This is a genomic window from Domibacillus epiphyticus (assembly GCF_001975785.1).
GTDB lineage: Bacteria > Bacillota > Bacilli > Bacillales > Domibacillaceae > Domibacillus > Domibacillus epiphyticus.
On record NZ_MSFI01000018.1, the window covers coordinates 1 to 46170 of the forward strand.

Sequence of the window (46170 nt, forward strand, 5' to 3'; positions counted from 1 at the left end):
CCCATGAATCCTCCGCCAATCATTCCTACGTTTAACTTTTTCATATACGTTTCCTCCATTGCGCTATTTTTTTAAAATGATGACGCTTACTTACTTCATAAAAATAAATATACATGTAATAAACAGTTGAAAAGATCAAACCAACTGTAATCGATTACAATAAAACTAATTTTTTTGTAAAATGTTTCATTAAATTGGAATTTAATGAATAGTTTTAAAAAATAAATATGTAATCGATTACAAACAATCCTCAAAAAATTGCTTTTTAATTTTAATAGCCATACATAGAATCAATTAACTTGTTATAGCTAAACTTTCATTCTTAAGGATTTTTTCTGTTTACGTCTGTATATTGTTTACGAAACTAATTGTAATCGATTACATGTCAAATTACAACCTTTTTTATGCATTGAGTAAGAATTGTAACAAAATACTCACTTTTCTTTTAGAGTCAGTACGTCCACTGAGGACTGTTTTCCTGCGGACACTCATAGAGTTTCTAAAAGAGAAAGAGATGGTATTTATAAAGATAGGGAAGATATTATGAGGTTCCATGCGTCTACCAGGGAAGGAATGAAGCCTTGTTTTTTCTAAAAAAAGCAGGGCCCGAAATGGGTCCCTGCTTCATCTAATTCTTATGGTACTTTTACATTACTTGCCGGATAAATAAAATATCATTTTAAATACTGAGGAAATTTGCCCGCCACAGTTTAATCATGAAAATTTGTGCCGTCTGTCGTTGCATTGATGATACCGGCGCGAATGACAAAATCACCGAAGTGCTCGCCTTCCTGCCGTTCTTTCGCATATCGGGGAAGAAGAACACGCAGTTCGTTCAAAATCTCTTCTTCACCTATGTTTTCGCGGTGCATTTTGCTTAAGCGGCTGCCGTCATGTGCAGCACCCAAGTACATGTTATATTTGCCCGGCGCTTTGCCAATAAAGCCGATTTCGCCAAGCGCATGACGTGCACAGCCGTTCGGGCATCCAGTCATGCGAATGGTAATTTCTTTGTCACGAAGACCGTTTTCATCAACGATTTCTTCAATTTTGTCCATCAGCGTCGGCAGGTAACGCTCTGCTTCCGCCATTGCAAGACCACATGTCGGAAGAGCAACGCACGCTATTGAGCTGCGTCGGATTGCTGAATAATGTTTGCCATCCGTTAAACCATATTGTTCGATCAATTGGCTAATCTGTTTCTTTTTCTGGCTTGAAACATTGGAAAGGATCAGGTTTTGGTTGGCCGTTAGACGGAATTCTCCATTATGGATTTTGGCAATTTCGCGCAAACCAGTCATCAGCTTGTAATCATCAAAATCCGCAATGCGCCCGCCTTCAACAAACAGTGTAAAATGCCATTTTCCATTTAAGCCTTTTGCCCAGCCATAGCGGTCGCCATTATTATCGAAATGATATTGTTTTGCTTCATCCAGGCTCCAGCCTAGGCGGTTTTCAAGTTCAGCCTTGACTGTTTCAAGCCCGAGGCGGTCAACTGTATACTTAAACCGGGCATTTTTGCGGACAGAACGATTTCCATAATCGCGCTGAATTGTAATGACTTTTTCCGCCACATCCAAAATTTTGTCTGGTGTACAGAAGCCGATTACTTTAGCGAGCTGCGGATACGTCGCTTTGTCACCATGTGACATACCCATACCTCCGCCGATCGCCACGTTAAAGCCTATCAACTGATCGTTTTCCACAATTGCAATGAAGCCAAGATCTTGTGAAAAAACATCAATGTCATTGGACGGCGGAACCGCAATGCCAATTTTGAATTTACGCGGCAAATAAAGCGGTCCATACATTGGTTCAACTTCTTCCGCCTCCGGTGTACCCGCTACTTTTTCTTCATCCAGCCAAATTTCGTGGTACGCTCTTGTGCGCGGCAGTAAATAATCGCTCAATTGTTTTGACCATTCATATACTTCAGAATGAATTTCTGATTGATATGGATTCGATGCACACATAACGTTGCGGTTTACATCGCCGCAAGCCGCAATCGTATCAAGCATAGTCGCATGGATTTCCTGAATCGTTTTTTTCATATTCCATTTTAAAATACCATGCATTTGAAACGTCTCGCGTGTTGTCAGTTTTAATGTGCCGTTGCCGTATTTTTGGGCAAGGTCGTCCATGACAAGCCATTGAGCTGATGTAGCCACGCCACCTGGTAAGCGAACACGCAGCATGAACTGATACGCTGGTTCGAGTTTTTGCTTTTGTCGCTCATTGCGGAGATCCCGGTCATCCTGCAAATAGCTTCCATGATGTTTCATAAGACGGTTATCGTCATCGGGAATACCGGCGCTAATCCGATCCAGCATCACTTCTTTCAGTGTGCCGCGCAAATAATTACTTCTTTCTTTAATGTCTTCAACATCGCTTGGAGGGCCTTCCGGCGCTTTTAAAATTGGATTCACCATGTTGTTTTTCTCCTTTCAAACTAAAATCAGTATACATCCCGCTGGTAACGTTTTTGCTGCTGCATATCAGCAACATATGCTTCCGCTTTTTCACGGCTCATATTGCCTTCTTTTTCGAGAATCTCTATGAGAGTATTATGGACGTCATGAGCCATATTTTTCTCATCGCCGCAAATATAAAGCACTGCTCCTTCTTGAAGCCACTCATATAGTTCTTTGCTATGTTCAAGCATACGGTGCTGAACATATACTTTTTCATTTGAATCGCGTGAGAATGCAACATCCATTTTTGTCAAAACGCCGTCTTTTAGCCACTTTTGGAATTCCGTCTGGTAAAGGAAATCTGTCACGAAATGCTGGTCGCCAAAGAATAGCCATGATTTCCCTGATGCTCCTGCTTCTTCACGCTCTTGCAAGAATGATCGGAACGGCGCAATACCTGTGCCCGGCCCCACCATAATAACAGGCGCATCCGTGTTCTCAGGCAGCTTAAAGTTTTGATTATGCTGAATGTAAACCGGCAGCGTATCACCTGGTTCTAGACGTTCCGCACATAAAACCGAGCATACACCGCTCCGGTCGCGCCCGTTCGAATTATAACGGACAGCACCGATTGTTAAATGCACTTCATCCGGATTCGCGGATATACTGCTTGCGATTGAATAAAGACGTGCCGGCATTTTGCGTAAAAGATCCACAAACTCCTGAGGAGATACGCTAAACGGACCGAAGTCTTTAACCAAGTCAAGCAAGTCGCGTCCTTCTATATAGTTTTTTAGCTTTTCCCCGTTTTCGGCTGCCATTAATTCTTGCAATGCATCGATCCCGGTTAACTGAGCCGTTTTTTCAATAAGAGGTTTTGTTAAAACGGTAATTTCAAAATGCGATGTAAAAGCATCCCGCAATGAACTAACTTCACCTTGTTTATTGATTGTAACCTTTTCATCCGGATTCCAATTTAATGCTTGTATAAGCTCATCTACAAGTTTCGGATCATTTTGCGGATAAATGCCAAGTGCATCACCCGGCTGATACGTTAGCCCGGATCCTTCAAGCGAAATTTCCAGGTGTCGTGTTTCTTTGTTGGAACCGCGTCCATTTAAGTTCAAGTTTTCGAGCACTTCCGCATGGAACGGATTGGTTCTGGAATAAACTGTTTCACCAGCTGCTGCCGTTGGTGCTGAAGCTGGAGCAGCAACGCTTCCTGCCGCCTGTGATTCACTTAAAGCGGTTAGGACACTATCAAGCCATTCCGCTGCAGGTTCATCAAAGTCAAGATCACAGTCAACACGCGGTACAATGCGTTCTCCGCCAAGCTCTTCAAGACGCTTATCGAATTCTTTTCCTGTTTCGCAGAAAAATTCATACGAACTGTCACCCAGCGCCAAAACAGAAAAACGGAGCCCGTCCAATTTCGGTGCCCGTCGGCCATGTAAAAACTCATGGAACGAAAGCGCGTTATCCGGCGGGTCACCTTCTCCATGCGTGCTTACGACAATAAGCAGGTTTTGGACTTTCTTCAAGTTATTCTGTTTAAAATCGCTCATGGATGAGACGGTTACTTGAAAGCCCTGCCCTTCAAGTGTCTTGCCTGCATGATCAGCAAGCCCCTTCGCGTTGCCGGACTGTGACCCGTAAAGAATGGTTACTTCTTTTGAGACTGTCTGTCCAGTGCTTGCCGCGGGATTTACTTCCGGCGGCGCTTCTGTTGTAACTTGAACAGAAGCAGACTGAGACGCGGCCAAATAGCCGCAAAGCCAGACTTTTTGTGATTCTGTCAAGGTCGGCAGAAGACTGTTAAGGAGCTCTGCCTGCTCCTGATTAAAAGGACTGTTCAATACTTGAAGTTGCAACGATATCCACCTCACAAAAAAATAAATGATACATTCTTCGTACTTTAAGAGAATAATTGATTCATTCTGCTTCGAACTTTATTATAGCAATCCAAATGACAATATTCCCGACTTTTTGACATAATTGTTTTGCCGCTTTATAAGAACTTTGAAAAGCAGGATTCCTACTTGGCAAAGAAACGTCCAACTTTTATGTTTTCAACACCTATATTAATCCTATATGTTAAGTGGGTTTTAAGTCAATCTAATTCACAGAATAGTTGAAGTTTATTTTTTTTATTTTAAAGGAAAAACATTTTTTTTAACAAATAACGATAAATATAAATACCTGTTGCGCTCCATTTTTGCGCATAAAAATAAGGCTGCCCATCGTCCGTTTTCAATGACGACTATTGCTGCAGCCTCTCTAAACCTAACCCTATAATGTTTTGACTACAATACTTTACTTAAAAATGCTTTTGTCCGCTCATGCTGAGGGTCGTCAAACAGCGCTTTCGGTTCGTTTTGTTCAACGATGAACCCATTGTCCATAAAAATAACACGGTCGCCTACTTCACGGGCAAAGCCCATTTCATGCGTAACAACAATCATGGTCATACCATCTTTCGCCAGCTGTTTCATAACCTCTAATACTTCCCCGACCATTTCCGGATCAAGCGCAGATGTCGGTTCATCAAAAAGCATCACTTTTGGCTCCATCGCAAGTGCCCGGGCAATCGCCACACGCTGCTTTTGACCACCGGAAAGGGAGTCTGGATAAGCGGATGCTTTTTCTGAAAGTCCTACTTTTGCAAGTAGTGCCAACGCTTTTTGTTCCGCTTCTTTTTTATTTATTCCACGTACATTAATCGGTGCAAGTGTAATATTATCTAGAATTGTTTTATGTGGAAACAAATTAAAATGCTGGAACACCATGCCTACATTTGTACGTACGTCGTTAATATTCGTTTTTTTATCCGTTAAATCTTTTCCATCAATCACAACATGGCCGCCATTGATCGTCTCCAGCATGTTTAAGCAGCGGATAAACGTTGATTTCCCGGAACCGGATGGCCCGATGACGACCACGACTTCCTGTGGATCTACATCCATTGAAATGTCTTTTAGCACTTCATTCTCGCCAAATGATTTTTTTAAATTCTTAACGCTGATCATCGGTGCTCATTCTCCTTTCAACGTAATTCATTAAGTATGTCAGTGATAGTGTCAGTACTAAATAAATAAGTGCAACGGTAATATACGGCTCCCACACACGAATATACTCACCTGCTGCCGCACGGCCCCAGTACATGAGCTCCGGTGCCGCCAAAACGGAACCGAGCGACGATTCTTTTAATAAAACGATAAATTCATTTCCGAGCGGCGGAATAACACGCTTCACCGCCTGTGGCAAAATAACAAGTTTCATCGCCTGCACACGCGTCATGCCGAGTGAGCGTGCTGCTTCCATCTGTCCTTTATCAATCGACTGAATTCCTGCACGGAAAATCTCTGCAATGTACGCGGCCGAGTTTAACGAAAGACCAATGACAAGAGATACGAGCGGGTTAGATGGTGACATAAACAATGGCACAATACCAAAGTGTATAATTAATAATTGCACGAGCAGAGGCGTCCCTCTAAAAATATTAATGTAAATATTGAATGGAAGCTGAATCCATTTGTTCGAGGACATTTTCCCAAGAGCAATCAGCAGCCCTAAAATAAGGCCGATCAAAACCCCAGCAAGTGAAACTCCGATTGTAATGCCCATTCCCTTTAAGAAGAAAGGCATATAATCGGTTACAATGTCAAAACGAAAGTCCATATTTTTCTCCTTTCTATCATAGAAAACGGCTGTCCGTATATTAATGGACAGCCGTTTTTCTTTATTTCGCTGCTTGTTTTAATGTTTCCATATCCGGAGATTCTTCAAACCATTTTTCATAAATTTCTTCATATGTCCCATTTTCATAAAGTGTATTTAACGCCTCGTCAAATTCTGCTTTATATTCGCTGCCTTTCGGGAAGGCAATGCCATAATATTCAGGTACAAACTGTTTGTCTGTAATTGTTTCAACATCAGCATCCGGATTTGACTTAGCGTATTCAACTGCTACAGCGATATCCGTTACAACTGCTTCAACATCCCCGCTTTGAAGTGCCTGGAACATTAAGGCCGCGGTTTCATATTTAGAAATTGAACTGTCATTTTTTCCGATGATTGATTCTGCCGCAAACTGGCCTGTTGTTGCATTTTGAACACCAACTTTTTTGCCTTTTAAATCATCTGCCGACGCAATGTCTGTTCCTTCTTTAAACGCAATCATTGTGACGGATTCAAAATATGGAATAGAAAAATCATATGTTTCTTTTCTTTCGTCTGTAATCGTAATACCAGACATACCGATGTCAAGCTGCCCGCTTTGAAGGCCAGCAAGCATTGAATCCCATCCAGTATTTTGAATATTGACTTGATAACCTGCTTCCTCAGCTGCCGCATTAAGAAGATCCACGTCAAACCCTGATACTTCTCCTTTATCCATGAATTCAAACGGCGCAAACGTTGCCTCTGTTCCAACGTTTAATACCTTTTTGTCTTCTGAACCTGAACCGCTCTTTTCTTCCTCATTGCCACCGCATGCTGCTAAAAGAAGAGCACAACTCGCAGCCATCGCAACGGCTGCTTTTTTAAATGAATATGTCATGGTAAAAACCCCTTATCTTTTTTTGTATAGTAAAATAATAACTCGATCCTGCATAAATATCAAACATTTTTGATAAAAAGTTAATTTTTATGCATAGCTATTCACTATTTTTGGCAGTATTTGCTTGATTAATACATAAAAAGTGAATGAAATTTGCATAAAGAAGGAATTTTCTGATTAATAACGCATACTACCGTGACAGGAAGATTGTTGGAAACAGAATTAAAGTGTTTTCATAATATAAGGAAGGAAAAATGAGCTGCTTCACGTGATTGCCGCCCCTTCCATCAATTATAATCATTGTATGTCATCCGGGCAAAGATTACTCGACAAAAAAGATGACTCCGGATATGGGGTCATCTTTTTTGGACAAGGCAATGATGCTGAATTTTAGCTGCTTCAATATTTTTCATTTTGTTATCCCAGCAGTTCTGGCTTAAATCAACGGGATATTCTTCCGGATTCAATGCTCTTTTATACTCATTCCAAAGAAGTTTGAGATTTTCTTTCGCCAGTCTGCGAATTGTTTCAATATCCGGTAAATCATAAACGCGGACACCGTTTACAAAAATATAATCATGAAGTTCACGTGCTTCAAAATCCGTCACAAATTTGCTGATAAATGTATGGACAGGATGAAACATTTTCAACTTTTCTTCCATCTGAGGTTCTTCATTGTCAAGCGCGATATAATCTCCTTCAGCCTTACCGCTTATTTTATTAACGATCCGATATACACGTTTCAGTCCCGGTGTCGTTACTTTTTCTGGATTGGCCGATAATTTAATTCTGTCTTTCATAATTCCAGAATCATCTTCAATGGAAACTAATTTGTATACCGCACCAAGAGCTGCCTGGTCATAAGCAGTGATCACTTTTGTGCCGATTCCCCATATATCAATTTTTGCACCTTCTGCTTTTAAATTCATTATCGTATATTCATCGAGGTCATTTGAAGCAACAATATGTGCATCTTCAAACCCTGCGTCATCAAGCATTTTACGCGCTTCTTTTGACAAGTAGGCCATGTCACCGCTATCAAGACGAATGCCGATAAAGTTAATTTGATCGCCGAGCTCTCTTGCCACCTGAATGGCGCTTGGAACGCCCGATTTAAGCGTGTCATACGTATCTACCAGGAAAACACAGTCACGGTGACGCTCCGCATATTTATGGAAAGCTGTATATTCATCTTGATACGTCTGAACGAGTGCATGAGCGTGGGTGCCTGATACAGGGATGCCGAACAGCTTTCCGGCACGGACATTGCTCGTTGCATCAAATCCGCCTATATAGGCTGCCCGTGTTCCCCATACGGCTGCATCCATTTCATGAGCTCGCCGTGAACCAAACTCCATTGCCGTTTCTTCCCCGAGAACCTGCTTAATCCGAGATGCTTTCGTGGCAATTAATGTTTGGTAATTCACAATATTGAGAAGCGCTGTTTCAATGATTTGCGCTTCCGCCAATGGTGCCTCCACACGTAAAATGGGCTCATTTGCGAAAACAAGCTCACCTTCATTCATACTCTTTAACGTCCCCGTAAATCGCATATCTTTTAAATAAGATAAAAAATCCTCTTGATAACCCAGGTCCCGCAAGTATCCGATATCGCTTTCAGTAAAATGAAACTTTTCAAGATAATCAACTATTTTTTCGAGACCTGCAAAAATACCGTAGCCATTTCCAAATGGAAGTTTACGAAAATATAATTCAAAGACTGCTTTTTTTGTATGGATGCCGTCGTGCCAGTACGTTTCGGCCATATTAATTTGATAAAGGTCGGTATGCAAGGCAAGACTGTCGTCTTCATATCGTGACATATTTACTACTCCCTTTGCTTTTCCATCGCACTTCATTCTAGTCATCTTACACCTTTTTTCGCACTCCGGCAACTGTTTCCGGCCCAGTTATGACCGCCAACAAACAAAACCCGCCTTAGGCGGGTTTTGCTGCTTCTATATACAAGATATGGTGACCGTCTATATCTATCACTTTAAAGTTCCAGCCATCTGATTCGATCATATCATGTAGTTTTGCATCAATTTTTTCCGTCAAAAACCAGCCGCCGAGCGTATCAACACCTTCATCACTCAATTCTGTGCCAAGAAGATCATTTACTTCCCCAATCAGCACTTTTGAATTAAATAAGTAATGACCGTCATTCACTTTCCGTACTTCAGCAATTTCATCTGTATCAAATTCATCCTGGATCTCTCCGACTATTTCCTCTAAAATATCCTCTACCGTGACAAGACCGGATGTACCACCGTATTCATCAATTAGAACCGCCATATGCGTCCGCTCTTTTTGCATTTTTACAAGTAAATCATGAATGAGAATGTTCTCAAACACCCGGATAACCGGTTTAATAAACTGTCGCAGCGGCTCTACTTTTGGATAAGGTTCTTCTCTAACTACAACGGTTAAAATTTCTTTAAAGTTAACCATTCCAATGACATTGTCTTTTTCCCCCTCAATTACGGGATAACGAGTATATTTTTCTTCTTTCACGACCGCCAGCACTGCACTCATCGGGTCTTCGATCGACAGACTCACCATTTCCGTTCGCGGTACCATTATTTCTTTAGCCATCCGCTCATCAAATTTAAAAATATTATTTACATACTTCAATTCGTTCTGATTAATTTCACCGCTTTTATAACTTTCGGACAGCAGCATACGCCATTCTTCTTCTGTATGAACAGATTCATATTCAGACGCAGGCTTCAGTCCAAAAAGACCGACAAGAAGACGAGCTGAACCATTTAATACCCATATAAACGGAAACATAATACGGTAAAACCAGATCAACGGGACAGCAAGAGCAAGTGTAACAGCTTCTGCTTTTTGGATCGCCAGCGTTTTAGGTGCAAGTTCACCAACGACGACGTGCAAAAACGTTACAGTCGAAAAAGCAATGGCAAATGACAAAAGTGTTGTCACAGACGAAGCTAGATCAAACCGCTCAAAAAGCGGGTGAAGAAGACGTTCAACTGTCGGTTCACCGAGCCAGCCAAGACCGAGCGCAGTAATTGTTATACCCAGCTGACAGGCTGATAAATATTCATCGAGATGTGTTGTGACTTGTTTCGCTGCTGCTGCACCGGGTTTTTCTTCCGCGACGAGTTGATCAACACGTGTGGTCCGCAGTTTCACGATCGCAAATTCTGCCGCCACAAAAAATGCGGTCAGTGCAATTAATAGCGCGACACCGAGTAAATTAATGATCTCCAATGACGAGCTCCGTTAACGGAGCACACACCTCCTATAATAGAGAGTGATATTTTCCTTATCATACCATGTTCGTTTTCCATTTAACAAAAAAACCAGCCTAGTGTATTCTGAGCTGGAATATTAATAAAGTTCATCCACCGTAACAAGTTCATATCCTTGGTTTTGAAGATAAATAATTATTTCTTCTAGTGCATCGGCTGTCGTTTTGTGAATGTCATGCATTAAAATGATCGAACCGTCTTTTGCATTCTGTTTTACAATATTATATATGGATTTCGGATTGTGCGATTTCCAGTCCAGTGTATCAACTGACCAAAGAATGGGCGGTGCTCCCAGAATTTGATTTACGTTTTTATTTGTTGCACCATATGGTGGCCGAACGGTCAAAGGCGAGACACCAGCTGCTTTTTCAACAGCTGCAGCCGTCATGTCAAGTTCTTTTTGAACTGATGAGGGTGGAATTTTTGTAAAATCTTTATGACTCCAGGAATGATTTCCGATTTCGTGTCCCTCTTGCGCCATCCGTTCAACAAGTTCTGGAAAAAAATCAACTCGACTTCCAAGTACATAAAAGGTTGCTTTCGCATCATATTTTTTCAGGACACTCAAAATAGCAGTGGTACTGTCTGGATTTGGGCCATCATCAAATGTAAGTGCCACTTTTTTCACATGAATATGCCTTGCTTCAACAGCTGTTTTCGGTGGAGCATCTGGTGCCTGTAGCTGTTCATTTGTCATACTCACGGCAAACCGGTCCCGCCATTCTTTTTTCATGTAAGGTTTTATTTTTTTTATAGGCATTCTAGCATCCATTGTCTCTCCACTTTTTATCGGAAATACAACGTCGTTTTCTTCTATAAAAATATTTGCAAGTGCCTGATCACCTGCGAAACTATGAGCAATATCTTCACTCAGATGATCACCTTGAGGAAGAGAATTCTGAACGGGCGTTATTAAGGCCCGGGCAGCTTTATCTGGGTTGATAAACAATTCACGGCCGGCAACAAACTTTTTGGCGATCACATCAGCCATCAACGTATCTTTTGAGATCTTATGACTCCCATTTCCTGTATATGAATCTACCATAAATATTATGCTATAAAAACCTTCTCCTGCAGAAATAAGTCGAAATGTTAGTGAAAACGATGCAGAGTGCTCAACTAATGCGTCATCACTCATAGCATCCATTTCTGAAAAAAATTGACTTTCTTTTGTCTTTACATACTGTTCAATCTGCTCATCAAGTGCCGCTATCGAAAACACTGGATAATGAACAGCCATGTTGTACAGCTCTTCTTCTGCTGCTTTCGTCTTAATGGCTACACCATCATATGATGACTTTTTTACTTCAGTCGCCCAAACAAGTGCATCTTCATCCGTTTTTGACGCAGTCACAATCAGATTGGCAGCGATCGTTAAGACAAACATTGCCATACTAACAAGCATTGCTAAAATCATTTTTTTCTTTTTCATGTTGCATCCCCTGCTATTCGGCACATATTTTGGTTGTTAATTACATTTCATAAGTGTAATCAATCCCAAATTAGAACACAACCCTTTTCCTAAAAATAATATTACATTTTTGTCATTAAGTCCCGAATAACTTGAAGTGCATCTGTCTTCGTCAATGGTTTCGATCCGTTTATGCGGCCAATTTCATATGCCCATGGCACTTCTATTCCCGGTGGAAGCGTTTCGCTGAATACAATTGAGGCGGTGTCATGTCTTATGAGTCTTCCCTTGTCTAAAATAATGAACTGGTCTGCCCATTCATAAGCAAAATCAACATGATGAGTTGAAACAATGACGGTTTTGCCCCTGTTGTGAAAATCATTAATCAATGCTGTCAGCTTTTTTACGTTAGCAGGATCAAGTCCCGCTTCCGGTTCGTCTAAAATGAAGACATCCGGATTCATCGCGGCAACACCGGCTATGGCCGCCCGCTTTTTTTCCCCCATGCTGAGCGCATGTGGCGGTTTATATCGAAGCGGGAGTATTCCGCACGCTTCCATCGCTTCAAACGAGGCATTTTTTGCTTCGCTCATTGTCCAGCCTAGCTGCAGCGGCCCGTACATGATGTCTTCCTCAACTGTCGGTGCAAACAGCTGCATATCTGGATTTTGCATGACAAAACCGATTTTTCTCCTCCATTCCTGGAGCTGTTTCTTTTTATAAGTGAGTACCTCTCCATTTAAAGAAACCGTTCCTTTATAAGGCCGCACTAAACCGGTGAAATGGTGAAAAAGAGTCGACTTTCCTGAACCACTCGCTCCAAGAACAGCTATTTTGGCTCCTTTTTTTATGGTAAGGTTTATTTGCTTTAATACTTCTGTACCATCCGGGTATGAAGAGTAAACATTTTGCAGTTCAATCATTTCTTTTTCCTCCAGAACGATTTCCATTCCGCAGAGGGAATGTAATCAAGCCCGCCTCGCAAAAGAGCGGCATTTTGCCTTTCATTCATTTCCAATAAAGTTGATGTAAAAATATGCACAGCCGCTCTTGCCGCCATTTGAACGCCAGGTCGCCCGGAGCGCAGCATTTGCGCCTGTATAACCTCGTTCTTTTTTTCCCATAACTGAAAAATAAATCGATATACAAGGAACGTGATGTCGACAAAAAGTGAAGGGAGTTTACATTTTTTCATCAGCCAGACAATTTGCGTAAATGGTGTCGTAAGTATAAATGCGTATACTGAAGCTGCTCCCGCAAAAGCAGCACAAGCAGTCGTTAATGCTGTATAAATGGACTTATCATCCGTGGATACAGACAGCCAGCCATTAAATGAAAAAGCAATTGGCAAAACGCCGGCCAAAATAAACGCGGCCGGCGCAATTAATAATCGAATATATAAAAATAGTGATACACCGCTTAATAGGGCAAAAAACAACGAAGCGATTACGGTGAAAATCGCCATTCCGGGGTCCCGCCAAATAATAGAAAGAAAAAGCAACGGGAAACATATAGCGGCTTTTTCACCCGGGTGGATACGTGCAAAACGGCTGATATTCGCCGTACGGTCAATTATATTCATAGTTTTTCCCTTTTTGCCCGTGCCCTTACAGTCCCAATGACGTACCCGATTACACCCGCACCAATGGCTGCCTGCAATGAAAAAAGGAGACTCTCTGTTTCACCACCTGGCGGTTCAAAAAGCGGATTCGCCCATGGTTCATAGTCTGATTGAATGGCAGTAATTAATTCTTCAGCTTGACCATCAGCTCCACCAAACTCGCTGTCTTGCCACATAAACAGGGGGATCACAGCAATCGCCACTGCAAAAAGAACAAGTGCTAGATTTTTCATGAAAAATTCACTCCTTTTAGCGAAGTCCGGTGTTTTTCAAGCCAATTGACAGCGACTGCAGTCAAGAGGCCTTCACAAACCGCAAGCGAAAGTTGAGTCACCGCAAAAATACCGGCAAACTCAAGAAACGATGCAAAAACACCGCCTGATTCAGATGGAAAAGCGAGTGCAAGTTGTAGAGAGGTCACAGAGTACGTGACAATATTTGCAGAAAACGCTGTGAAAAAAGCATTCACGCCGGTTTTCACTCCTGCTTTTTTCAATAAACGGTATACGGCATATGCTGCGAAAGGACCGGCAACTGCCATAGAAAAGGCATTTGCTCCTAGCGTCGTAATGCCCCCATGTGCTAGCAAAAGCGCCTGAAACAATAACACAATGGTGCCAAGTACCGTCATAGCTGCCGGACCAAATAACATCGTTCCAAGTGCTGTCCCAACTGGATGAGAACTGCTGCCAGTCACTGATGGAATTTTCAATGCAGACAAGACGAATGCAAATGCACCTGCAAAACCGATCATGAGTTTCGCTTCAGGGTTTTTATCGATTGCTGTTTTTAATGTTTTTAAACCCCAAATAATAAACGGAATCGTAACCACCCACCAGAACACAGTCCACCATACAGGAAGGAATCCTTCCATAATATGCATGGCAGCCGGTTCCGTAAAGGAGTTAATCCAGAAAAAGAAAACGAGCGTAAAAATGATCATAAACTTCTTCATATCGTTACCTCTTTTCGTGTAAATGCACGGGCTGCTGAGACAAATGCTGCAGCAAAATCTTTGTTTGAAGGAAAATAAATGTGGGCATAGCCCGTTACAGCATTGTATCGTATACACCCATCCGGCTTTGCGCCGAATCTTCCAGCTGATTGATATGCCGGGACGACAGTTGAAGATGGTTCGAAAACGGAATAGTGAAACTCATGCCCTTTTACTGTCAGCCCGTCTGGAAGCCATGCGCCAGTTAAGGCTGTCATCTCTCGGTATCCGAGTGCTGCACGGGTAGTTTTCATGATCGTACGGCCCGGTATTATACCGCACATGGGATAGACATGATTGTCGACTGTCATGAGTTCATCTGTCAAAAACATAAATCCGCCGCATTCGGCAAGAGTTGGCATTCCCGACTCCACCGCCCGTTTAATCGATTTTCGAGCTTCACACTGTGCAGCAAGCAATGGCGCGAATTCTTCCGGAAACCCCCCGCCTATATACAAAGCATCAGCATCGTCCGGGATCAGTTCCCCAGCAAGCGGTGAAAAATAGTGAATATTAGCGCCAAGAGACCGGAGAATTTCGATATTTTCTTCATAATAAAAATGAAAAGCTGAATCTTTTGCGACAGCAATCGTAACAGGTTGTCCATGTTCACTTTCAAATAGAGCAGACTGAACTGGCGGCAGATCAGTTGTCTGTGCAATTGCTAACAACTGTTCAATGTCGATTGTTTTTTCCGCCGCATCTGCTAGTGTATCAAATAGATCGTTCAAATCACCCCGTTCCACTGCCGGGACAAGGCCAAGATGACGTTCAGGCATGGTGACACCCGGCATTTTATTTAAATGGCCGATAACTGGGATGCCGCATTCCTGCATAACAGCCTGTTCTATTATCTTGAAATGGCTGGCACTGCCCGTTTTATTAGCGATCACACCTTTGATTCGACCGGGAGCCATTGATTGAAACCCTTTAACGATGGCGGCTGCACTTCTCGCGGTGCCAGACGCATCGATCACAAGCAAAACTGGCGCATCCAGAATACGACTAATATCAGCAGTACTTCCGTCATCAAGAAGTGGGTTTTTCCCATCAAACATACCCATAACACCTTCAATAACGGAAATATCCGCATCGAATGACGCACGTTTAAAAATAGCTGTCATAGTGTCCGCATCGCCCATCCAGCTGTCAAGGCTGCGTGACAGTCGACCGCAAATCGCTGTATGATATGTCGGATCAATGTAATCTGGACCGCACTTGAAGGGCTGCACAGATAAATTCCGGCGCATCAATGCGCCGAGCAATGCGAGCGTTACTGTCGTTTTTCCTGAACCGCTTCCTGTTCCCGCAATGACAATACGCTTCGTCATTATTTTTCCTCCCTGAATATTGCAACCGAAATTGTCACGTTGCCGCTTTTTTTCTTATGAAGGACAACTTCACCGCCGTTTGATGCAAGAAACGCCGCCGGTTCACTCACACCGTATGCACCTGTATATTGATAAACAGTATCTGATTTTTCTTTCATTGGTGCTTTGTTTAATTCTTCCGCTTTATACGTAACGAATGGCCAGTTATTTTGCCCCGATAATTCTAAAATCCCTTGCTCATCTTTTTTTAGATCAATTGAAGCGATTGCTTTCACACTATTTTTTGAAAATGACAAAGACTCTAATGTTTCATTGACGACTGCTTCTATTTCAGCAATTCCTGTACCACGGTTGCACCCGATGCCGATCACGATTGATTTTGGCCGGTATACAACCGGATAACGAAGACCTGATAATTCCTCTTCAGCTATCAAGCGGTGAGTAACAACAAGCGCGGCGTTATGAGGTGTACGAATCGCTTCTTCAACGGAAGAAGCAGTTCGAATATGATCAGGCATTTTCCTGTCATGCTTCCACCAGTTTGTCTCCCCTGATTCCTGTACGACAAGAATCGGTTCTTCGTTCACAACAGCAGCAGCTGCCTGAGTCAAATACTTGTCATATTCAAATTTCCATCCGAACTCTCGGCCAAACATATCAACCGGAATCGTTTTTTGTACATCTGATGCGGTTGTTATGACCGGTCGGGCACCTGTTAAGGCTGCCACTTTATGTGTAAGCTCATTTGCGCCGCCGATATGACCTGATAATACGCTGATGGCATGTTCCGCCCGATCATCCAGTACGACAACAGCCGGATCCGTTTTTTTATCCTTTAAAATCGGTGCAATCATTCGCACAACGGCTCCGAGTGAAATAATTAATACGATGCCGTCATACTTTTGAAACAGGTCCGGGAGAATAAGGCGGACTGAACCGTCAAACAGTGTAATGCCTTTTTCTTCTTCATCCCCGCGGCGAAATTTAGACATATAATAAAGGTCGGCATTTGGAATGGTATCGGCTAACCTGCGCCCTGTCTCGGTTCCATGTTTGGTGATTGATGCAATGGCAACCTTCATTGTTTAAGCCCTTTCCGAAATCCGTGAGTAAATGTTTTATCGTACAGCTTTGAACGGTGGCCTAATTTGCCAATATCCGGATCAAGCGCTTTCCCCGCTAAAATCATCGCCTGCTTGCGAATACCATTTTCACGCATCGCTGCATCTAGTTCCGCAATTGTTGTTCTAACAATTTTTTGATCAGGCCATGTCGCCCGATATACAACCGCAGCAGGTGTGTCTGCTGACCAGCCTGCTTCTACAAGTTCACGCGTCACTTTTTTCGTTAACGTTGCGCTCAAGAAAAACGCAATCGTGCACTCATGTTTTGCAAGATCTTTCAGCTGTTCTTTTTCAGGTACTGGGGTGCGGCCTTCTGCTCTAGTTAAAATAACCGTCTGGGTCACATCCGGTATGGTTAATTCGGCGCCGGCTGCCGCTGCGGCTGCAAATACAGAACTAACCCCTGGCACGATTTCCGCTTCAATACCCGCTTCATTTAACAGGGCGATCTGTTCAATAATAGCCCCATACACTGACGGGTCACCTGTATGAAGCCGGACGACTTTCTTTCCATCCTTCACATAGTCCGTCATGGTCTCGACCATTTCTTCTAAATGCATTCCGGCTGTTTTTAACACGACTGCATCCGGTTTGCAATCATTCATTAATTCTTCATTGACGAGTGAATCTGCATATAAAATAACGTCCGCTTCCTGCAAAAGTTTCATGCCGCGCACCGTAATTAAATCAGGTGCGCCTGGACCTGCTCCAACTATGTAAATTTTCATTTTTTCTTCACCACCATGAGCGTTAAATAATTTGGTTCAGCCCGTTCAAATTCATCGAGCGTCCAGATTACTTCATCACTGGATGTTACCTTTGTGACAGCATGGGCATTTTGTTCGAGCCCAAGTTCACGAATGACACTCGAGATCAATGACGCCACTTTCGCCACTTTTAAGAAAATAACACAGTCATGCTGTTCGATTGCTCTTTTCAGTGCTTCCCGGTCGTCCGTTGCCGGAATAATCGCTACATGTTCATCACCGTCTGCGAGCGGCAGGTTCAGTCTCGCCGCAGCTCCGTTAACAGATGATATTCCAGGAATAACCACTGTTTTTACCTCGGGCAATTTCTTCAGTAGCACGTTCTTCATATGAATAAATGTGCTATACAGCATCGGATCACCTTCCGTTACAAAGGCAACGTTATGGCCGGCTTGTAATTTCTCGGCCACTGCTTCGGCTGCTTTATTCCATTCACGGTCTAAAATTACTGGATCTTTCGTCATTGGAAACACCAGGCCAAGCATGTCTTTTTCTGACGGATCAATGTACGCATCAATAATTTGTCTGGCATAACTTTTTTCCCCGGAGCGCTTTTTTGGAAATGCGATCACTTTGCTTTCCGACAATATGCGGAATGCTTTTACCGTCAAGAGTTCCGGATCACCAGGCCCTGCGCCGATCCCATATAAAATACCTGTCATGTTTGTTCCTCTTTTCTCGTCGCACAAATAATGTAGACGGGATTTTGCGCATCAAAGCGCGTCATATTTAAAATCGGTTTTGAAAGCGAAACTTGCGCAAGTGCAATGTCAACGTCAAATCCTGCTTCTTTTAACAGCTTATGTGCTTTAGACATATTTTCAATTGTCACTGCGTTTAACACGATTGTGCCGCCCGGTTTTAACCGGTCTGCACACGTCTGAATAAGCTTGTCCATGTTGCCTGCCGTTCCGCCCATAAACACGCAATCCGGATCAGGAAATGAATCTAGTCCATCAGGTGCCTTTGCGTGAACAAGTGTGACATCGGTACGGAATTTTTTAAAATTAGCCTGTGCATTGGCTAGATCCGCTTCATTTTTTTCTACGGCAAACACCGCGCCGTTTCTGGCGATTTTTGCTGCTTCAATCGCGATTGAACCCGTGCATGTGCCAATATCCCATACAACGCTGTCCCGTTTAATGTTCATACGGCCGATTGTAAGAATGCGGACATCGCGTTTCGTAATTAACCCTTTATCCGGCTTGCGCTGATCAAATTCATCATCTGGAATCCCTGTAGGCCACTGTTTAGATGGGCGATTTTTCTTCAAGATCACGACATTCAGTGACGAAAAATGCGCATCAGCCATCTCTTCAAGTGTAAGATGCCTGCATCTTTCATCTTGAGCGCCAATGTTTTCTGCAACAAACGCGTCATACTCTGCCAAATGAAAATCGAGCAAATACCGGGCAATCGCATCCGGAGAATTTGTTTCATCGGTTAGGAGCGCGATTTTTTCTTCACCGTCAATTCTTTGTGCAAGCCCTGTCATAGACCGGCCGTGAACGCTAATGATCTTCGCGTTTTGCCACGATTCGTTCATTCGGGCAAATGCGAGCTGTACACTTGACGGATGAGGCACAATGTTTGCTTCAATGTCACCTGATAAATACGCACCTATCCCGTAAAAAAGCGGATCACCAGATGCGAGGACAACCACCTGCTTTGTTTCTCTTCTCAGCCTGTCTTTCAGTTCGCGCAAGTTCCCTTTGATTTCAAATTTCTCTCCTTGATAATCAGGAAAATAAGACAACTGGCGCTGCCCGCCTGCTAACAAATCACTCTTATGAATGACATCGATCTCACGTGGATGAAGTCCATCTGCTCCTCCCGCACCGATGCCGATAATATGTATGTTACTCACAATATTCCGCCTTTCCGAGCAACTGTCCTTTCATCGCAAACAGCAATGTTTCAACGCATAAACCGCCCCTTGCCTCACGAGCTGAATGTTCAGAGCAGTTCCGGCATAAAATGGTGAAGAATTCCGGATAAGCCGCCATCATTTCTGCTGCATGAGTCGCTGTATTGGCGCTTTTTACTTCCTCTATTTCCTCTGCTGTTGCTCCTGCTTCTTTTGCCATTTCCGCCAAAAAGTTCATATCAACCGGGGCACTCTTCGAATGAACCATCATGACACCCTGTGCAACTTTTGAAAATTTACCTGGCATGCCGGCAAGCGTTACTTTTTCAATACCGAGCCGCTTGCAATGCTTTAGCGTAAAGCCGACAAAATCACCCATTTCGATAAAAGCTTCTTCTGGTAATTCGGTTAAATATTCCATTGCAAACTTTTCACTGCGTCCGCCAGTTGTCGCCGCAACATGTTTGCAGCCGGATGCAACAGCCACTTCAATTGCTTTTACAATACTTGCTCGAAAAGCCGACGTCGAAAAAGGACGCACAATCCCACTCGTTCCCAAAATGGATAAGCCCCCCAAAATTCCAAGGCGTGCATTTAAAGTTTTTTTGGCTAGTTCTTCCCCATTCGGGATGGAAATGACGACGGAAACCCCTTTGCCCGGGCCACATTCCCCAAGCAATTCATCTACCGCCTCCAAAATCATACGGCGGGGCACAGGATTAATAGCGGCCTCACCGGGTTGAACATCTAGACCTGGTTTCGTTGCTCTGCCAACCCCTTCTCCTCCATCAAGATGAATGCCCGGTTCACTGGCCCAGCTCACTTCTGCACAGATCACCGCCCCATGCGTCACATCTGGATCATCTCCGGCATCTTTTTTAACCCCTGCTTTTACGCTGCTTTCCTTCACTTCAATAAATTCCGGTGAAAAGTGTGCCCATTGTTTAGCCGGCAAATAGACGGATACCGATTCCTGCCTAGTGCCGGTAATGAGAGTCTGAAGTGCCAATTTTGTTGCCGCTGTCGCACACGTACCCGTTGTATACCCGGTACGAAGTGGTTTATCCGGAACAGGCTTCATTTTACTGCAAGCAGCGACAGTGCATTCAGTGCTGCAACAGTTACTGTGCTGCCACCTTTACGACCGATGTTTGTAATAAATGGAATATCCAGTTTTGCGAGTTCTTCTTTTGACTCTGCTGCTGACACAAATCCAACCGGCATTCCGATAATTAAATCCGGTTTTGCTAGGCCTTCTTTTGCTAGTCGGATAATTTCCAAGAGTGCCGTTGGTGCATTGCCAATTGCATAAATGCCACCATCACCGAGCGCAGCTGCTTTTCTCATTGAAACAATTGCACGTGTCAAACCAAGCTCTTTCGCTTCTTTCATTACGTCTTCGTCGGAAATATAGACGTTGACCGAACCGCCAAACTTCTCAATTCGTGGTTTTGAGACACCAGACTGAATCATTTGCACATCACAAATGACACGAGCACCGTTGCGAATTGCTTGAATGCCGGACTTAATTGCATCCGGGTGAAACAATACACTTTTTCCAAGGTCAAAATCAGCGCATGCATGAATAACACGCTGTACAACAGCATATTCTTCCGGCGACAAATCGTGGGGGCCAAATTCTTCATCAATCATTGAAAAGCTCAGGCTTTCGATTTCCATCGGTTTCACTGTTTCCGGCACAAACGCAGTTTTAAAATCCATTTAATTTTCCTCCAGGCGAGTTAATGTATTGATTACTTCTTCAAAGGTTTCGCATTGATTTGGATAGTCAACAGGCGGACGCGAAATGACAATGGTTTCAATACCCAATGATACCGCTGCTTCGATTTTCTCCGCGACCGCTCCAATTGCCCCGCTTTCCTTCATAACCGTCGTCTTAACGTTATAATGACGGTAAAGAGCTGAATCAAGTTCCTTCGTAAAAGGCCCCTGCATCGCAACAATATTTTTTTGCTGGACACCAAGCGCCGCGCATTTTTCCATATTGTCGAGCCGTGGCAGCATTCTTGCAATGAGACGGATGTCCGCTAGTGGCAGCAGTTTTTTTGTAAACACCTGCAATGTCTTGCTGCCCGTCGTCAGCATCACTACACCGCCTTTTTCTGCCGCTGCGTCTGCCGCCTGTTCGTACGTATCGACACGTGTGACGAGTGGATGTTCATCAATCTCCGTTCCAGCGCGCTCATAACGAATATAAGGGATACCTGCTTTTTCTGCAGCTTCAATTGCATTTTTTGATGCTTCTTCCGCAAAAGGATGACTCGCATCAATAACAGCTGTATAACCCGTCAGCAAAACTGCGGCCATTTCTTCTGCATCAAGTCTTCCCGTCTTAGCGTTAATACCGGCAGATTCGAGTTCTGCGGCTGCATTTTCCGTGACAACGGAAGCCGTCACTTGACGGCCTGTTTTCTGAAGCATGACGGCCAGTTCACGCGCATCGCTTGTCCCGGCTAAAAAGAAAATCATTGAACCGCCTCTTCCTTATGTTGATGGTCATGGTGATGATCCTCATGGTCGTGGGTGTGATCATGTTCATGATCGTGGTCATGATCATGGTGATGATGGTGATGGTGATGTTCACCCGCTTCAAACCTGTACTGACATGTATCACAGTTCATAACGACGGACTCGCCAAGCGCTTCATCAATCCGGTCGGCAATAATCGTTTTGAGCTTTGGATGAAATCCAAAATAATTTGCCAGTACAAATTGAATGTGAGGATACTGAGTGTTAAATGTTTTAATATCTTCCTCAATGCGTTTGATTAGTACGCCAGTGAATAAAAAGTAAGGCAAAATGGTGATTTTTCTCGCACCTAATTTATTAGCTTTCTCAACAGCCTGTGGAAGTGACGGATTCGTTACGCCATAAAAAGCCGGTTCCACTGTTTCAAAATCAGATTTTTCCCAGAGAATTCGGGCAATTTTGCATAAATCACTATTCGCATCCACATCGCTGCCGCCACGTCCGAGCAAAATGACTGCGTCATCTTCTCCTGCTTCATCCGGATTCACACCCGCATCCTTCAGACGGTCACGTAAAATAACAGATGTTTCATAATGAATCCCGATCGGTTTTCCATATGTAAACGTTACATCCGGGTACTTTATTTTTGCTGCATCTATCGCGGCCGGTATATGAATTTTGGAATGACCGGCCTGCAACAGCATTAGTGGAATAAGCGCAATGGATGTTGCTCCTTTATCCACACAGTTTTGAATGCCTTTCTCAATATCTGGCCGAGCAAATTCCAAAAAGCAAGTTTCATATAAAACCAATGGACTTAATTCAGGCAAAAATCCTTCAACAAACTCCAAAATTTGCTTATTCCCTTCAGAATCTCTACTTCCATGCCCGACAAATAATACTGCTTTCATTTTCTTCCTCCCCTTATTCGCCGCACGGCATCGGTTCTACTTCCGGCACCGGCGTTTCTCTGTATGCAAATCCTTCGACCATTCCTACGCGTTTGAAATATTTAAAAAACCGCTCATTTGGATGACCCGACTCTTTATATTCTTCGACAATTCTCGTCAGCATTGGCACAACCTGATCGGGAGCAATCCCTTCAGCCACGTATACGCCCGGGTGTGCAGTACGGCTGACAACTTTTGCGCCAAGGAATAAATCAAAAGCTCCTTTTCGGTATACAATTCCAATATCTTCATTCACTGCCCCATAACAAGCCATGCCGCAGCCGTTAACGCCGATGCGGAGTTCTTTTGGCACACTTATACCTCCAAGATCATCACGCAGCTGTTCAGCGTAAGGAATCGCATCACCCTTTTCCCCGTCGCAAAAATCGCATGCTTTAATCGTTACGACATCTCCAACAGGAGCCAGGTCTAGTCCGGCTGCACGGAGTTTCTCAATAATCGGTTCGGGATTGCTTACTTCTGTTTTCAACATGACATAATGATGCGGCGTATATTCAATCGTTCCTTTTTCACCTGCCGCCTCGGCAATGGCTATCATTTGCTGCGGTGTAAAATTCTTGTTCACAACGCCGGGACTAACTGCAGCTTCAAAGACGGACTTTATTGCCGGCGGTGCACTTTTTCTCTTTTCAATGGCTCCAAGTGCTTGCAATCCAAGTTCTTTTAGTGATGATGGCTTCTCGACTTCATTTAATTCTGGCTGACCACCGTGAAGAGCCCATGGTTCATTTTCCGGACGAAGCCGTTCATGTGGCCGAAGCGGCTGCTTTTCTTCTGTGAGTGTATATTTACGCGTATAACCGCGCGGTGTGATCATAAGTCCATCATAAAAGAAAGTTGTTGAATTCCCGATAATGACGGTTGTCAGCATGCCGATATCATGTTCAAGCATCTCTGACAATGTTGTCATCGTGACTTCTTCACGGTCCCGATATGCACTTTTAACGAGTCCAACGGGTGTATCAGGTGACCGATATTTCAGCAAAATACGCTGTGCTTCTTCTATTTGCTTCGTACGGCGGCCGCTTTTCGGGTTGTACAACGCGATGACGAAATCCGCAGCCCCTGCTGCATCGATTCTTCGTTCAATTAGTTCCCACGGTGTAAGATGGTCACTCAAGCTGATCGTGCATGCGTCATGCATAATCGGTGCTCCTAGAAGTGATGCACACGAATTAATCGCTGAAATACCAGGAATAATCTCAACTTTAACACCCGTATCCTTTTTCCATCCTTGTTCCGCGAGCACTTCATATACGAGTCCAGCCATCCCATACACGCCAGCATCACCGCTGGATATAACGGACACCGTTTTTCCCCGTTCTGCTTGTTTGACTGCAGCTTGAGCACGGCTCACTTCTTCACTCATCCCCGTGCTGATCACTTCTTTTCCTTCGATCAATGGCGCAACAAGTTCCATGTATGTTTTATAGCCAATAACATAATCACTGTCTTTTAACGCTTTTTTTGCCCGATCCGTAATATGATCTTCATGCCCAGGACCGAATCCGACAACGTATAATGTACCAGTCATTTTTTTTCACCTTTTTCTGTTCCTTTAAAACGGTCATTTAGCAGCTTCATTCCATTACCTGAACGCTCATACGCAATCCATTCTTTTACCGGTTCACCATGCTGCAAGTGACTGGCCACCATTTCTCTCGCACGCTCTTCATCCATTTCAAAATACCAATCCGCTTCAGGATAGACGACGACAACACAGCCATCCTTGCAGCGCCCGTTGCACCGCGTACGCGTTGTATGTACTTTTGTATCAAGGTCGAGCTTTGTTATTTCATCGCGGACTGCCTGTGTCACTTCTTCGCCGCCTTTTCTCATACAGGTTGATCCATTGCAAATCAACACGTGCCGGTTCATTTCGGCCAAATTCCATGTCGCCAATATCGTCCACTCCTTTTTAAATGCAAAAAGCCCCCGCTTCTTCAATGGAAGCAGGGGGCAGAGGTCGCAAAATGTATAAGCGTGTCCATCCCGTTCTTCCCACCGAAGAATGATGTTCAGTTACTAAAAGCAGGTCTCCTGGCTCGCGGGTCAACTTACTTTTGTCCCCTTCCCGGTTTAACACCAGTGGAAATGGACAATTTCATCGCCGCTTACAGTAGCGGGGGCTGCATCGGATTCACACCGATTTCCCTATTATCCCGGACGAAATCACTCCGGGCACTCTTAATATTCGATATTAAATTTCATTATTATGTTCAAGGTTATCAGGAAACTTAATAGTTTGACAAGTGAAATTCAGTAATCAATTTGAAAGAGAACAAAAAAACAAACCCGGATTAGTCATCCAGGTCTGTCGTTTCAACGATTACTTCACCAGTTGTCCCGTTTACAAGCACATCTGATTCTGTCTTTCCATGACGAATTTCAATTTCATAGTGCCCATCATCAAGCTCAATTTCCGTTACTTCACCTTTTACTTTTTTCAAAGCTTCTGAAATAGCTTCTTCCTGAGTAACCGGCACACTAGTCGTATCCGGACTGTCATCATCATCGTCTTCACGTTCATTTTTCAAAATGTCGCCTGTGCTGCCGTCAATGTCCACATCGTATCCGTCTAGATCCACTTCATATACAGGACCTGTAATAGTGCGGTCAAGGTCAATGCCTTCAACAACCGATCCGGTTTCTTTTTCCGCGATCGCTTTCGCCTCGTCCATTGTCAGCTTTGCAGCCAGTCCTGGTACTTCCGCCTGAATTTTATTTGTCTGGACTCCCCAAACAGCCCCTCCACTAACAAGACCTAATGCTAATACTACACCGGCAATCGTTCGTTTTTTCATTATGATTCCTCCTCCTCTTTCTTCTATCTTATCTACGAAAGATGAGAAAAAAAGGATAGAAAAATGAGAGTTTGATGAGAAAACTTAATCATCCCATGAAATAGACATGACTTCACCTGAAATGGCATTGACCTGTACGGTTGCTTCCTCTCCGTTTTCAGCTTCAATGTCAACAATAAAAGAACCCTTGTCCTCCCCACTCTCAATTTCATCAATTGTTCCCGGCACGACAGCCAGGGCCGTTTTCCCCGCCTGCTCAGCAGTCAGAAGACCCGTTTTTTCTTTGCCGGGCTCAGCCGGTTTTTCAGCTGGTGCTTTGTACTCTTTCACACGCTTCATATCCAGAAGGTCACCTGTGTCCCTGTCAACGGTCATTACATATTCGCCACTCGCTGCTTTCATTGTATACATAAAATGTCCGTTTTTTTCTGCTGATTTTGTTACTGTACCGTTGTACTGTTTCGCGAGCCGCTCGCCTGCTTTTGCCATCGAAACGCCTGGTTCCTGAAATGAACGGTACAGGAAAAAAAGTATCGCGGCCACTAATAAAACGACAATGGTAATCCAAAGCTGTTTTTTCATTCTTTTTCACCCCGTTTTCCTTTTAGTATACCGGGATAAAATGAGAATTCGCTTAGTATGATAATGGCTGTTGTGCCTCTACCTTCTTCACTTTCAATCCGTACGTCTGCTCCAATGGCTTCTGCTAGTTCTTTCGCAATTGGCAAACCAAGCCCGAACCCGCCTGTTTTACGCGTCCGCGCTTTGTCGACACGATAAAATCGATCAAAAATTTTATTGATATCCTCTGATGGAATGCCAATCCCTTTGTCCCTAATACAGATGGTGTTTTGTTTAACCTCTATTTGAATATCCTCATCAGAATATTTTCGCGCATTATCAAGAAAAATATATATCAACTGTCGCAGTTTGGACCTGTCCGTTTCAACTGTACATGACTCTTTCATGTTAACCTGAACACGTCTGCCGTAAGCTTGTTCAAATGAATCCGCGGTTTCCTGTACAAATGCAGAAATCTGTACCGTTTCTATTTGCAGGTTCCATGACTCATCACGACGTGCGAGGACAAGCAGCTGCTGGGTTAATTCTTTCATATGCACCGCTTCATTGTATATGGCTTCAATAGATTCCTCGAACAAGTCAGGACGGTCTTTCCCTCGCCTCTGCAACAAATTTGCGTACGACTCTATGACAGTAAGCGGTGTTTTTAATTCATGCGATGCGTTTTGAACGAACTGCTCCTGTTTCTCATAGTTTTTTTCAAGGAGCTCGATCATATCGTTAAACGTTGCCGCCATGTCATTCAGCTCATCATTCTTGTTTTTTTCGATGTCTATCCGCTCATAACGGCCGCTCTCTCGAATGCGCCGCATCGTTTCCGTCATGTTTGCCACCGGATTTGAAATAACCGCACTAAGAAAGCGGGCTGATAACACCGCTGGAATGACCGCTAGAATGGATGCCGCAATAAGCACTATACGCAAAATATCAAGAATTCGGTCTGTCGTTTGTAAGCTTTCGATTAATTCAAGCATGGCCACATCGCCGCCGCGCCAAATTAGCGGGGCAGTAATCCGCGCATAACGGCTATCACCAACTTTGACAATCTCCTGGCGTTCTGCCATTTTAAAAACTGCTTCACGTTCCCGAAGCAGAGCTGCATTCGATGAAACCGTTACGCCGTCAGCTGTCCCGTTAGGTAAAATGACTCTGACCATTCCTGAATCAGGTGCATACGCCCTAAGTAAATCACTGCTTGCGAGTGTTTCGGACGGATTTGATAAACTTGATGTGATTCTTTCTGCATCCATTGCCGCCCGATCGAGATCAGCCTCTTTTAACATAGAAGATGCAGCAAAATAAACAGCCGTGTTCATAATCATGACAATCACAATGAGGAGCACACTTGTACCAAGATGGATTTTATTTTTCAATTTCATGATTCTTTTAATACGTAGCCGACGCCTCGCACCGTATGAATAAGCGGCACATCAAACGGTTTGTCAATTTTATTCCGTAAATAGCGAATATACACGTCAACTACATTTGTATCCCCGTAATAATCATAGCCCCACACACCGTCCAGCAGCTGTTCCCTTGATAAAACATGGCGCTTATTTTTCATTAAATATAGAAGCAAATCATATTCACGCGGGGTTAAATCGATCGACTCACCGGCACGCAGCACTTCACGCGACTCTTCGTTAATGGATAAATCAGCAGCAGCGAGCGAAGGCACCTGAGTCGATTGCCGCAGGGCCACCCTGATTCTCGCAAGAAGTTCATCCATATCAAATGGTTTTGTTACATAATCGTTCGCCCCGAGATCGAGCCCGTTCACTTTATCGATCACGTCATCTTTCGCCGTCAGCATAATGACAGGTACATGGCTCCCTTGACGGATCCGCCGCAGTACAGCCATGCCGTCCATTCCCGGGAGCATAATATCGAGCAGAATAAGGTCATACTCCTCTCTTCGAAAAGCAGAAAGTGCATCGAGTCCGTCAAACACTTTATTTGTTACATAGCCTTCGTGTTCCAGCTCCAGCTCAAGAACGCGGGCAATCCTTTCTTCATCTTCTACAATTAAAATACGATGACTGCCCATTTTATTTCGCCTCCGGACCGAAATTGCCTCTCTGATAATCTATGAGTGCCTCTCGAATCTCCTCCTGCGTATTCATGACAAATGGACCGTGAGCCACAATCGGATCCCCGTGCGGTTCACCGGAATAAATCAGTATTTTTGAACGGTGCTCTGATTTCATCTGAATGGTTTGCCCTTTTGTCAACACGGCTGCCTGTCCTTTTTCCAGAACTGCTCCACTTTCACCAAATGCACAATTGCCGGCGAGCATATAAAGAAACACGGTGTGGTTAGGGTTTAACTTGTGGTCATACTGTGCGCCCGCAGATATGGATATTTCGGCCATTTCAAACGGCACGAGCGGCTTCATTGGACCTTCTTCACCTGCGAAAACGCGCACACTCACCGGGCCCATATTTTTAACCGGGATATCTTCTGCATAAAGATCCTGATAAAAAGGATCGGTATTTTTTTTTGATGCCGGCAAGTTAAGCCAAAGCTGGAGCGAGTGAACGATATCATCCCCGACCGGTTCCTCCGCATGACGCGCGCCAGATCCAGCATTCATATACTGTACATCACCAGCACCTAAAATACCGCGCCCTCCTTTATTATCAATATGTTCAAGGCGTCCATCTATTACATATGTGATCGTCTGAAAACCTTTATGCGGATGGTCAGAAAAAGTACCTCGTTTAAACCAGTCTTCCGCAAGCAGGATAAAAGGATCCATTTCATGCATCATGTCCGGATTCAATACGAATGCCTGCTGCACATGCGGAAATGCTCTTTCATTAAACTGGACGCTCCATAATTTCTTAATTTCAGCCATATTTTGTCTCCCCTTTCACTACTATTATTATGGCATTCGTATATTTTGTCCAAAAAGAAAGGACGGTCCTCTAGAGGTCCGCCCTTTATTCATGTAGAAAGCCGTTAATTAATGCCTTTAAATCTTTGTTTTCCGCTACACCCTCAAGCACTGCTTCAATCACACGGCAGCGTGGAGCTGCCGAACGCAGCTCATCCTGTAAAAAAGAGAGGAGCTCACGCTGTTCATCGCCAGCAGATTCCTGCATCACACCGATTTTTTGCATAAGCGCACTTTTTTTCTTTTCTCTGTTTAAAGCGAATTCCGGCTGCAGCCGTTCTAAAATCCGCGAGTCAAGCAGCATGTCTTTTGTTTGAATAACATCATTCACTGATGTTTCCACGCGGCGCAATGCGTAACGAATAATCGCATCAAGTTCAACACGTTCTTCCGCCGCCACCAAAAAATGAACCGTATTTTGAACAACGCCATACAACGTAATAGCAAGATCAGCAGAATAAGGGCGCACATCATCATTAAACACTTCGATGAGTCTTCTTTGCGTCCAGCACAATTCATTAAAATGATGCTGTTTCACAAATTTTTTCAACTCTGCATCATCCGATACAAACACACCTTGAAAAAGAACGAACAGATTATTTTCTTTGTTCACTTCCATTTTTACTTTAATTTGTTCAATAAATACTTCTTTATCGTGAACAGGCCTCCCAGCAAGCACTTCCGTCCGCCTCTTATTCGTTTCATGATTAATTTTGTCAAATATACTCATAAGCAGCTCACTTTTCGACGGGAAATAATTATAAAACGTCCCTTTGGAAATACTGCTTTTTTCCAAAATATCCTGCACTGATGTCGCCGCATACCCTTTTTTAACAAATAGAGAGTGAGCTGCTTCCATTACTTTCAGCTTTCGTTCGTTCAATTCGTTGCACTTCCTTCAATTTGGACTAGCAGTCTAAAAATAGATTATCTGAATACCTTTTATATTTCAACTTTAAGTAATAGCAATTATTTCTTGATTGATTTTTTTAAACGATCGGTATATTATAATTATCTGTTGGAACAACAGTATAAAAATTATACACCTTGTATGGAGGGATTTTAACTTGAATACCCAGGGAATGATGGATAAACCGCCGTATGGCATGATTGCTATATTATTTGTCGGTGCATTCGTTTCTTTTTTAAATGAAACACTGTTGAATGTAGCACTTCCGTCGATTATGAAGGACTTCGATGTCTCAGCATCCGCTGTTCAGTGGCTTTCAACCGGCTATATGCTTGTGAATGGCGTTTTAATTCCTGCGAGCGCGTTCTTTATTCAAAAATTCACGAATAGAAAACTATTTATTACAGCGATGGTACTGTTTACAGCTGGCTCTGTGCTCGCAACTCTTGCCCCTTCGTTTGGTGTTCTGCTAGCGGCCCGCATGATTCAGGCATCCGGCTCTGCCATTATGATGCCGCTTTTAATGAATGTCATGCTGGCAAGCTTTCCAATCGAACGACGCGGCGCCGCGATGGGGATTTTTGGACTTGTCATGATTACAGCACCCGCAATCGGGCCGACATTATCTGGCTGGCTGATCGAGCATTACACATGGCGCACTTTGTTTGGTGTTGTCATACCAATTGCTGTGATGACTCTTTTATTTGCGATTTTCAAGCTAAAAAACATCACGCCACAGCGAGATATTACACTTGATGTATTTTCACTTGTGTTATCAAGTGTCGGGTTTGGGGGAATTTTATATGGGTTCAGCTCGGCCGGAGAAAAAGGATGGGATTCTGTTCATGTATATGGAGCAATTATTATCGGTGTATTTGGCCTTGTACTCTTCATTTATCGTCAAATGCGTCTCGATGAACCGCTTCTCGAATTCCGTATTTATAAGTACCCGATGTTCGCGCTCTCTTCTGCCATTTCGGTTGTTCTTGCAATGGCGATGTTCTCGGCGATGCTGCTTATGCCAATATACGTGCAGACAATCCGTGGTATTTCACCGCTTCATTCCGGCTTGTTGATGCTTCCTGGGGCACTTGCGATGGGGATTATGTCGCCGATCACAGGTAAATTATTTGATAAATTCGGCGCCCGCATTTTAGCGATTATCGGGTTATCCATTATGATCGCTACAACCTTTATGTTCAGCAATTTAACAATGGATACGGAATATGGATATCTTATGTTTGTATACACATTACGAATGTTTGGAATGTCGATGGTCATGATGCCGGTGATGACAAACGGGTTGAACCAGCTTCCGCAAAGCATGAACCCGCATGGTACAGCAATGAACAATACACTACAGCAAGTGTCTGGTGCGGTTGGTTCTGCGTTATTAGTGACACTTATGCAAAACCGTACGGAATCTGAAGCAGAGCGATTAGCTGAAGCGGCAGCAAGTGTTCAAAATGCTGATCCTTCTGCAATGGCTGAAGTGCAAGCGCAAATAATGAATGAAGCAATGCTGAGCGGCATTAATTTCTCATTTACGGTTTCCGTCTTTATTGCCTTCGCCGCGCTGATTCTCTCGTTTTTTATGAAACGTGTTAAGCCAGCCACAGAACCGATTAGAGAACAATCTGCAGGATAATAAATAGGTCTCCGTATAAAACGGAGACCTTGGTTTATGTAAGATTCTGCATACAAAAGCGCCCTTTGGCAATAAAACGCCGAGGGCGTTTTTTCACTTATTTCAAAACGTTTGATATTGTTTTAATCATACCGGCATGACTGCCTTCATGCCATGTGACAAACTGAAGAATCGCTTCTGCATTTTCCATTTCGTGCCCGCGAATATTAAGCGGTATTGACGCAGCTGCAGTTAATTTCCCTGCAAAATGCGCTTCAATACGCGCACCCTGCTGCTTAAGAGCCTGCAATATAGCTGCTGCTTCTGTTACGTCACCCGTCCATTCAGATGGACGAGTTCCTGTCGCAAACAATACTCCCCATTCCGGACGTTCTACTTTATAGCTTTCGTCTGCCATGTTTAACAATGCTTCTGTTGAAAAATATATATGCCCGGCATTCCAGCGAATCGAATTGGGGCATCCCGATGGCTGCTCGTCCCATTTTTCTACCGGTACATTTTGCAGTGTATCTACCGTAAATGATCGTGAAAAAAGAAATTGTTTAATAGACTCCATTTCATCCACTCCTTTAAACATTCACCATTATCATAATACACACTGGTGTATATCGAAAGAAAATTGCTTTGTGCTTTTATAAAACTCAAAATAAATAGACTTTTAAAAAGTGAATAGATTGGTTGTACAAGATTTGGTCATCGAATCTTTCAAAATTTATTCTATAATCAAAAACCCCTTCCTATTAAGGAAGGGGCACTCTTCAATCATTCTCTTATTTCCCAATAAACATTTGTGTCCAGTGACCATCAACGTACCCTACACCAATGTGTGTGAAGTCTGCACTTAAAATATTTTTACGGTGACCGTCGCTGTTCATCCAGGCTTTCATTACTTCTTCCGGTGTTTGTTGCCCTTTAGCAATATTTTCACCTGCTGTTTTGTACGTAATGCCGAATTGTTTCATCATATCAAACGGAGATCCGTATGTTGGTGATTGATGAGAGAAATAGCCTTTATCTTTCATATCTTTTGATTTTGCACGAGCAACATCACTTAACTTTGTATCTAGCTGAAGAGGCTTAACTCCTTGTTTTGCACGTTCTTGGTTAACTAGTTCAAATACTTGTTGTTCAAATGCACTGACACTGCCAGCCGTTTGTTGTTGCTGAGCTGGTTGCGGTTTTGCTTCTGTTTGCTGCGGTGCAGGCTGTGCTGCTGGCGCTGGAGCTGCTTGAGGTGCTGGAGCTGCAACTTTTGCAGCAGGTGCTTTTGCTGGCGCTTTTGCCTGTGCAGAAGGATGTTTAAATTTAATTTTATATTTCTTTGCTAAATCTGCGTTAATATATTGTACATGCTGTGTTTGTTTTGATACTTTAACATTGCATGTAGGAGTTGCTGCATCAGCTTGTCCTGCTGTAAAGAGTCCAAATGTTACAACACCGGCGATAGCTGCCACGCGAATGTTCTTTTTCATGTTGAAAATTCCTCCTAGAATTTGATGTTTTTCTTGGTGCGTTCGAATGACTTCCCGACTTGCATACCCATTGTTACACGAATGTTTATTGTTCTCAATGGATTTTCGCATGGCAAATTTCACTACGATTTCAAAATGGTAGTTTCCTATAATCCCCAACCTTCTAAACATTGATATTATGCTGGATTGAAGATCCTTAAATTTTTTACTATTTTTGCAGGTAATAAAACTGTAATACAGTGTCATAATCATTACAAAAAGAGCACCCTTAATAGGCGCCCTTACATTGTCATGTCATCCTCAATATGGAAAAAGTAATAGCGGATTTTTGGCGTATATGCGGTTGAATTTTCATAACTCCACAATCTGTTTCGGCTATTCATTGTATGCGCATTAACAAGCGGGGCATTTCCTCTTTTTCCTGTCACAATCGTGGAATGATCAATACGGCCATTTCCGGTGAAATCATAAAAAATAACATCCCCCGGCTTTAAAAGTTCAGGTGAGGATACTTTCCTCCCTTTTAATCCTTGGGTGGACCCTTCCAAATACCATCTCAATGAATGTGATACACTCCAACTGTAACTCCATGTACCGCCCCTGATCCACCATCCCTTTCCCCTGTTGGGATAGCCCCGCATTGGCGCACCACCAGCAAGCAAACATTGTGACACATAATTCGTACAGTCCACCTTAAAACGATGAAAAGCTGGATTGTAGCTATTCCACCACTGGTGCGCGTATGCAACTGCCGCGTTTCTGTTATACATTGGCAGCCCTCCTTTTTACAACATATGCAAAAAAGAACATAAAAAAACCGGACTGATGAATCAGACCGGTTTTGTTCATTATTTTGTAACTCACAACGTTTTTAGGATGAAAACTCCATTCATCTAAAATAAACCGCCGCGGTTCTATTCCACATCGTCGTTTATGATGTACCTAAACGACCTAAGCCCTGCCTTCTCTTAAGTCCTTGCGGCTCCGAAGCCGCTCCAGTGTGAATAAGTCTTACCAACACTAGCAGAATGCCAAATTTCTTATATGAAACGTTCTAAGTTACGTTCTTCATGAATTTAAAATTATATCATCAAAACTAAAAAAAGTCAATTTTTTTAAAAAATACTTCCTGATCTTTTATCGTAATGTCCACTTTACAGAATGTAATTATTGAAAGAATCCAAGTCGTTTGGATATTTGAGTACCCGCTTCACTGATCCGTCTTTGCAGCGGAATGAGTCTTTCATCTGTCATGCGCAGTGTCGGTCCCGAAATGGAGACAGCTGCTGCGACATTGCCATTATGATCGAAAATAGGTGCTGCAATGCAGCGAATGCCCTTTTCATTTTCTTCAAGGTCTAGTGCATATCCGTTTTTCTTAACGGACGTCAGCTCATCTAAAAACGTTTCTTTAGAAGTAATAGTGTGCTCTGTATGAACGGGCAATCCCTTTCGATCTAGAATGTCGATCACTTCTGCTGCCGGCAAATGGGCAAGAATCGCTTTTCCCACCGAAGTACAGTGGACAGGCGCACGTTTACCGACCTTTGAGTGCATACGCAATGCTTCATGACCATCTAGTTTTTCAATATATACAACCTCTCCACGGTCATAAACGACAAGATGAACTACTTCATTCGTTTCATCTTCCAGCTGCTTTAACACGGGCTTTGCTTCTGCACGGACATCGAGTGAATCAAGCAGTTTTGAGCTGACATCAAGAAACGCATAGCCGATCCGGTAGCGCCCTGTTTCTTCATCTTGTTCAATGTATCCATATTGCGCAAGTGTGGCCAGTGTCCGGAATACGGAGCTTTTATTAATATCCATTTGAGCTGCGATTTCAGTCACACCGAGCCCGTTTCTTGATGAACTGACGAGTGCTATGATGTCCAGAGCCCTGGCCACTGATTTCACCACATTTTCACGTTCCATAAGGGTTCCTCCTTTTAAGCGGTATCTTCACACACAGGGCGCTGTATTTTAATGATCTGGCTGATGATGAAAGTTTCATTTCTTTCTTACAAGTCTCATCTCATAAAGAAAAGCTGGGCGCGGCCAGCTTTTCGCTTACAGTTTAATACTGTATTTTTCCTTCGCTTCCAGCCGTTTCTTATGCAGAATTGGCTCTGTGTAGCCATTTGGCTGTTCATATCCTTTAAAAACCAGTTCACAGGCGGCACTGAAGGCAACTGAATCATCATAATTCGGTGACATTGGACGATATTCTGGATCACCTGCATTTTGTTCATCCACGACTTTCGCCATTCGCTTCATCGTCTCCATTACTTGCTCTTCTGTACAAATGCTATGGTAGAGCCAGTTCGCAACATGCTGACTTGATATACGGAGCGTTGCCCGGTCTTCCATTAAACCGATGTTATTAATATCCGGAACCTTTGAACAGCCAACGCCTTGCTCTACCCAGCGTACAACATAGCCGAGAATTCCCTGCACGTTATTATCAAGCTCCTGTTGAATTTCATCGCTGCTCCAGTTCGTATCACGTGCAACCGGGATTTGTAAAATATCATCTCGATAATCCGTCGAACCATACTTCAATTCATTTTGAACAGTAAACACATTCACATCATGATAATGAAGCGCGTGGAGAACAGCCGCAGTTGGCGATGGAACCCAGGCTGTATTCGCGCCCGCTTTTAAATGGCCAATTTTTTGCTGAATCATATCCGCCATTAAATCAGGCATCGCCCACATTCCTTTCCCAATTTGCGCGCGGTGCTGGAATCCGGCAGCAAGACCATTTGCCACATTCGATTTTTCATAACTTGCAAGCCACACCGATGATTTCATATCGCCTTTCCGGATCATTGGGCCTGCTTCCATCGACGTGTGCATTTCATCGCCAGTTCGATCAAGGAAACCTGTATTAATAAAGACAATACGTTCTTTTACAGCATGAATGCAATTTTTCAAATTCAGTGATGTCCGTCTTTCTTCATCCATCACTCCGATCTTCAGCGTATTGCGTGAAAGTCCAAGCAAATCTTCGACTCTGTCAAACAATTCGTTCGCAAAAGCGACTTCTTTTGATCCGTGCATTTTCGGTTTTACTATATAGATCGAATCTTTTTTCGAATTGCGGAGATCCGCCCGGCCATTAATAGACTGTTTAGCAATGGCGCTTGTCATTACACAATCCAAGATCCCTTCAAATATTTCCTCGCCATTTGCATCAAGAACAGCATTATTTGTCATTAAATGGCCCACATTGCGAACAAACATCATTGAACGTCCATTAAGCGTAAACGTGCTGCCGTCCGGTGCCGTGTACTCGCGATCCGTGTTAAGTGTTCGATGTAACTGCTTGCCGTCTTTTTGAAATGATGCAGATAAACTTCCCTGCATAAGCCCCAGCCAGTTTTTATATACAAGTACTTTGTCTTCCGCGTCTACTGCTGTAACAGAATCCTCGCAGTCCATAATCGTTGTAATGGCTGCTTCTAGTAGAATATCTTTCACACCAGCAGGATCTGTTTCTCCGATCGGATGGTTTGGATCAATTTGAATTTCAAAATGAAGACCGTTGTTTTCAAGCAAAATGCCTGTTTCCGAAACTCCTTTTAACTGGTCAAGATTATTAAGCGTTGTCGCACCATCCTTAAGCTTCACAATTAGCTTTCCGCCTTCTATACTATAGCCCGTCGCATCTTTATGTGAACCATTTGCAAGCGGAGCTGCTTTATCTAAAAACTCACGCGCAAATGAAATAACTTTCTCGCCGCGTACTGGATTATATCCGCCTGCTTTTCCTGCACCGCCTTCTTCTGATATAGCATCAGTGCCGTATAATGCGTCGTACAAGCTTCCCCATCTTGCATTTGCTGCATTGATCGCATATCGTGCATTATTAACCGGGACAACGAGTTGTGGACCGCCTTGCAATGCGATTTCATCATCGACATTTTCTGTTGAAATCTTGAAGTCATCGACAACAGGTTCTAAATAACCGATCTCCTCCAAAAATGTTTTGTAGCTGTTAAATTCAAATTCATTATTTTTATGCCAGTTGTTAATTAGCCCCTGTAATTCGTCACGTTGTTCAAGAAGGGCTTTATTTTTTGGCGACAAATCCGCCACCATGTCGCTGAACCCATTCCAGAAATCATTAAGGCCAACCCCAGCTCCGGGTAGTACCTCACTGTTTACAAAGTCATACAATTGTTTTTCCACCTGTAATGAACCCGCTTTCACATAATTCCCCATTAAAACATCCCCTTTGTTTTGTATTACGCAACAGCGTTTCGAATATTGTACAAAAAAAGATTAGCACGGTTTTCAGAAAATTTCAACCTTTTTCTAAAAACCGTGCTGCTCATTTTTTCCAAAGCTTTTGAATGATTGGGTACAATTTAATCATCGCAAAAAACACAATGAGAAAGACAATAATTTGAAGTGCCGCTTCATCCATTGTATATCAATCCTTTCTTTGAGAGTTAACGACATGCTTTTATTTCAGTATAACATCTAAAAAAGGCTCATTGAAATTCCCAACCCATTTCTCCTCTTGCTAGTTGTTGTATTCCTTACACTTCTTTTACTGCCTGATTTAATAGGAATGATAAAAAGCCCCAGAGATTTCCTCTAGGGGCTAATCGTTCATTTTACTGAGCTGCCTGTTGAATGACATCGGGCGCATCAGTATGATAAACCATCTTCCAAGATTCCAAAATATTTTCTTCTGTTACATTGAGTGATGGAACTGCTACGTAAGGCGGTGTTTCTCCTCCAAGTAACGATTTGGCTGCCAAAATCGCTTCTGCCACACCTTGGTCATACGGCAGCTGTGCGCCAAGACCTTTTACAATTCCGCTTGAAGCAATCTCCAGTGCAACGTTCGTTCCAAGGTCAATTGTCGTAATAATAAGGTCGTCTCTTCCAGCTGTACGCGCAGCAGCAAGAACACCTTCAGCCGGAACATCCCAAACTGCGAAAATACCATCTAATTCAGGGTTCTTTGTCAGCATTGCTGATGCGATCTTTTCACCTGTATTCGGATCTGTAATACCGCTTCGTGCGACAATTTCAATGTTTGGATATTTTTCTTTTATTGTTTTTTCAAATGCTTCCGTGCGCTGACGTGTTACAAAGAAATCCGCATCATGATACACAACGCCGATCTTCCCTTTTTCTTTAAGCTGTGCAGCCATGATCTCCGCAGCTTCAACACCATTACCATAGTTGTCAGCTGATACAACGCTGACATAATCTTTTCCAGCTGTTAAACCTTGTGGAGCATTGTCCATAAATACGAGTTTTACACCAGCAGCTGCTGCTTTTTTGTATGCTTCCGCTGTTGAAACAGGATCTACTGGAATACTCACAATAATATCAGGAGATTTCGCTAATACCGTTTCAATATCTGATACTTGCTTTTCCGCTTTAAATTGACCATCGGTTACTGCAATAACTTCGATACCCATCCGTTTAAATGCCGCTTTTAACCCATCGATTTGTGCTTTTGACCAGTCGTTTCCTGCATAATGCATAACAATCGCCGCTTTGTATTTGCCTTCTTTTACTTTTGCAATTTCTTCTTCCGTCAAGCGGAGTGTTTTCGCTGAAATTGCAGGCTCGCCATTCGGTCCTTTACTTAAAATCTTACTATCATCTGGAATGTCTTTGTTGATTGTCAAGTCGCCTGTGTCAGGAAGCTCCGCTGCTTTTTGCTCTTTCCCTCCATCGCCTTGAGAAGAAGAACCTTGGTTCCCGCATCCGGCAAGTGCAACAAAAGCACCTAACAATACCGTCAAAAACAAAAATAATGACTTTTTCATTGTAACCCCTCCAGTTATCTCTTAATTGAAACCGCTTTCTTTTTTTATCTAATAAGCTTTGTTTCCATCATTAGCATTCTCTTTACTGTCTAGCAGCTGCCTCAAATAATTCCACATGTAAAGGCTCGCGTAATAAACCCGGAACGTTACTAACAAACGTTTTAAAATGTGATGTTTGCTCATGATACGTAATTGCCGCCTGGTCTTTCCATTTCTCTATAAAAACAAATTCATTTGGCTGTTCCGGATCTTCAAAAAACTGATAGCTGATATTCCCCTCTTCCTCTTGGGAAGGCATCGTTACTTTTTTCGCCTGTTCAAGAAATTCATTACGGTGTATTGGCTCCACCTTCAGGAATGCATGAATAATAATCACGAATAATTCCTCCTATTAAAACGACAAAGATCCTTTTGTAACCTCTTCCTGGTTTATCTAATAATGCAATCGATTACCATTTCCTAAAAGAAGTCACCGCATTCACTAGCGGCAACCTTCTTCTAGGGAACTGTTACGATTAATCTAACTTCGCTAATTCTGATTTTAAATATTCAATAGATGTTCGAGCATACCAGTCTGGCTCCGCCTGTCTCGTATGGAAACCAACCTCCATTGATAAATACCCATCATAATTAATCTCTTTTAATGCTTTTAAAACAGCTGGGAAATCACATCTTCCCTGTCCAGGAGGAAGGCGGTCACTATCGGCGATGTGAACATGGTGAAGTTTATCCGCCATTCTGTATACATAATCGCTGGCTACTTCATTACGATACAATGCATGGTATGTATCGAACATCACTTTCACGTTCGATGCGCCCGTTTGTTCACTTAAAAGTAAAGCATCATCTGCTGTTTCAATTAAATTGCTGTCAGCTGGAGTTGGTTCCACAACCATTGTAACACCTAGCTCTTTTGCATACGCTGCTACATCTCCGAGACCTTCCAAACTATAATTCCATGCATCCTGCTGCGGTGTGCCGTGAACAACCCAGCCTGCAATCCACATGACTGTCGGGCATTCCCATTCATGGGCAAGGCGAACCACTTCTTTATAGTGGTTAATTGTAAATGCTCTTTCTTCAGCAAGTGGAGAACTAGGATTCATCCCAGGCCCACCTCCCGGAGCAGGAAGCATCGCTGCCACTTTTAGATTCTTTTGCTTTAATAGCGTTAATATTTCTTGTCTTCGTTCTTTGGATAAATAGTCAGGCCAAGCATGTGGACTGGCACAGCCAATCTCTATCGCGTCGTAGCCAAATGACGATAGCCGGTTAATGACATCATCTAATGGATAAGAAGGAACCCAAACTGGAAAACCACTGTATGGCCAAGTATTAAAAGAAATACCTTTCATCATTTATCGCCCCTTTTGAATTATTCCCAAACAAATACGGCTTTTTCTGTCTTTCTTTCATCGAATAAGCGGAATGCCGTTTCTGCTTCTGTCAGCGGAAACTTGTGTGTCACCAGCTTTTCAACTGGCAAGTCTTTTTTTACAATGAAATCCGCAATTTCTTCATACTCGTGAATCGGGAAATACCATGAGCCCATTACTGTGATTTGCTTGCGAATCAACTGCTCGCTTGGCTTGATGGTTGTTTCTTTGCTTTCCCCAATAAACGCGACTCGACCATGAGGTCTTACACAGCTTAGCGCATCATTTTCGGCGTATGGACTGCCGGAACAATCAATCGCTGCGTCAGCTCCTTGACCGTTTGTGATTCGGGCAATTTCTTCTAATACATTTGTGTCTTTTCCATTAATTGTGTAATCCGCACCGAGCTCTTTAGCCATTTCTAAACGTTCATCTAACATATCAACGGCAATAACCGTTGCACCAAGTCCTTTTGCAATCATGACCCCAGCATTCCCCATCGGTCCTAAACCGAACATCACCAATGTGTCTCTGCCAGAAATATTTAATCTTTTTTGGGCATGGTACAATGTGCCAACCGCGTCCGTCGATACAGCTGCTGTGATAAAGCTCATATCATCTGGAAGTCTCATGCAGTTTTCAGCGGGTGCCACCATGTAATCCGCATCGCCTCCATGAGAGTCGAATCCGATACATTTAAACTCTTTGCAAAACATTTTGTAGCCGCTTTTGCAGTGTGCACATTCCCCGCACCCGAGTGCTAAATAAACGGCAACGCGATCACCGGCTTTGTACGAGGACACACCCGGACCTACTTCTGTAATGACGCCGGCTGGTTCGTGCCCTGGAATAATGGAAGCCTTTTTATTACCATCTCCAAAGACAGACGTTCCATAATACAAGCTCATATCGCTGCGGCAAATTGCTGAAGCTTTTAATTGAATTAGTACTTCTCCTTGACCAGGTGTTGGAATGTCAAATTCCTGTATTTCTACTTTTTTATCTCCAGGAAATATTACTGCCTGCATTGTCATCAAAATCCCTCCACTAGTTTAATAGAGATTACGCCCACCACATCTCGCCCACTTGTTCTTTAAACATGACTTCTTTTAGTAACGAAATGGCTTTCCCTAATCCTTCATCAACCGAAGCAAGCATATCCTCATGTTCGATGGACACGACGTAATCGTATCCAACCGCGCGAAGCGTACTCATGATGTCTTTCCATACCTTTTCACTCTGTCCATATCCAACTGATCGGAACGTCCATGCGCGATTTAAGATATCACTGTAATGTTTCGTGTCCAGTACACCGTTCACATCAATGTTCGCCTGATCCAAATACGTATCTTTCGCATGGAAATGGTAAATCGCGTTCTCTTTTCCTAATCGTTTAATTGCTTCTACAGGATTAATTCCCTGCCATAGAAGGTGACTCGGATCGAAATTCGCCCCAATCGCTTCCCCCGCATGCTCCCGCAGTTTTAACAATGTATCCGGATTGTACACAACAAATCCTGGATGCATTTCAAGCGCAATTTGGTTAATCCCATGTGACGCTGCAAATTTCACTTCTTCTTTCCAATATGGAATGACCACTTCATTCCATTGCCAGTCCAGGACTTCCACATATTCCGGCGGCCAAGAGCATGTCACCCAGTTTGGAAACTTTGCTGCCGAATGATCTCCCGGACAACCAGAGAATCCGTTGACGACCGGAATTTCAAGTCGTTCGGCTAATTGAACTGTTTTTCGCCAAACTTCATGAGATTTTGATGCAAATTGTTTATTGGGATGAAGCGGGTTGCCGTGACAGCTTAACCCGCTGACTGTCATTCCTCTGCTTTCAATAGCGCGTTGAAATGATTTAATTTTTTCAGGGCTGTTTAACAGTTCATCTGGATCACAGTGGCTGCTGCCAGGATAATTTCCTGTCCCAAGTTCAACAGCTTCTACTCCCATTTCACTCAGTTTGTCCAGCATTTCTTCAAAAGGAAGGTTTTGATACAAAACCGTAAAAACACCTAATTTCATTAAGAGACCTCCTGTACTGACGGAACTTTTACCCATTTTTGCTGCTCATGGCTTTCTAAAATAGCGTCGGTAATACTCATTGAGATATGTCCATCTTCAAATGTTGCAAAGTTTGTTTCTTCTTTTGATGGATCTTTTCCTTCTCGAATAAAACTGTAAAAGTTAATCATCATATTTTTCAGTGCATCGGGCCATCCTTCATTATGACCACCTGGATGATGGATAGATGATTTGACTTCTGACGCGAATAATGAAGGGTCCGCTATAAGGACTTCATTTGCTCTGTCACGATGACCAATCCACAATTTTTCCGGCTCTTCTTGATTCCAAAAGGCGGATTTCTGGCTTCCGTTCACTTCAAAGGAAAGACGATTTTTTCTCCCGGCGCTAACCTGTGAAACGGTAAAGACTCCTCTAGATCCATCTTCAAAACGTACAAGAACGGATGCATAGTCTTCTGTGTTAATTGGCACATCCTCATATATTTCTTCTACTGATTGCTGTCCTCCAAACGTTTCAACCGATGATGACGCTTTCTTTCTTACCGGTATTACCGTCGCCAGGTCCGCAAACACTGCAGTAATTTTTTTGCCCGTTACATATTGAACCGTATCGCACCAGTGTGAACCAATATCTGCAACTGCCCGTGATTTTCCGCCTACTTCCGGTGCTAAACGCCAGTTGAAGTCTGTTTCATACAGTAACCAGTCCTGCAAATAGCTTCCGTGGACTAAATTGACTTTTCCAAGCTCATCCTTTTTTATCATCGAAGCAAGCTGTTTCACAATCGGGAATTGACGATAATTAAAGTTTACGCCGTGCACCACATTATGTTCTTTTGCAAGAGCCAATAATTCTGCTGTTTCTTTACTGGACATTGCAAGCGGTTTTTCCGATAATACATGTTTGCCAGCTAAAATAATTTCTTTATTAATTGAAAAATGAAGTTGATTCGGCGTGCAATTATGCACCACCTGGATTTCATTATCCTTTAGCAAATCACGGTAATCCCCGTATGCTTTCGGGATTCCAAGTTCAGATGCCTTTCTATCTGCCGATTCTTGACCATTTCCTGCAAGAGCGACTACATCTACAAATCCCAGCCGCCTAATCGCTTCGATGTGAGTAGGCCCAATAAAGCCTGTCCCGATCACGCCTACTTTCACTTTTTCCATTTGTGCTCCCCCGTTCGACAGTGTTATCGTTTGATCGCTTTCTTACCGAACGCAACCGCTAGAATAATAATTAATCCTTTAATGATCATTTGTTGGCTGACATCAAGACCCATGATGATCAAGCCATTGTTGATTGTTCCGATCATTAATGAACCAATAACAGTTCCGATAACCGTTCCTACGCCACCAAACAGGCTTGTCCCGCCAAGAATAACAGCCGCGATAACAGAAAGCTCGTCTCCTTCACCAAATGTAAAACGGCCCGCGTGCATACGCCCTGCATAAAGAAGTCCTGCAAATCCTGCCATGAAACCTGAACCTAGGAATACGAGAAGCTTAATACGCTGCGTTTTCACGCCTGAAAATCTTGCCGCACTTTCATTTCCGCCTGTTGCAAGTGTCTGTCTTCCGAAAGATGTTTTCCGGAGTAAAATGTGAGCAATAATGGTTGCTGCGACTGTCCAAACTAAAAGAATTGGAACCGGGCCGATATCGCCTGAACCGAACACAAAATTAAATGTCGAATCAACAATCGGAACAGGTGCTGTATCTGTAATCCACATGGCAAGCCCTGCGACTGTCCCCATGGTGCCGAGCGTAACAAGAAATGAAGGAATGGCTAATTTCGTAACAAGCAATCCGTTCACCAAACCAACAAGAAGTCCTGTTCCCAAACCAACTGCAACGCCGCCCATCATGCCATACCCTGCCTGTAATGTCAGCGCAGCTGTGAGTGACGACAACGCGGCAATCGAACCGACTGAAAGATCAATTTCCCCCGTACTAATAACAAATGTCATCGCAAGCCCCATTAAAGAAATCATCGCTGTTTGGCGAATAATGTTCAATAAGTTATCTGTTGACACGAATCCCTGATCGTGAAGTGTGACAGAGAAATAAATAATGACGCCAATAAAAGCAAGATAGACAATATAATCACGCCAGTCTAAGCCTTTGAACCCTTTGACTGAATGGCTTCCTACAGCAACTGTGTCGTTTACGGTTGTATTAGAATCCTTGGATTGCATGTTGTAGTTCCTCCTCTGTGTTGATCTCCCTTCTTTGGAGCTCCTTAATAATTCTTCCTTCATGCATGACCAGTACACGATCGCTTAAAGCTAGAAGTTCAGGCAGCTCTGAAGAAATAACCAAAATTGCTTTTCCACTGTCTGCAAGTTCGCGAATGACATCCACTATTTCCGTCTTCGCCCCGATATCGACACCAATTGTCGGCTCATCCAGCATGAGGACAGCAGGATCATTCGCAAGCCATTTAGCCAGAACGATTTTTTGCTGGTTTCCACCAGACAACAAATTCGTCATTTTATAAATATCATCTGTTTTAATGTTCAGTTTTTTAACGAAATCATTGGCTACCTTATTTGCTTTTTTATCGTCAATAAGCAGGCCCTTCTGCATTTTCGACAAAATCGGAAGCATGATATTGTCTTTTACGCTATGTTCAAGAACAAGTCCCTGCACCCGCCGGTCTTCCGGAATAAGCGCTAGACCCGCTTTAACTGCATCAGACGCATTTTTAATGTTTTGTTTTTGACCATTTACAATAATGTCACCGCTATCTTTTGGTCCAGTACCAAATACAGCGCTTACCGTCTCAGTTCTTCCGCTGCCCATCAATCCTGCGATGCCGACTATTTCTCCCGGATAGAGGTTAAAATTAACGTCCTGTACTTTTGAGCCCAGGTTTAAATTTTTCACTTCCAGCACAGGTGAAGCGGTTTTATCGTACTCTCTTTCTACCCATTCAAATGCTTTATCCATACCCGATCCGACAATGTACTGAATCACCATATCAAGATCGATTTGTTTGCAATCTTCAGTCGCAACGTGTTTGCCGTCACGTAAAATCGTAATCCTGTCACAAATTTCCAAAATTTCATCCATTCGATGCGAAATATAAATGATCGCATACCCTTTGGCTTTTAATTGATTAATAAAAGAGAATAATATTTCTGTTTCTTTTTTTGTTAAGGAAGCAGTTGGTTCATCCATTACGAGAATTTTTGTCTCTTGTGATAAAGCTTTCGCGATTTCTGTCATTTGCCAATATCCGACACCCAAATTGCCGACAAGTTCATTGGGATCAATATCAACTTCAAGTTCCTTTAGCAAATTGCGGGTTTTTGCCACACATTCTTTATCGTTTAATAACCCGAAAGACGTTTTGTCTTCCCTTGTCAGAAAAATATTTTGTGCTACCGTAAGCGTAGGAATTAAACTGAACTCCTGAAAGATCATTGAAATGTAGTTTTTTCTAGCATCGTCTGTATTTTTAATAACAACAGGTTTTCCGTCGATCAAAATTTCACCCTGATCAGCTGTATATACACCCGTTAAAATTTTCATCAGTGTCGATTTACCGGCTCCATTTCCGCCCATTAACGCATGAACTTCGCCTTTTCTCACAGAAAAATCGACTGAGTCAAGAACTGTGATACCATTAAATGCCTTTGAGATATTTTTCATTGCAAGCATCGGCTGTTCCAATCTCATTCACCTTCTTTTTAACAGGGGCTGCAACAGCAGCCCCCGTATATTTTATTCACGATTAATTATTTTGAAAGGCTAATCCATTCGCCTTTTTCAGCAGATTCAAGAATCGCGTCAGAAATGACCGCAATTTGATATCC

The 46170-nt window shown here is 43.1% G+C and carries 43 protein-coding genes and 1 riboswitch; of the genes, 1 reads left to right on the forward strand and 42 read right to left on the reverse strand.

Annotated features, from left to right (window positions below; all coding sequences use genetic code 11):
• Window positions 1-710 precede the first annotated feature (710 nt).
• The 29 genes from cysI to BTO28_RS10675 form a co-directional block, all read right to left on the reverse strand.
• Window positions 711-2429, reverse strand: a complete 1719-nt coding sequence (gene cysI, locus BTO28_RS10535) for an assimilatory sulfite reductase (NADPH) hemoprotein subunit (protein WP_076766024.1) — start codon at window positions 2427-2429, stop codon at window positions 711-713.
• 26 nt (window positions 2430-2455) lie between these two features.
• The gene (locus BTO28_RS10540; protein WP_076766026.1) at window positions 2456-4282 is read right to left on the reverse strand and encodes an assimilatory sulfite reductase (NADPH) flavoprotein subunit; all 1827 of its coding nucleotides are present in this window, start codon (window positions 4280-4282) and stop codon (window positions 2456-2458) included.
• A 432-nt stretch (window positions 4283-4714) separates the two neighbouring features.
• Window positions 4715-5437, reverse strand: a complete 723-nt coding sequence (locus BTO28_RS10545; RefSeq protein WP_076766027.1) for an amino acid ABC transporter ATP-binding protein — start codon at window positions 5435-5437, stop codon at window positions 4715-4717.
• Entirely contained in the window at window positions 5424-6089 is a 666-nt protein-coding gene (locus tag BTO28_RS10550; RefSeq protein ID WP_076766028.1) for an amino acid ABC transporter permease, read from the reverse strand. The genes BTO28_RS10545 and BTO28_RS10550 overlap by 14 nt, the downstream gene beginning before the upstream one ends.
• Before the next feature lie 61 nt (window positions 6090-6150).
• Window positions 6151-6969, reverse strand: coding sequence for a basic amino acid ABC transporter substrate-binding protein (locus BTO28_RS10555; RefSeq protein ID WP_076766030.1), 819 nt, complete (start codon window positions 6967-6969; stop codon window positions 6151-6153).
• A gap of 356 nt (window positions 6970-7325) precedes the next feature.
• Window positions 7326-8792, reverse strand: coding sequence for a nicotinate phosphoribosyltransferase (locus BTO28_RS10560; protein ID WP_076766032.1), 1467 nt, complete (start codon window positions 8790-8792; stop codon window positions 7326-7328).
• A 115-nt stretch (window positions 8793-8907) separates the two neighbouring features.
• Window positions 8908-10206 (reverse strand): hemolysin family protein, encoded by a 1299-nt coding sequence (locus tag BTO28_RS10565; protein WP_076766034.1) that lies wholly within the window; start codon window positions 10204-10206, stop codon window positions 8908-8910.
• A gap of 120 nt (window positions 10207-10326) precedes the next feature.
• Window positions 10327-11679 (reverse strand): polysaccharide deacetylase family protein, encoded by a 1353-nt coding sequence (locus BTO28_RS10570; RefSeq protein ID WP_076766036.1) that lies wholly within the window; start codon window positions 11677-11679, stop codon window positions 10327-10329.
• 101 nt (window positions 11680-11780) lie between these two features.
• Window positions 11781-12581, reverse strand: coding sequence for an energy-coupling factor ABC transporter ATP-binding protein (locus BTO28_RS10575; protein WP_158068813.1), 801 nt, complete (start codon window positions 12579-12581; stop codon window positions 11781-11783).
• A complete protein-coding gene (locus tag BTO28_RS10580) occupies window positions 12578-13240 on the reverse strand; it encodes an energy-coupling factor transporter transmembrane component T family protein (protein WP_076766040.1) in 663 nt (220 codons plus the stop codon). Before BTO28_RS10580 ends, BTO28_RS10575 begins: the two co-directional genes overlap by 4 nt.
• Window positions 13237-13512, reverse strand: coding sequence for an energy-coupling factor ABC transporter substrate-binding protein (locus tag BTO28_RS10585; protein WP_076766042.1), 276 nt, complete (start codon window positions 13510-13512; stop codon window positions 13237-13239). The genes BTO28_RS10580 and BTO28_RS10585 overlap by 4 nt, the downstream gene beginning before the upstream one ends.
• Window positions 13509-14234, reverse strand: a complete 726-nt coding sequence (locus BTO28_RS10590) for an energy-coupling factor ABC transporter permease (protein ID WP_076766044.1) — start codon at window positions 14232-14234, stop codon at window positions 13509-13511. Before BTO28_RS10590 ends, BTO28_RS10585 begins: the two co-directional genes overlap by 4 nt.
• Window positions 14231-15604: a cobyrinate a,c-diamide synthase gene (locus BTO28_RS10595; protein WP_076766046.1), complete on the reverse strand. Its 1374-nt coding sequence runs from the start codon at window positions 15602-15604 to the stop codon at window positions 14231-14233. Before BTO28_RS10595 ends, BTO28_RS10590 begins: the two co-directional genes overlap by 4 nt.
• Window positions 15604-16686 carry a cobalt-precorrin 5A hydrolase gene (locus BTO28_RS10600; protein ID WP_076766048.1) on the reverse strand — a complete coding sequence of 361 codons (1083 nt, stop codon included), beginning with the start codon at window positions 16684-16686 and terminating at the stop codon, window positions 15604-15606. The genes BTO28_RS10595 and BTO28_RS10600 overlap by 1 nt, the downstream gene beginning before the upstream one ends.
• Window positions 16683-17456 (reverse strand): precorrin-4 C(11)-methyltransferase, encoded by a 774-nt coding sequence (cobM, locus tag BTO28_RS10605; protein WP_076766050.1) that lies wholly within the window; start codon window positions 17454-17456, stop codon window positions 16683-16685. Before cobM ends, BTO28_RS10600 begins: the two co-directional genes overlap by 4 nt.
• On the reverse strand, window positions 17453-18157 hold the full coding sequence (gene cobI / locus BTO28_RS10610; RefSeq protein ID WP_076766052.1) for a precorrin-2 C(20)-methyltransferase: 705 nt from the start codon (window positions 18155-18157) through the stop codon (window positions 17453-17455). The genes cobM and cobI overlap by 4 nt, the downstream gene beginning before the upstream one ends.
• A complete protein-coding gene (locus BTO28_RS10615; protein ID WP_076766054.1) occupies window positions 18154-19362 on the reverse strand; it encodes a bifunctional cobalt-precorrin-7 (C(5))-methyltransferase/cobalt-precorrin-6B (C(15))-methyltransferase in 1209 nt (402 codons plus the stop codon). Before BTO28_RS10615 ends, cobI begins: the two co-directional genes overlap by 4 nt.
• Window positions 19355-20443, reverse strand: a complete 1089-nt coding sequence (locus BTO28_RS10620; protein WP_076766056.1) for a cobalt-precorrin-5B (C(1))-methyltransferase — start codon at window positions 20441-20443, stop codon at window positions 19355-19357. The genes BTO28_RS10615 and BTO28_RS10620 overlap by 8 nt, the downstream gene beginning before the upstream one ends.
• A complete protein-coding gene (locus tag BTO28_RS10625) occupies window positions 20440-21084 on the reverse strand; it encodes a precorrin-8X methylmutase (RefSeq protein WP_076766058.1) in 645 nt (214 codons plus the stop codon). The genes BTO28_RS10620 and BTO28_RS10625 overlap by 4 nt, the downstream gene beginning before the upstream one ends.
• A complete protein-coding gene (gene cobK / locus BTO28_RS10630; protein ID WP_076766060.1) occupies window positions 21085-21852 on the reverse strand; it encodes a precorrin-6A reductase in 768 nt (255 codons plus the stop codon).
• Window positions 21849-22763, reverse strand: a complete 915-nt coding sequence (locus BTO28_RS10635; RefSeq protein WP_076766062.1) for a sirohydrochlorin chelatase — start codon at window positions 22761-22763, stop codon at window positions 21849-21851. The genes cobK and BTO28_RS10635 overlap by 4 nt, the downstream gene beginning before the upstream one ends.
• 13 nt (window positions 22764-22776) lie before the next feature.
• The gene (gene cobJ, locus BTO28_RS10640; protein ID WP_076766064.1) at window positions 22777-24357 is read right to left on the reverse strand and encodes a precorrin-3B C(17)-methyltransferase; all 1581 of its coding nucleotides are present in this window, start codon (window positions 24355-24357) and stop codon (window positions 22777-22779) included.
• Complete coding sequence (locus BTO28_RS10645) at window positions 24354-24725, reverse strand: (2Fe-2S) ferredoxin domain-containing protein (protein WP_076766066.1); 372 nt, start codon at window positions 24723-24725, stop codon at window positions 24354-24356. Before BTO28_RS10645 ends, cobJ begins: the two co-directional genes overlap by 4 nt.
• A 111-nt stretch (window positions 24726-24836) precedes the next feature.
• A riboswitch (cobalamin riboswitch) is annotated at window positions 24837-25027 on the reverse strand.
• 96 nt (window positions 25028-25123) lie between these two features.
• Window positions 25124-25627, reverse strand: coding sequence for a PepSY domain-containing protein (locus BTO28_RS10650; protein ID WP_076766068.1), 504 nt, complete (start codon window positions 25625-25627; stop codon window positions 25124-25126).
• Between the two features lie 84 nt (window positions 25628-25711).
• Window positions 25712-26209 carry a PepSY domain-containing protein gene (locus tag BTO28_RS10655; RefSeq protein ID WP_076766069.1) on the reverse strand — a complete coding sequence of 166 codons (498 nt, stop codon included), beginning with the start codon at window positions 26207-26209 and terminating at the stop codon, window positions 25712-25714.
• A complete protein-coding gene (locus BTO28_RS10660) occupies window positions 26206-27582 on the reverse strand; it encodes a sensor histidine kinase (RefSeq protein WP_158068814.1) in 1377 nt (458 codons plus the stop codon). Before BTO28_RS10660 ends, BTO28_RS10655 begins: the two co-directional genes overlap by 4 nt.
• Before the next feature lie 2 nt (window positions 27583-27584).
• The gene (locus BTO28_RS10665) at window positions 27585-28256 is read right to left on the reverse strand and encodes a response regulator transcription factor (RefSeq protein WP_076766071.1); all 672 of its coding nucleotides are present in this window, start codon (window positions 28254-28256) and stop codon (window positions 27585-27587) included.
• 1 nt (window position 28257) lies between these two features.
• The gene (locus tag BTO28_RS10670; RefSeq protein ID WP_076766072.1) at window positions 28258-29067 is read right to left on the reverse strand and encodes a pirin family protein; all 810 of its coding nucleotides are present in this window, start codon (window positions 29065-29067) and stop codon (window positions 28258-28260) included.
• An 85-nt stretch (window positions 29068-29152) separates the two neighbouring features.
• Entirely contained in the window at window positions 29153-29989 is an 837-nt protein-coding gene (locus tag BTO28_RS10675; protein WP_076766073.1) for a TetR/AcrR family transcriptional regulator, read from the reverse strand.
• A 199-nt stretch (window positions 29990-30188) separates the two neighbouring features.
• On the opposite strand from BTO28_RS10675, the gene BTO28_RS10680 reads away from it, so the two are divergent.
• Window positions 30189-31664: a DHA2 family efflux MFS transporter permease subunit gene (locus tag BTO28_RS10680; RefSeq protein WP_076766093.1), complete on the forward strand. Its 1476-nt coding sequence runs from the start codon at window positions 30189-30191 to the stop codon at window positions 31662-31664.
• 97 nt (window positions 31665-31761) lie between these two features.
• Here the strand turns inward: BTO28_RS10680 and BTO28_RS10685 are convergent, their stop codons facing one another.
• The 13 genes from BTO28_RS10685 to BTO28_RS10745 form a co-directional block, all read right to left on the reverse strand.
• Complete coding sequence (locus BTO28_RS10685; RefSeq protein WP_076766074.1) at window positions 31762-32220, reverse strand: DinB family protein; 459 nt, start codon at window positions 32218-32220, stop codon at window positions 31762-31764.
• Between the two features lie 214 nt (window positions 32221-32434).
• On the reverse strand, window positions 32435-33136 hold the full coding sequence (locus tag BTO28_RS10690) for a CAP domain-containing protein (RefSeq protein WP_076766075.1): 702 nt from the start codon (window positions 33134-33136) through the stop codon (window positions 32435-32437).
• Window positions 33137-33417: 281 nt separating this feature from the next.
• The gene (locus BTO28_RS10695) at window positions 33418-33906 is read right to left on the reverse strand and encodes an amidase domain-containing protein (RefSeq protein WP_076766076.1); all 489 of its coding nucleotides are present in this window, start codon (window positions 33904-33906) and stop codon (window positions 33418-33420) included.
• 397 nt (window positions 33907-34303) lie between these two features.
• On the reverse strand, window positions 34304-35071 hold the full coding sequence (locus tag BTO28_RS10700) for an IclR family transcriptional regulator (RefSeq protein WP_076766078.1): 768 nt from the start codon (window positions 35069-35071) through the stop codon (window positions 34304-34306).
• A 135-nt stretch (window positions 35072-35206) separates the two neighbouring features.
• Window positions 35207-37363: a malate synthase G gene (locus BTO28_RS10705; RefSeq protein WP_076766080.1), complete on the reverse strand. Its 2157-nt coding sequence runs from the start codon at window positions 37361-37363 to the stop codon at window positions 35207-35209.
• A gap of 398 nt (window positions 37364-37761) precedes the next feature.
• Window positions 37762-38934 (reverse strand): substrate-binding domain-containing protein, encoded by a 1173-nt coding sequence (locus BTO28_RS10710; protein WP_076766082.1) that lies wholly within the window; start codon window positions 38932-38934, stop codon window positions 37762-37764.
• 82 nt (window positions 38935-39016) lie between these two features.
• On the reverse strand, window positions 39017-39310 hold the full coding sequence (locus BTO28_RS10715; RefSeq protein WP_076766083.1) for a putative quinol monooxygenase: 294 nt from the start codon (window positions 39308-39310) through the stop codon (window positions 39017-39019).
• Window positions 39311-39449: 139 nt separating this feature from the next.
• Window positions 39450-40292 carry a sugar phosphate isomerase/epimerase family protein gene (locus BTO28_RS10720; RefSeq protein ID WP_233129868.1) on the reverse strand — a complete coding sequence of 281 codons (843 nt, stop codon included), beginning with the start codon at window positions 40290-40292 and terminating at the stop codon, window positions 39450-39452.
• 17 nt (window positions 40293-40309) lie between these two features.
• Window positions 40310-41344, reverse strand: a complete 1035-nt coding sequence (locus BTO28_RS10725; RefSeq protein ID WP_083711492.1) for a zinc-dependent alcohol dehydrogenase family protein — start codon at window positions 41342-41344, stop codon at window positions 40310-40312.
• Between the two features lie 28 nt (window positions 41345-41372).
• Entirely contained in the window at window positions 41373-42344 is a 972-nt protein-coding gene (locus BTO28_RS10730; RefSeq protein WP_076766085.1) for a sugar phosphate isomerase/epimerase family protein, read from the reverse strand.
• Entirely contained in the window at window positions 42344-43519 is a 1176-nt protein-coding gene (locus BTO28_RS10735; RefSeq protein WP_076766087.1) for a Gfo/Idh/MocA family protein, read from the reverse strand. Before BTO28_RS10735 ends, BTO28_RS10730 begins: the two co-directional genes overlap by 1 nt.
• A 23-nt stretch (window positions 43520-43542) precedes the next feature.
• The gene (locus tag BTO28_RS10740; RefSeq protein WP_076766089.1) at window positions 43543-44547 is read right to left on the reverse strand and encodes an ABC transporter permease; all 1005 of its coding nucleotides are present in this window, start codon (window positions 44545-44547) and stop codon (window positions 43543-43545) included.
• Window positions 44528-46027 (reverse strand): sugar ABC transporter ATP-binding protein, encoded by a 1500-nt coding sequence (locus tag BTO28_RS10745; RefSeq protein ID WP_198936760.1) that lies wholly within the window; start codon window positions 46025-46027, stop codon window positions 44528-44530. The genes BTO28_RS10740 and BTO28_RS10745 overlap by 20 nt, the downstream gene beginning before the upstream one ends.
• Between the last annotated feature and the right edge of the window lie 143 nt (window positions 46028-46170).

What these genes read in the sequence shown, in the direction of transcription:
- BTO28_RS10550 (WP_076766028.1), bottom strand. Translation starts at nt 6,089, where the DNA reads ATGGACTTTCGTTTTGACATTGTAACCGATTATATGCCTTTCTTCTTA.
- BTO28_RS10625 (WP_076766058.1), bottom strand. Translation starts at nt 21,084, where the DNA reads ATGGATTTTAAAACTGCGTTTGTGCCGGAAACAGTGAAACCGATGGAA.
- BTO28_RS10635 (WP_076766062.1), bottom strand. Translation starts at nt 22,763, where the DNA reads ATGAAAGCAGTATTATTTGTCGGGCATGGAAGTAGAGATTCTGAAGGG.
- BTO28_RS10585 (WP_076766042.1), bottom strand. Translation starts at nt 13,512, where the DNA reads ATGAAAAATCTAGCACTTGTTCTTTTTGCAGTGGCGATTGCTGTGATC.
- cobK (WP_076766060.1), bottom strand. Translation starts at nt 21,852, where the DNA reads ATGATTTTCTTTTTAGCCGGGACAAGCGATGCGCGTGAACTGGCCGTC.
- BTO28_RS10555 (WP_076766030.1), bottom strand. Translation starts at nt 6,969, where the DNA reads ATGACATATTCATTTAAAAAAGCAGCCGTTGCGATGGCTGCGAGTTGT.
- cobJ (WP_076766064.1), bottom strand. Translation starts at nt 24,357, where the DNA reads ATGACTGGTACATTATACGTTGTCGGATTCGGTCCTGGGCATGAAGAT.
- BTO28_RS10740 (WP_076766089.1), bottom strand. Translation starts at nt 44,547, where the DNA reads ATGCAATCCAAGGATTCTAATACAACCGTAAACGACACAGTTGCTGTA.
- cobM (WP_076766050.1), bottom strand. Translation starts at nt 17,456, where the DNA reads ATGAAAATTTACATAGTTGGAGCAGGTCCAGGCGCACCTGATTTAATT.
- BTO28_RS10735 (WP_076766087.1), bottom strand. Translation starts at nt 43,519, where the DNA reads ATGGAAAAAGTGAAAGTAGGCGTGATCGGGACAGGCTTTATTGGGCCT.
- cobI (WP_076766052.1), bottom strand. Translation starts at nt 18,157, where the DNA reads ATGACAGGTATTTTATATGGGATCGGCGCAGGGCCTGGTGATCCGGAA.
- BTO28_RS10700 (WP_076766078.1), bottom strand. Translation starts at nt 35,071, where the DNA reads ATGGAACGTGAAAATGTGGTGAAATCAGTGGCCAGGGCTCTGGACATC.
- BTO28_RS10650 (WP_076766068.1), bottom strand. Translation starts at nt 25,627, where the DNA reads ATGAAAAAACGAACGATTGCCGGTGTAGTATTAGCATTAGGTCTTGTT.
- BTO28_RS10595 (WP_076766046.1), bottom strand. Translation starts at nt 15,604, where the DNA reads ATGACGAAGCGTATTGTCATTGCGGGAACAGGAAGCGGTTCAGGAAAA.
- BTO28_RS10710 (WP_076766082.1), bottom strand. Translation starts at nt 38,934, where the DNA reads ATGAAAAAGTCATTATTTTTGTTTTTGACGGTATTGTTAGGTGCTTTT.
- BTO28_RS10685 (WP_076766074.1), bottom strand. Translation starts at nt 32,220, where the DNA reads ATGGAGTCTATTAAACAATTTCTTTTTTCACGATCATTTACGGTAGAT.
- BTO28_RS10705 (WP_076766080.1), bottom strand. Translation starts at nt 37,363, where the DNA reads ATGGGGAATTATGTGAAAGCGGGTTCATTACAGGTGGAAAAACAATTG.
- BTO28_RS10655 (WP_076766069.1), bottom strand. Translation starts at nt 26,209, where the DNA reads ATGAAAAAACAGCTTTGGATTACCATTGTCGTTTTATTAGTGGCCGCG.
- BTO28_RS10670 (WP_076766072.1), bottom strand. Translation starts at nt 29,067, where the DNA reads ATGGCTGAAATTAAGAAATTATGGAGCGTCCAGTTTAATGAAAGAGCA.
- BTO28_RS10730 (WP_076766085.1), bottom strand. Translation starts at nt 42,344, where the DNA reads ATGAAATTAGGTGTTTTTACGGTTTTGTATCAAAACCTTCCTTTTGAA.
- BTO28_RS10680 (WP_076766093.1), top strand. Translation starts at nt 30,189, where the DNA reads ATGATGGATAAACCGCCGTATGGCATGATTGCTATATTATTTGTCGGT.
- BTO28_RS10570 (WP_076766036.1), bottom strand. Translation starts at nt 11,679, where the DNA reads ATGAAAAAGAAAAAAATGATTTTAGCAATGCTTGTTAGTATGGCAATG.
- BTO28_RS10620 (WP_076766056.1), bottom strand. Translation starts at nt 20,443, where the DNA reads ATGAAGCCTGTTCCGGATAAACCACTTCGTACCGGGTATACAACGGGT.
- BTO28_RS10725 (WP_083711492.1), bottom strand. Translation starts at nt 41,344, where the DNA reads ATGACAATGCAGGCAGTAATATTTCCTGGAGATAAAAAAGTAGAAATA.
- BTO28_RS10575 (WP_158068813.1), bottom strand. Translation starts at nt 12,581, where the DNA reads ATGATTGAACTGCAAAATGTTTACTCTTCATACCCGGATGGTACAGAA.
- BTO28_RS10695 (WP_076766076.1), bottom strand. Translation starts at nt 33,906, where the DNA reads ATGTATAACAGAAACGCGGCAGTTGCATACGCGCACCAGTGGTGGAAT.
- cysI (WP_076766024.1), bottom strand. Translation starts at nt 2,429, where the DNA reads ATGGTGAATCCAATTTTAAAAGCGCCGGAAGGCCCTCCAAGCGATGTT.
- BTO28_RS10665 (WP_076766071.1), bottom strand. Translation starts at nt 28,256, where the DNA reads ATGGGCAGTCATCGTATTTTAATTGTAGAAGATGAAGAAAGGATTGCC.
- BTO28_RS10690 (WP_076766075.1), bottom strand. Translation starts at nt 33,136, where the DNA reads ATGAAAAAGAACATTCGCGTGGCAGCTATCGCCGGTGTTGTAACATTT.
- BTO28_RS10720 (WP_233129868.1), bottom strand. Translation starts at nt 40,292, where the DNA reads ATGATGAAAGGTATTTCTTTTAATACTTGGCCATACAGTGGTTTTCCA.
- BTO28_RS10580 (WP_076766040.1), bottom strand. Translation starts at nt 13,240, where the DNA reads ATGAATATAATTGACCGTACGGCGAATATCAGCCGTTTTGCACGTATC.
- BTO28_RS10590 (WP_076766044.1), bottom strand. Translation starts at nt 14,234, where the DNA reads ATGAAGAAGTTTATGATCATTTTTACGCTCGTTTTCTTTTTCTGGATT.
- BTO28_RS10560 (WP_076766032.1), bottom strand. Translation starts at nt 8,792, where the DNA reads ATGTCACGATATGAAGACGACAGTCTTGCCTTGCATACCGACCTTTAT.
- BTO28_RS10600 (WP_076766048.1), bottom strand. Translation starts at nt 16,686, where the DNA reads ATGAAGGTTGCCATTGCATCAATCACCAAACATGGAACCGAGACAGGG.
- BTO28_RS10545 (WP_076766027.1), bottom strand. Translation starts at nt 5,437, where the DNA reads ATGATCAGCGTTAAGAATTTAAAAAAATCATTTGGCGAGAATGAAGTG.